At 57.8% G+C, this 57,671-nt stretch carries 43 protein-coding genes and 3 pseudogenes (1 of these 46 running past the window's edge); 26 read left to right on the top strand and 20 right to left on the bottom strand.

The genetic code is table 11. The annotated features are described in order from the left end of the window. A protein-coding gene (locus ACIOWA_RS04505; protein WP_401158456.1) for a dermonecrotic toxin domain-containing protein crosses the window boundary here: on the top strand, window positions 1-685 show its 3' portion. 4,886 nt of this gene lie to the left of the window's left edge; 685 of the gene's 5,571 nt are visible here — the last part of the coding sequence; the start codon falls outside the window, past its left edge; it ends in the stop codon at window positions 683-685. Between the two features lie 72 nt (window positions 686-757). On the opposite strand, the gene metE is transcribed toward ACIOWA_RS04505, so the two are convergent. Continuing rightward, on the bottom strand, window positions 758-3,070 hold the full coding sequence (gene metE / locus ACIOWA_RS04500) for a 5-methyltetrahydropteroyltriglutamate--homocysteine S-methyltransferase (protein WP_339433522.1): 2,313 nt from the start codon (window positions 3,068-3,070) through the stop codon (window positions 758-760). 111 nt (window positions 3,071-3,181) lie between these two features. Here metE and metR point away from each other — a divergent pair, with 111 nt between their 5' ends. Then, window positions 3,182-4,099, top strand: a complete 918-nt coding sequence (gene metR / locus ACIOWA_RS04495; protein WP_401158454.1) for a transcriptional regulator MetR — start codon at window positions 3,182-3,184, stop codon at window positions 4,097-4,099. Window positions 4,100-4,642: 543 nt separating this feature from the next. Here the strand turns inward: metR and ACIOWA_RS04490 are convergent. The 7 genes from ACIOWA_RS04490 to ACIOWA_RS04460 all read right to left on the bottom strand — a co-directional run bounded on the left by ACIOWA_RS04490 (window position 4,643) and on the right by ACIOWA_RS04460 (window position 9,699). Then, entirely contained in the window at window positions 4,643-5,020 is a 378-nt protein-coding gene (locus ACIOWA_RS04490; protein ID WP_401158452.1) for a hypothetical protein, read from the bottom strand. Then, a complete protein-coding gene (locus ACIOWA_RS04485; RefSeq protein WP_401158450.1) occupies window positions 5,020-5,442 on the bottom strand; it encodes a hypothetical protein in 423 nt (140 codons plus the stop codon). The genes ACIOWA_RS04490 and ACIOWA_RS04485 overlap by 1 nt, the downstream gene beginning before the upstream one ends. A 104-nt stretch (window positions 5,443-5,546) precedes the next feature. Beyond that, window positions 5,547-6,341, bottom strand: coding sequence for a hypothetical protein (locus tag ACIOWA_RS04480; RefSeq protein ID WP_401158448.1), 795 nt, complete (start codon window positions 6,339-6,341; stop codon window positions 5,547-5,549). 334 nt (window positions 6,342-6,675) lie between these two features. Further along, window positions 6,676-7,173 (bottom strand): GNAT family N-acetyltransferase, encoded by a 498-nt coding sequence (locus tag ACIOWA_RS04475; protein ID WP_339432887.1) that lies wholly within the window; start codon window positions 7,171-7,173, stop codon window positions 6,676-6,678. 1 nt (window position 7,174) lies between these two features. Beyond that, a complete protein-coding gene (locus tag ACIOWA_RS04470) occupies window positions 7,175-7,813 on the bottom strand; it encodes a LysE family translocator (protein ID WP_339432886.1) in 639 nt (212 codons plus the stop codon). Between the two features lie 23 nt (window positions 7,814-7,836). Beyond that, window positions 7,837-8,271, bottom strand: coding sequence for an NUDIX domain-containing protein (locus ACIOWA_RS04465; protein WP_401158445.1), 435 nt, complete (start codon window positions 8,269-8,271; stop codon window positions 7,837-7,839). Between the two features lie 69 nt (window positions 8,272-8,340). Then, the gene (locus tag ACIOWA_RS04460; protein WP_339432884.1) at window positions 8,341-9,699 is read right to left on the bottom strand and encodes an HD domain-containing phosphohydrolase; all 1,359 of its coding nucleotides are present in this window, start codon (window positions 9,697-9,699) and stop codon (window positions 8,341-8,343) included. Window positions 9,700-9,951: 252 nt separating this feature from the next. Here ACIOWA_RS04460 and ACIOWA_RS04455 point away from each other — a divergent pair, with 252 nt between their 5' ends. From ACIOWA_RS04455 to ACIOWA_RS04425, 7 genes and pseudogenes are all read left to right on the top strand, one after another. After that, the gene (locus ACIOWA_RS04455; protein WP_401158443.1) at window positions 9,952-12,216 is read left to right on the top strand and encodes an EAL domain-containing protein; all 2,265 of its coding nucleotides are present in this window, start codon (window positions 9,952-9,954) and stop codon (window positions 12,214-12,216) included. Further along, window positions 12,213-14,084, top strand: coding sequence for an EAL domain-containing protein (locus tag ACIOWA_RS04450; protein WP_401158441.1), 1,872 nt, complete (start codon window positions 12,213-12,215; stop codon window positions 14,082-14,084). Before ACIOWA_RS04455 ends, ACIOWA_RS04450 begins: the two co-directional genes overlap by 4 nt. Window positions 14,085-14,129: 45 nt before the next feature. Continuing rightward, the gene (locus ACIOWA_RS04445) at window positions 14,130-15,083 is read left to right on the top strand and encodes a cytochrome-c peroxidase (RefSeq protein ID WP_401158439.1); all 954 of its coding nucleotides are present in this window, start codon (window positions 14,130-14,132) and stop codon (window positions 15,081-15,083) included. Next, window positions 15,080-16,894: a DAHL domain-containing protein gene (locus ACIOWA_RS04440; protein WP_339432880.1), complete on the top strand. Its 1,815-nt coding sequence runs from the start codon at window positions 15,080-15,082 to the stop codon at window positions 16,892-16,894. The genes ACIOWA_RS04445 and ACIOWA_RS04440 overlap by 4 nt, the downstream gene beginning before the upstream one ends. Continuing rightward, entirely contained in the window at window positions 16,891-18,291 is a 1,401-nt protein-coding gene (locus ACIOWA_RS04435; RefSeq protein WP_339432879.1) for an ATP-binding protein, read from the top strand. The genes ACIOWA_RS04440 and ACIOWA_RS04435 overlap by 4 nt, the downstream gene beginning before the upstream one ends. Window positions 18,292-18,353: 62 nt before the next feature. Continuing rightward, window positions 18,354-18,518, top strand: a pseudogene (locus tag ACIOWA_RS04430) (LuxR C-terminal-related transcriptional regulator); the annotation flags it as partial. Between the two features lie 83 nt (window positions 18,519-18,601). Next, window positions 18,602-20,221, top strand: coding sequence for an FMN-binding glutamate synthase family protein (locus ACIOWA_RS04425; protein ID WP_401158436.1), 1,620 nt, complete (start codon window positions 18,602-18,604; stop codon window positions 20,219-20,221). 149 nt (window positions 20,222-20,370) lie between these two features. On the opposite strand, the gene ACIOWA_RS04420 is transcribed toward ACIOWA_RS04425, so the two are convergent. From ACIOWA_RS04420 to ACIOWA_RS04410, 3 genes are all read right to left on the bottom strand, one after another. Further along, window positions 20,371-20,733, bottom strand: a complete 363-nt coding sequence (locus ACIOWA_RS04420) for a GtrA family protein (RefSeq protein WP_401158434.1) — start codon at window positions 20,731-20,733, stop codon at window positions 20,371-20,373. A gap of 198 nt (window positions 20,734-20,931) precedes the next feature. Beyond that, entirely contained in the window at window positions 20,932-22,353 is a 1,422-nt protein-coding gene (locus ACIOWA_RS04415) for an amino acid permease (protein WP_339432871.1), read from the bottom strand. 348 nt (window positions 22,354-22,701) lie between these two features. After that, window positions 22,702-25,959, bottom strand: a complete 3,258-nt coding sequence (locus tag ACIOWA_RS04410) for a hypothetical protein (protein WP_401158432.1) — start codon at window positions 25,957-25,959, stop codon at window positions 22,702-22,704. 322 nt (window positions 25,960-26,281) lie between these two features. Here ACIOWA_RS04410 and ACIOWA_RS04405 point away from each other — a divergent pair, with 322 nt between their 5' ends. Further along, window positions 26,282-29,428, top strand: a complete 3,147-nt coding sequence (locus ACIOWA_RS04405; protein ID WP_401158430.1) for a transglycosylase domain-containing protein — start codon at window positions 26,282-26,284, stop codon at window positions 29,426-29,428. A 193-nt stretch (window positions 29,429-29,621) separates the two neighbouring features. Further along, window positions 29,622-34,745: a dermonecrotic toxin domain-containing protein gene (locus tag ACIOWA_RS04400; RefSeq protein ID WP_401158428.1), complete on the top strand. Its 5,124-nt coding sequence runs from the start codon at window positions 29,622-29,624 to the stop codon at window positions 34,743-34,745. A gap of 49 nt (window positions 34,746-34,794) precedes the next feature. Here the strand turns inward: ACIOWA_RS04400 and ACIOWA_RS04395 are convergent, their stop codons facing one another. The 6 genes from ACIOWA_RS04395 to ACIOWA_RS04370 form a co-directional block, all read right to left on the bottom strand. Further along, the gene (locus ACIOWA_RS04395; RefSeq protein ID WP_401158504.1) at window positions 34,795-36,015 is read right to left on the bottom strand and encodes a hypothetical protein; all 1,221 of its coding nucleotides are present in this window, start codon (window positions 36,013-36,015) and stop codon (window positions 34,795-34,797) included. Window positions 36,016-36,043: 28 nt separating this feature from the next. After that, the gene (locus tag ACIOWA_RS04390) at window positions 36,044-36,556 is read right to left on the bottom strand and encodes a CS1 type fimbrial major subunit (RefSeq protein ID WP_339432866.1); all 513 of its coding nucleotides are present in this window, start codon (window positions 36,554-36,556) and stop codon (window positions 36,044-36,046) included. A gap of 33 nt (window positions 36,557-36,589) precedes the next feature. Further along, window positions 36,590-37,333 carry a molecular chaperone gene (locus ACIOWA_RS04385; protein ID WP_401158426.1) on the bottom strand — a complete coding sequence of 248 codons (744 nt, stop codon included), beginning with the start codon at window positions 37,331-37,333 and terminating at the stop codon, window positions 36,590-36,592. Between the two features lie 44 nt (window positions 37,334-37,377). After that, complete coding sequence (locus tag ACIOWA_RS04380; protein ID WP_401158424.1) at window positions 37,378-38,592, bottom strand: hypothetical protein; 1,215 nt, start codon at window positions 38,590-38,592, stop codon at window positions 37,378-37,380. 5 nt (window positions 38,593-38,597) lie between these two features. Further along, window positions 38,598-41,120 (bottom strand): TcfC E-set like domain-containing protein, encoded by a 2,523-nt coding sequence (locus ACIOWA_RS04375; protein WP_401158422.1) that lies wholly within the window; start codon window positions 41,118-41,120, stop codon window positions 38,598-38,600. A gap of 108 nt (window positions 41,121-41,228) precedes the next feature. After that, complete coding sequence (locus ACIOWA_RS04370; protein ID WP_339432862.1) at window positions 41,229-41,720, bottom strand: CS1 type fimbrial major subunit; 492 nt, start codon at window positions 41,718-41,720, stop codon at window positions 41,229-41,231. Between the two features lie 498 nt (window positions 41,721-42,218). On the opposite strand from ACIOWA_RS04370, the gene ACIOWA_RS04365 reads away from it, so the two are divergent. After that, complete coding sequence (locus ACIOWA_RS04365) at window positions 42,219-42,785, top strand: PadR family transcriptional regulator (RefSeq protein WP_221732146.1); 567 nt, start codon at window positions 42,219-42,221, stop codon at window positions 42,783-42,785. Next, window positions 42,782-43,567 (top strand): siderophore-interacting protein, encoded by a 786-nt coding sequence (locus ACIOWA_RS04360; protein ID WP_401158420.1) that lies wholly within the window; start codon window positions 42,782-42,784, stop codon window positions 43,565-43,567. Before ACIOWA_RS04365 ends, ACIOWA_RS04360 begins: the two co-directional genes overlap by 4 nt. 89 nt (window positions 43,568-43,656) lie before the next feature. Here ACIOWA_RS04360 and ACIOWA_RS04355 read toward each other — a convergent pair whose 3' ends face one another. Both ACIOWA_RS04355 and ACIOWA_RS04350 read right to left on the bottom strand, forming a co-directional pair. Continuing rightward, window positions 43,657-44,289: a Pr6Pr family membrane protein gene (locus tag ACIOWA_RS04355; protein WP_401158418.1), complete on the bottom strand. Its 633-nt coding sequence runs from the start codon at window positions 44,287-44,289 to the stop codon at window positions 43,657-43,659. 1 nt (window position 44,290) lies between these two features. Next, a complete protein-coding gene (locus tag ACIOWA_RS04350) occupies window positions 44,291-44,521 on the bottom strand; it encodes a VF530 family DNA-binding protein (RefSeq protein WP_221732149.1) in 231 nt (76 codons plus the stop codon). A gap of 300 nt (window positions 44,522-44,821) precedes the next feature. On the opposite strand from ACIOWA_RS04350, the gene ACIOWA_RS04345 reads away from it, so the two are divergent. The 13 genes and pseudogenes from ACIOWA_RS04345 (at window position 44,822) to ACIOWA_RS04285 (ending at window position 57,192) form a co-directional block, all read left to right on the top strand. Continuing rightward, on the top strand, window positions 44,822-46,183 hold the full coding sequence (locus tag ACIOWA_RS04345) for a carbohydrate porin (RefSeq protein ID WP_401158416.1): 1,362 nt from the start codon (window positions 44,822-44,824) through the stop codon (window positions 46,181-46,183). 151 nt (window positions 46,184-46,334) lie between these two features. Next, window positions 46,335-48,746, top strand: coding sequence for a glucose/quinate/shikimate family membrane-bound PQQ-dependent dehydrogenase (locus ACIOWA_RS04340; RefSeq protein ID WP_339495828.1), 2,412 nt, complete (start codon window positions 46,335-46,337; stop codon window positions 48,744-48,746). A 303-nt stretch (window positions 48,747-49,049) separates the two neighbouring features. After that, window positions 49,050-49,502 (top strand): hypothetical protein, encoded by a 453-nt coding sequence (locus tag ACIOWA_RS04335; RefSeq protein ID WP_401158414.1) that lies wholly within the window; start codon window positions 49,050-49,052, stop codon window positions 49,500-49,502. Window positions 49,503-49,599: 97 nt separating this feature from the next. Further along, window positions 49,600-50,061 (top strand): hypothetical protein, encoded by a 462-nt coding sequence (locus tag ACIOWA_RS04330; RefSeq protein WP_401158412.1) that lies wholly within the window; start codon window positions 49,600-49,602, stop codon window positions 50,059-50,061. 536 nt (window positions 50,062-50,597) lie between these two features. Beyond that, a complete protein-coding gene (lon, locus tag ACIOWA_RS04325; protein ID WP_401158410.1) occupies window positions 50,598-53,015 on the top strand; it encodes an endopeptidase La in 2,418 nt (805 codons plus the stop codon). Between the two features lie 228 nt (window positions 53,016-53,243). Then, window positions 53,244-53,714: a hypothetical protein gene (locus ACIOWA_RS04320; protein ID WP_401158408.1), complete on the top strand. Its 471-nt coding sequence runs from the start codon at window positions 53,244-53,246 to the stop codon at window positions 53,712-53,714. A 281-nt stretch (window positions 53,715-53,995) separates the two neighbouring features. Beyond that, complete coding sequence (locus ACIOWA_RS04315; RefSeq protein ID WP_401158406.1) at window positions 53,996-54,415, top strand: hypothetical protein; 420 nt, start codon at window positions 53,996-53,998, stop codon at window positions 54,413-54,415. Window positions 54,416-54,546: 131 nt separating this feature from the next. Next, window positions 54,547-54,939, top strand: a complete 393-nt coding sequence (locus ACIOWA_RS04310; protein ID WP_339432854.1) for a protease inhibitor I42 family protein — start codon at window positions 54,547-54,549, stop codon at window positions 54,937-54,939. A gap of 2 nt (window positions 54,940-54,941) precedes the next feature. Then, the gene (locus ACIOWA_RS04305) at window positions 54,942-55,577 is read left to right on the top strand and encodes a lysoplasmalogenase (protein WP_339432853.1); all 636 of its coding nucleotides are present in this window, start codon (window positions 54,942-54,944) and stop codon (window positions 55,575-55,577) included. Window positions 55,578-55,722: 145 nt separating this feature from the next. Continuing rightward, entirely contained in the window at window positions 55,723-56,211 is a 489-nt protein-coding gene (locus ACIOWA_RS04300; protein ID WP_401158403.1) for a hypothetical protein, read from the top strand. 121 nt (window positions 56,212-56,332) lie between these two features. Then, window positions 56,333-56,435 (top strand): annotated as a pseudogene (locus tag ACIOWA_RS04295) (carboxy-S-adenosyl-L-methionine synthase CmoA); the annotation flags it as partial. 2 nt (window positions 56,436-56,437) lie between these two features. Further along, a pseudogene (locus ACIOWA_RS04290) lies at window positions 56,438-56,569 on the top strand (lysoplasmalogenase); the annotation flags it as partial. A gap of 128 nt (window positions 56,570-56,697) precedes the next feature. Continuing rightward, complete coding sequence (locus tag ACIOWA_RS04285) at window positions 56,698-57,192, top strand: hypothetical protein (RefSeq protein WP_401158401.1); 495 nt, start codon at window positions 56,698-56,700, stop codon at window positions 57,190-57,192. Window positions 57,193-57,348: 156 nt separating this feature from the next. Here the strand turns inward: ACIOWA_RS04285 and ACIOWA_RS04280 are convergent. Then, a partial coding sequence (locus ACIOWA_RS04280) for a transposase (protein WP_401158398.1) occupies window positions 57,349-57,671 on the bottom strand: 323 nt, incomplete at its 5' end.

Here is a 57,671-nt window from a genome sequence, read left to right as displayed (position 1 = left end):
GGAACAAGGCGCCGACGGCAGAATCCGTCTGACGAACCCGCAAAACATTGCGCCCCCCACACCGCCACAGGTGGCGCTCGCCGTCCTTGTAAGCGATGCGCAACGGCGTCTGGACGCCCAGACAGCCTACCGGGCCACGGTTGAAAGCAATGCCGATCTGGGCATGCTTCCCGTCGACCTGGAACACATGATGGTCAGTCAGGCCGGCGAGTTGAATCAACGCGCCAACCTGATTCAGGCCAGGTCGGCACAGCACCCGATCATTGAGCAACTGCGCAACAAGGCCGACGAATTGATTGTCACCGGCCGATCCATACGCACCCAGCGATCATTGACCAGCCAGCAGCCTACCGATGGCATGTTGCAGGATCTTATCGATCACGACGTCGTGGAGATCCGCAGGGTCAGCCCCCTGCAGAACCTCACCAAAACCCCGAACAAACCAGATCATATGCAGGAGTACGAGATCTGGGACATATCGCTGGACCCAGCACAATTGCTTTGGTACGCCCACTTTCACTATCGAAGGCCGGGCGTGCCGTTCAGGGATTTCGAAAAAGCGCATTTGAAACTGCCCGAACACCGCTTTGTCACCCGCGCCGAAAACCCCGACCTGCCTGCCGGGCAGATTGGCAGGGGATCGGCCATCCTCGATTACTTTTTGATGCTGCCAGACGTTAACTGACGCGGTGGCAAGGGACGCCTGTGGCGAGAGATCGACTCTCTCGCCACGCAGGCTTTCGATCACCCCCAGCGCTTACGCCAGCCGGGTGCGCAACTGCCGCGCCGCCGCCACCATGTTCACCAGTGCCGCTTCGGTCTCCGGCCACGCCCGGGTCTTCAAGCCGCAGTCGGGGTTGACCCACAACCGTTCGGCCGGAATCCGCTGCACCGCTTTGCTCATCAACTTGACCATCTCGGCGGTGTCCGGCACCCGTGGCGAGTGGATGTCGTAGACACCCGGGCCAATGTCATTGGGGTAATCAAACGCCTCGAAGGCTTCGAGCAGTTCCATGTCCGAGCGCGAGGTCTCGAGGGTGATGACGTCGGCGTCCATGTCGGCAATCGCTTTGATCACGTCATTGAATTCGCTGTAACACATGTGGGTGTGGATCTGCGTTTCGTCCTTGACGCCCGAAGCCGTCAAGCGGAACGCCTCAACCGCCCAGTCGAGGTATTCCTGCCATTGCGCGCGGCGTAACGGCAGGCCTTCGCGGAACGCCGCTTCGTCGATCTGCACGATCTTGATCCCGGCGTTTTCCAGATCCACCACTTCATCACGCAGCGCCAACGCCAATTGCTGCGCCTGGACTTTGCGCGACACGTCTTCACGCGGGAACGACCACATCAGCATGGTCACGGGACCGGTCAGCATGCCTTTCATGACTTTGTCGGTGAGGCTTTGCGCGTAGCTGATCCAGTCCACCGTCATGGCGTGCGGCCGGCTCAGGTCGCCGTAAATCACTGCCGGTTTCACACAGCGCGAACCGTAGCTCTGCACCCAGCCGAAACGGGTGAACAGGTAACCGTCGAGCTGCTCGGCAAAGTACTCGACCATGTCGTTGCGCTCGGCCTCACCGTGCACCAGCACATCCAGCCCCAGGCGTTCCTGCACCTGCACGGCGTGGCGAATTTCACTGCGCATGGCGTCGTGGTAATCGTTGGCCGACAGCTTGCCCTGCTTGAAGGCCTGACGCGCCAGACGGATCGAAGCGGTCTGCGGGAACGAGCCGATGGTGGTGGTCGGGAACGTCGGCAATTGCAGGCGCGCCTGTTGTTTGGCGATACGTTTGGCAAACGGCGAATGGCGCTGGCTGTCGCTGGCATTGATCGCGTTGATCCGCGCCTGCACCTGGGTTTTATGAATGCGCGGTGATTGCGCACGGCTTGCCTGAATCGCTCGGCTTTGGGCCAGTGCGGTTTGCACCTTGGGCGCTTGCGGGTCGTTCAACGCATCGCGCAAAACGGAAATTTCGCTGCACTTCTGTACGGCAAACGCCAACCAGTTTTTCAGTTCCGGATCGAGCGTGTCTTCACGCTCGACATCCACCGGGCTGTGCAGCAACGAGCAGGAACTGCTGACCCACAGGTTGTCGCCGAAACGCTCCTGCGCCGGTTGCAATTGCGCCAGCGCCTGCTCCAGTTCACAGCGCCAGACGTTGCGTCCATTGACCAGGCCCACCGAAAGAATCTTGTAGGTCGGCAGGCGATCAAGCACCTGACCGAGTTGCTCCGGCGCTCGCACCGCATCAATGTGCAGCCCTTGTACTGGCAGGCCGACAGCCAGACCAAGGTTGTCTTGCAGGCCACTGAAGTAGGTCGCCACGAGTTTTTTCAACGGCGAATACTGAAGGATGTGATAGGCGCGTTCGAAGGCGCTCTTCCACGCTTGCGGCAGGTCGAGGGTGAGGATCGGCTCGTCGATCTGCACCCATTCCACGCCTTGCTCGGCCAGGCGCACGAGGATCTGGTTGTAGACCGGCAGCAGACGCTCCAGCAAGTCGAGTTTGTCGAAATCGTTACCTTTGGCCTTGCCCAGCCACAGATACGTCAACGGGCCGATGATCACCGGTTTGACGTTGTGGCCCAACGCCTTGGCCTCTTCGACTTCATCGAACAACTGCTCCCAGCTCAGCTTGAACTGTTGATCAGCGCTGAATTCCGGGACGAGGTAGTGGTAATTGGTGTCGAACCACTTGGTCAGCTCTTGGGCATATCGGGTTTGGCCGTGTTCGCTACCGCAGCAGTTCGAGGTAGCGCCACGGGCCATGGCGAACAGGGTGTCGAGGCTCGGCTGGCCGTGCTCATCGCGCACGCCGTCGAAACGCTCGGGGATCACGCCGAAGGTCAGCGAGTGAGTCAGCACCTGGTCGTACCAGGCAAAATCGCCGACCGGCAGCAAGTCGATGCCGGCCGCTTTTTGCAATTGCCAGTGAGTGGCACGCAAATCACGGCCAACCTGGTTCAGCGCGGCCTGATCGAGATCGCCTTTCCAGTAGGCTTCGAGGGCTTTTTTCAGTTCGCGGTCGGCGCCAATGCGCGGAAAACCAAGGGTGTGGGCCACGGCCATGTCGAAGGTGCTCCATGAGTAAAAGATGGCGCCATTGTCGACAGCCAGGCCAACATGAGACAAACTCAACCTTTTCGTGTTGATCACAAGTTTTGTTCATGGAGCCAGCCGGTGCTTGAAATCCGTCACCTCAAAACCCTGCACGCATTGCGCGAGGCGGACAGCCTGGTCGATGCCGCCGACCGTTTGCACCTGACCCAATCGGCGCTGTCCCACCAGTTCAAGGAGCTGGAGGAGCGTATGGGCATGCAATTGTTCGTGCGCAAGACCAAACCGGTGCGTTTCACCAGCGCCGGTCTGCGCCTGCTGCAACTGGCCGACGCCACCCTGCCGCTGCTGCGCGGCGCCGAACGCGACATCGCCCGACTGGCCGGCGGCACCGCCGGGCGCCTGCACATGGCCATCGAATGCCATAGCTGCTTTCAGTGGCTGATGCCGACCATCGACCAGTTCCGCGACGCCTGGCCGGAAGTCGAACTCGACCTCGCCTCGGGCTTCTCCTTCGCCCCGCTGCCGGCCCTGGCCCGGGGTGATCTGGATCTGGTAGTGACCTCTGATCCACTGGACATCGCCGGCATCACCTACGTGCCGCTGTTCACCTACGAAGCCATGCTCGCGGTGGCCAATCAGCACGCATTGGCGAGCAAACCGTACATCGTCCCCGAAGACCTGCTGACCGAAACGCTGATTACCTACCCGGTGGAACGCGACCGCCTGGACATTTTCACCCGCTTCCTTGAACCGGCCGACATCGAACCGGCGCAGGTACGCACCTCGGAACTGACGGTGATGATGATGCAACTGGTCGCCAGCGGCCGTGGCGTCTGCGGCATGCCGCACTGGGCGCTGCATGAATACAGCTCACGCGGTTACGTGAAGGGCAAACGGCTGGGGGAGAAAGGCTTGTTTGCCACGCTGTACGCCGGGATTCGCGCCGATATGCTCGATGCGCCGTACATGCGCGATTTTCTGCTGACGGCCAAGGACACTTCGTTTTCGACGCTGGATGGTGTTAGCGCGGTGCGTTGATCACCACCACACCCTCCAGGCTTGCTCGCGAAAGCGGTTTGTCCGTTGAGCAATCCATATCTGACCGACCGTATTCGCGAGCAAGCCCGCTCCCACAGTGATCCGGGTGTTTTCAGAGTTTTGGGCAGACTAAACAGTGCTGTTTAACTGACATGTCCAGACATGGACTCAGGCTACGCAGCCTTGCGTCACGGCCTACAGCTACGCCAGAATCCGCCGGCTTGTGCGCCTTGGACCGGGTCTCTATCGTTTGTCGGTCGCTGACACATTCAGCGATCGGGTTTAGCGATCCGGCCACACCAACGTCCTATCTCGATTGCAGTCGCTCTCTGCTGCATCGTGCGTAATGGTGGCTGTGCGTGGGAGACCTTCGGGTCTACCCGGGGTTTCTGTAACCCGGATCGCTAACCTGCGTACAGCCGCCACCTTTACTTGTTTAGCGATGAGTCGGGGCGGCTCAGCCTTTACGGAGATTCGCCATGTTCAAGGTAACGCCCAACTCAGGATTACCCACTTATTCAAACCAACCAATATTGGCAGTATTCAAAAATAATTCTTGAAATTTATCCAAACCAGAATAATACCCCCCCAAAGCACGCAGACCACATTGATATGGCCGGGAATTACCACCCAAGGTCGCAACCTCTTTGGGAAATTATTTATTTCATCAATGGCACCAGGATCCATATTTCGGAAAAACTCTATAACTAGCAGGGCATATACAATCTCAAGGCTTCCCACTTTGAAGATTATCGGGGTCCTTTTATCCCCTTTGTAGGATGCAACGAAGCGAGAGTTAGATAGATAACTTTGTATTTCTACCAGCTTGTGAATTGCTACGTATGCTGAAAAGCAGTAATTCAAGATAAACAATACAAAAAGTGGAATACCAGATAGCCCAATAATTTGATCGATGTTCATTATTGACTCACCTCGTACACCTTTTCACCGACAAATTCTCCGAACTGGCCACCGCTATCCCCCATTTGTGCCGCAAGTATGCCGCTTATAACTAACATACAAACCAAACCTCCAGTACCGGCTGTGCCGACTCCAATTGCTGTACATGCCATGGGAGCAATTGGTGCCAATCGGCTCGCTAAGATTCCGCCTGAAACGATTCCTGATAATTTCGATCCCTCTACGAATTTCGCTTTACGACATTCCTCCTCGCGTCCGGTGCGGCATGCTTCGTGGATCTTCATTACGGTCGAGGTGGCCCCCAGTTCAATCGACACATATCCACCTGCTCTCATGTATTTGGAAACCCGCGCCACCCCTTCGATATGTGTCGCATACCCCGGCAATTGGCTCGGTGCACCAGCCTTGTTCCAGTTGTGCACGATCCTTCGTGTGGACAAGCCTAGTGCTCGTTTGAGTTTGGGGTGATCCGGTAGGCCCGTCGTTTTGCGAACCAAGGGGCCCAAACTCGCATCAAGTTTCTTCATCAGCCTTTTGCGTTGCGCAAAAAACTCTGGGGAATGAAGGTTGCCGTGCTGTCGGTATTGCTCAATGTGCAAGCGCTCCAGTTCTGTAGCGTGTTCTTAAGTGTTTCCATGTGTTGGCCCACCATGAACGACGCGACGCCCAACGCTCCAGAAGAAACACCCAAAAACGGTTCAATCACCTCATGGTGTTCAACCATGAACGACGCCTCTTCATCCGTCAGATCCTTCAGCGCTTCATTCACTTTCTCTGCCGCCGCCATCATCTGCGCTTCTTCGCGGTGGCACATGTAGTTGCGCGAGTCGCTGAAGATGACCATTTGTCCCGGTTTGACCTGTTCGCCGAGATGGCGGTTTAGGGAGCGGAATTCGCGGCGCAAGGCATCGCTGAGCGTGGTTTCGTAGAGCGCACGCTCGAGCGCTTCGCGGCTCATGGGTTTCTGGACGATGTGAAAGCCCGACTCTGCCGGTTGCGGCAGGGTGTAGGTGTGCTCTTCCACCAGATGCTGGGCGGGTGGTGGTTCGGGTTTGAAGGCGTTCCAGGAGGCGCCGCCGCTATCGGCAACAACGCGTGGTTTCACCACGACCCAGTCGCCGTTGCGAATGGCTTCGACAAGTTTTCGCTGGTTGGCGCCTTGCAGGTAGTTGGATTGATTGAGGCCCATTGCATTGAGCATGTCATCGAAACCCGGCAGTTCATCCGGGCGGTTGAGTGCCTGTCGAAAGGTGTCCATGGCTTGGTGGGTGTCGAGTAGCTGTTGGCCGTGGAGTTCGCGTTGAAGGATGAGTCTGGTCACATCCGTGTCCCGTTCTGCAAAACGGGGGACTTTGGCGAGCGACCTCAAGCTTTGATGCCGGGTGATTCTCTTTTGCGTGTAGGGCGATTCCGATTTTGGCCAAAGCAATTTGCGCGCACCTGCACCCGGCCAGGTTTGGTGAGTGTTCTTATTACCTTAAACAGCAATGTTTAACAGACATGTCCAGACATGGACTCAGGCTACGCAATCTTGCGTCACGGCCTACAGTTTGCCGGGCACACCGCACCGCCCCCCCCTGCTCGGTGAACCGACCGTCAATCGCGCGCGGGATAACCTCGATCCACCAGCCTGAACAGGATGAAACAGTGACGGGTCAGAGTTCACGCCACATGTGGATCTTGTCGAAATAGTCTTCACCGACCCGCACGGCCAGCGGCTCGAGGCCGAACTGGATAAAGCCGCAGCGTTGATACAGCTTGAACGCCGCATCGTTGCCGGCGGTGACGGTGAGCTGGATGAGTTTCAGCTCGGGATGGTTTTGGCCTTCGCTCAGCGCGGCTTGCACCAGTTCATAACCCAAGCCGTGCTGGCGAAAATCCGCCGACACGTACATGCCGAATAACGTGGCCTTGTGTCGGGCCTTCTCACGAGGCTCGAACGCCAGACCGACGATGCCCGCCAATACGCCGGCCTCGAACGCACCGAGCACCACATCGAGCTTGCTGGTCAGCCGCGTTTCCCACCAACTCAGCGGCATCACTGCCCGTTCGCGCACGCTGGAGGTGAAGGCGTGTGGATGGCGGTCGTAGGCCTGGAGCATCAACTCGCGATAGGCCAGGGCATGGCTGGCGTCCAGCCGTTCGATCCACATCTCAAGCCCCTCGCCGTTGTTCAATCATCAGCCGCACGGCCAGACCGCCGAGCACCAGGCCCATGAAATAACGCTGCACCGCCAGCCACGTCGGGTTACGCACGAACCATGATGCAATGCCCGCCGCGAACAGTGCGATCAACAGATTGACGGAAAAACTGACGCTGATCTGGGTCAGGCCAAGAATGATGCTCTGGGTGAACACCGAGCCATGTTCAGGCGTGATGAACTGCGGAAATACCGAGAGGTAGAACACCGCAATTTTCGGATTCAGGGCGCTGGTGAGAAAGCCCATGGTGATCAACTTTCGCGACGAATCCGCCGGCAACGGCTGCGTTTCGAACGGCGAGCGTGCGCCGGGTTTCACCGCTTGCCAGGCCAGCCACAGCAGATACAGCGCGCCAGCCCACTTCAACACCTCATAAGCCATCGGCACCGCGAGAAACACCGCGGTCAAACCGGCGGCCGCTGCAAACATGTGCACAAAAAAACCGGCCACCACGCCCAGCAACGAGGTCACACCGGCCTTGCGTCCCTGGCAGATCGAACGCGAGATCAGGTAGATCATGTTCGGCCCCGGCGTCAGTACCATCAGCAACGCGGCGGCGGCGAAAATCAGCAGGTCTTGAAGCGGGATCATGGCAAAGTCCTTTGCGTGGATGATCAGGCAATGGCGGTGAGCGAGGCTCGATAAAACGGCAGGATCAGGTCGCGTGTCAATGGCGCCAGTTCAACATCGCCGTCGGTGGCCGGGTCGACCCAGACCACCTCTTCGATTTCGGCGGCAGGGGTGACTTCGGTGTCGATGGTCAGTTGAAAGATTTCAGCCTGTACGACAAATCCTGGCTCATTGGCGGCGGGGGCGCAGAACTGGCCGAGGAATGTCGCCTGCGAAGGGTCAATACGCAATCCCAACTCTTCCTCCAGCTCACGGGCCAGTGCATGCAGGGGCCGTTCGTGGGGCTCGATCTTGCCGCCCGGTTGCATGAACGCCGTGGTACCACGCTTGCGTACCAGCAGGGTGCGACCGTCAGCGCCGAGCAGTAGCGCGGCGGCGATGCGAATGATGCGTGGGGAGACAACGGGTGCAGAGGTCATGGGGCAGCCACCGGCCTGAAAAAATCGCAAGGATCCCATGCCTGCCCAATGACGTCACCTTACAGATCGCTAACCCTGAGCCTTGAGTTGCTCGTCGACCTCCTCAGGCACCTTGACGAAAATCTTGTATTTGCCGCCTTCCATGGCTTCGAAAGCAATCAGCTTTTCCACCAACAGGCCGCTGAGGGTTTTGCCGGCATTGAGCAGCAACATGCCGTTATCAGCGTTGAGATTGCGCGCCAGAATCATTCCCGGCGCCAGATCCCGAGTGGTCAGTACCTTGACCGTCGGATCGGCCAGCGTGACATCGCTGAGGAAGGCCGCACACACGTGAATGAAATCTTCGACCAGTTCCGGATCGTACAGGCGTGCGGCGTACTGGCGCAGGTACAGCAACGCTTCGTCGCTGTTCATCTGCCGCTCAAGAATCAGGCCGCGTTGCAACTCGACGAAGTCCACCGCCAGTTTCAGTAACCGCGAGCCGAAGGGAATCGCCTCGCCCTTGAGGCGGTCGGGAAAGCCGCTGCCGTCCCATCGCTCCTGGTGATGCAGGATCAGGCGTGCGGCATCTTTCATCGGGTCCAGCGTCATCAGCAAGGACTCGCTCTGCTTCGGATACCCGCGATAACGCTCTTGATCGGTATGACGCAGCAAATCCGAAGGCGTAATCATCATGCCGTCGGTCCAGCTCAGTTTGCCGACATTGTAGAGCGCCGCCGCCATGGTCAGGTCACGGCTGGTGGCTTCGTCCAGGTCATGGTGTTTGCAGTAGCTGCGCACCAGTTCGATGATTTGCCGGTTGGTCTGTTTGGCCGGGGGCAAGCGCAGATTGGCCAGCAACGAGAACACTTCGGTGCCGGTGACATAGCTGCGCTTGAGCTCTTCGTAAGCCAGATCAAGCATGTCGGCGGTCTGTTGCAGCTCGGCGGTGCGCGCCGCGACATGCTTTTCCAGGGTGCTGTTGAGCAGTTTGAGCTGATCGTTTTGCACCCGGGCCAACTGTTCCAGGCGCTGACGTTCTCGCTCGGAATGCTGATGCTCCAGGGACTGACGCAGGATCAGCAGCAACTCTTCGTCATTCCACGGTTTGCTGATGTAACGATGAATCTGCCCGTCATTGATCGCCTTTATGATCGCGGACGGGTCGGCGTAGCCCGTGAGCATGATGCGCACGGTCGCCGGATGACGTTGGCGAACATGAGCCAGCAACGAGGCGCCGTCCATATTGGGCATACGCGCATCGCTCATGACCAGGTCAACCGTCTGCTGTTCGAGCATCTCCAGTGCCTGGGCGCCGCTCGTGGCCAGCAGGACATCGTAGGGTTGGCCCCGCAACAGGCGGCGCAAGCTGTTGAGGATCGACTCCTCGTCATCGACCAGCAGCACCGTGGGGCGGTGAGGCAGAGTCGGGGCGGATTGCTCTTCCATGGCGTGACCTCAAGCAAAACAGTGGACGAAAACGAAGCGCCAGCCTACCGCCTCGCTTGCCTGCGCCTGACTGAAGGCTAGATGATTTTCTGCAGTGTTCACGCAAATCTTCAGCCCGAGTGCACAGGCAAATTGCCGAGGGCGCGACTATGCTCAACTCGCAGGCGGACTCCATCGGCCTTCGAACAGGCACGTAATGAGGGAAAGGATGCTCCCGATGACAACAGCATGTGACCCCGTGGACCGCGCGGTATGACGGCGCCCCCCGTATACATCAATCGCCGCGTGCTCATCGTCGACGACAGCCCGGCGATTCATGACGATTTCGCCAAGATTCTCTGCCCTGTCATCCCCCAGGACGACGGCCTCGGCGAAACCGAGAGTCTATTGTTCGGCACCCCGACTGCGACCCAGACACTGCACTTCGAACTTGACTCGGCATTTCAGGGCCGGGAAGCACTCGATAAACTCGAAGCTGCGCTGGCCGATGAGCGCCCCTATGCCATGGCATTCATTGACATGCGCATGCCACCGGGATGGGACGGGCTGGAAACCATCGAACGGCTGTGGCAAGTCGACCCCAAGTTGCAGGTCGCCCTGTGCACGGCCTATTCCGATTATTCGTGGGAAGACATCGACCGGCGCCTGGCGCTGAACGACCGTTTGCTGATTCTGAAAAAGCCCTTCGACGCAATCGAGATCCGCCAGATGGCCAGCGCCCTTACGGTCAAATGGCAAATGACCGAAGACGCCGCGCTGAAGCTCAACGAGCTGGAACAAGCGGTTGAGGAACGCACCCGGGAATTGTCCGACGCCAATATCATCGTGCAGAACAGCCCGACCATCCTTTATCGGCTGCGCGGCGATCCCTCGTTTGCACTGATGTACATCTCCCACAACATCACTCGCTATGGTCATGTCGCCGCGGATCTGGTGCGCTCGCCGAACTGGGCTCAGGAGCTGATTCACCCGGACGATCAGGCGAACGTCGATGCGGCCATGGCCAGGGTGCTGGATCGGCATGCGTCGGGCGCTTCGATCGAATTTCGCCTGCGCACCGGCCAGGGCACTTGGCGCTGGGTGGAAAACCGCTATATACCAGTGCGCGATCATGACGGGCGGCTGCAGGAAGTCGAAGGCATCATCCTGGACATCACAGAACGTCGTCTGGTCGAGGAGAAATTGGCGTTGATGGCCCGTTCCGACAGCCTGACGGGGCTGGCCAACCGCGCCACATTGATCGAGCGTCTGCACCAGGCGTTTGCGGCCGCGCGTCGTGGCGCCATGCCGTTCGCGGTGTTTTACCTCGACCTGGATCACTTCAAGCGAATCAATGACACCCTCGGGCATCCGGTCGGCGACCTGCTGTTGCAGGAAGTCGCCCAGCGCATCAAGGCCTGCGTGCGAGAAAACGATGTGGTGGCGCGCCTGGGCGGCGACGAGTTCGCGATCCTGCAACTGGACGTCAGCGACCCGACCCAATCGGCCGCGATGGCGTCTCATATCTGCGACGCACTGATGGCGCCCTACAACCTGTCCGGTAATGCGCTGCATATTTCGGTCAGTATCGGCATCAGCAGCTACAGCGCGACCAGTCTCGACGCCGACAGCCTGCTGGGGCAAGCCGACATGGCGCTGTACCGCGCCAAGGAAACGGGGCGCAACCAGTATCACTTCCACTCGGAGGAGATCTCTCGGGAAGTCGCCGAACGCATGACCCTCGTCAGCGAGTTAATGGCCGCGCTGGAGGGCGATGAGCTGAGACTGCATTACGCGCCGGAGATGGATCTGCACAACGACCGGATTCTGGGCATGGAGGCGAAAATCCTCTGGCAACACCCGCGGCGCGGTCTGCTGCCGGCATCCGCCTTCGTCCCGGCGGCGGAAAGAACCGGCGCGATCATTCCTCTGGGGCGCTGGGTGCTGGATCGCGCCTGCCGCCAGATGCAACTCTGGCGTGAGGAAGGCGTGGCACCGCCGTTGATGGCAATCAAGCTCTCTCTGGCGCAACTCAAGAGTGGCCCCGAACTGATCTACGACGTTCTGCGCACCACCGCACGCTGGCAGCTTGCGCCCTGGGATTTGCGTTTCGATGTCACCGAGGCGACGCTGGCCCAGACCAAGTGGACCCACAACGATGTATTGCCACGCCTGCGTGAACTGGGCGTGACCATCGCCATCGATGATTTCGGCACCGAGTATTCATCGTTCGATTACCTGAAAACCTACCGCGTCAATCATCTCAAGCTTGCTCAGAGCGTCATCGATAGCGCGACTCAAGATGCAGCCGGTGCCAGCGCACTGCGGGCGATCGTCAATTTCGCCCGGGATCTGGACATCGGCATCATTGCCGAAGGCCAGCCGACACCGGGACAGCATCCCGCGCCGCCCACCGCGGCCGCATTACCCAGTGCACAGGGGCTCTATTTCAGTGAGGCGGTCAGCGCCGAGCAGGCAGGCCAACTGCTGAGGGACGGACACAAGGTAGTCCAGTCCCGGGGGGAGGATGAGGAATGAAAACCCCATTCCCGCAATCCAACCGGCGCATCCTGATCATCGATGACACACCGGCGATTCACGACGACTTCCGCAAGATCCTTGCCCCGAAGGCGCCCGAAGAGGCTGACTTGAATCACCTCGAACAGACGCTGTTCGGTACCCGTCAGTCGCCACACCTGAACTTCCAGCTAGACTCCGCCTACCAGGGCCAGGAAGCCTTGGCTCTGGTCCTGCGCGCGCTGGCCGATGGCAACCCTTATGCCCTTGCCTTCATCGACATGCGCATGCCGCCGGGATGGGATGGTCTGGAAACCATCGAGCAACTGTGGCAGGCCGATCCGAACCTGCAAATTGCCTTGTGCACCGCCTATAGCGATTACAGCTGGGAGGCGATGGCCGAGCGGCTGGAGTTCGGCGACCAGTTACTGATTCTCAAAAAGCCGTTCGACAGCCTGGAAATCCGCCAGATGGCCAGTGCCCTGACCTGGAAATGGCAACTGGCCCAGGACGCGGCACTGAAGATGCTCAGCCTTGAGCGAACCATCGAGGCGCGGGTTCACGAACTGCTGAAGGTGTCGCGCCTGCTGCAATACGACACCCTCACCGGTTTACCCAACAGCACCCTGCTCGGTGATCGCCTGAGCCAGGCCCTGGCCGTCTGCCGGCGCCATGACAAGCAACTGGTGGTGATGTTCCTCGGTCTGGACCGGTTCAAGCGCATCAATAATGCGTTGGGCCATCCGGCGGGCGACGAAATGCTCAAGCGTGTCGGACAGCAACTGTTGCTGTGCATACGCGGATCAGACTCGGTCTTTCGCTACGGTTCAGACGAGTTCGTGGTGATCCTCACCGACATCAGCCATCCACAGCAGACCCACGCCATCGCCGAAAAAGTGCTCGCGGCCATTCGCCTGCCGCAGACGATTGCCGGCCATGACGTCAGCGTCACCGCCAGTCTGGGCATCAGCGTCTATCCCGAAGACGGACTGGATGCCATCGAGTTGATCAAGAAGGCCGAAACCGCGATGCGTAACGTCAAGGAAAACGGCCCCAACGACATCGGTTTCTTCATCGACGCGATGAACCAGCGTGCACGCGAACAGCAAAGCATCGAATCGGGCATTCGTCTGGCGCTGAAACGGCAAGAGTTCGTCCTGCACTACCAACCGAAAATCGACCTGCGCAGCGCCAGGGTGGTCGGTGCCGAGGCGCTGGTGCGCTGGCAGAAACCGGGGCACGGCACGGTCTATCCCTCGGACTTCATTCCGGTGGCCGAGGACAGCGGACTGATCGTGCCACTGACCCAATGGGTGCTGGCCGAGGCCTGTCGTCAGACTCGGGCCTGGCAAGTGGCGGGACTGCCGCCGATCCGCATGTCGGTGAACATCTCGCCCATCGATATTCGCCAGCGCGACTTCGTCGAAGGCGTCGAGCACGTGCTCAGGCAGTCGGGGCTGGACGCCGGCTGGCTGGAACTGGAAATCACTGAAGGCGTACTGATGCAAAACGTCGAAGCGACAATGACCACACTCAATCGCCTGCAGGCACTGGGCACACGACTGTCCATCGACGACTTCGGCACCGGCTATTCAAGCCTGAGCTACCTGCGCCGGTTTCCCATTGATGTGCTGAAGATCGATCAATCGTTCATTCGCGGTCTGAGCCACGACAGCAATGATGCCGCCCTCGTCAGCGCCATCATCAGCCTGGGAAAAAGTCTGGGATTGAACGTCATCGCCGAAGGCATCGAAACCGCAGAACAACTGGCCTTTCTCAAGGCCCACCACTGCGAAGAAGGCCAAGGCTACTACTTCAGCAAAGCCCTGCCTGCCGACGCTTTTGCGCACTTGCTGGCCGCCACGTCCCCACCGCCCTGGACAGTTTGATGCACGCCCCGAAACCGGCCACGAGAGTCAAGGAGACGATTGCCGATGAGCCTTTACCCCCCTTTCATGGCGTTGCTGCTTTGTGGACTCTGTATCGGTGCCCACGCCGAGCCGCTGGACGAACCGCTCATCCCCCTGCCCGCCGCACCGGCGCAGGATGCCCGGCGCGTTGAACTCGGCCGCCGGTTATTCCACGAGCCACGGTTATCGATCAACAACAGCCTGTCCTGCACCAGTTGCCACCAACTGGACAAGAACGGTGCCGACAGCCGAGCCTTGTCACTGGGGTTCGACGGCAAACCGGTGGCCGTCAACACACCGACGGTGTTCAACGCCAGCCTGAACTTCCGCCAGTTCTGGGACGGCCGCGTCGAGACACTGGAGCAGCAGAGCGACGTGGTCATTACCAGCCCCCATGAAATGGGCAACGACTGGAGCACCGTCGTCGAACGCATCGCCAACGACGCCGACTACCGCCGGGACTTCGCCGCCACCTACCCGGGCGGCGTGACCAAGGCCAATATCCAGCAAGCACTGTCCACCTATGAACGCACCTTGCTAACCCACAATTCCCGTTTCGATCAATACCTGCTGGGCAACACGGACATCCTGACTCTCGAGGAGAAGTACGGCTATCAGCGCTTCAAGGAATACGGCTGCATTGCCTGCCACCAAGGGGTGAACATCGGCGGCAACATGTTCCAGAAATTCGGCGTGTTCGGCGACTACATTGCCGATCGCGGCAACCCGACAGTGGCCGACCAGGGACGTTTCAATGTCACCGGCGACGAAGCGGATCGTGCCGTGTTCAAGGTGCCGAGCCTGCGCAATGTCGCATTGACCGCGCCGTACTTTCACGACGGCTCGGCGCCCACCCTCGAACGGGCGGTGGACGTGATGTTCCAGTACCAGTTGGGGCGCATGCCGAGCGAAGAAGACAAGCACCTGATCATCCTGTTTCTCAAGACCCTGACCGGCCAATGGGAGGGCAAGCCATGAAGAACATCTCACGCCACACCAGCCTGCTGTTGCTCACGCTGGTCGCGGTGGTGCTGGCCTCGATCCTGCTGTTTCTCTATTTCAAGTCAAGCTCCGAACAAACCATGACGTACACCGAGTCAAGGGACCTGGTCCGGCAGATCAAACAGCAGAACGCTCTGTGGGAAAACGAGATTCTCAAAGCCAGGGTGGCGATCTCCCACAACTACGACCCCCTGGTATCGCCAATGAACGAGATGACCCGGCTCTGGGAGCGCTTCGACTCCCTGGAGTCCGGGCATGGTCGCAACGACTCCGTCTTATGGAACGACGCCCACGAGGGGTTCCTGCACGCGATGCAGGAAAAAACCCGTCTGGTCGAACAGTTCAAGTCGCACAACGCCCTGTTGCGCAACTCTCTGGCCTTTTTGCCAACCGCCGAAGACGACATCCAGGCGCAACTGGCCAATCTGCCTGATTTCGACAAGTTGCAGTTGCAGAACATCACCACCGATACCTACGACCTGCTACTCAGTGCCCTGGAGTTCGCCCAGGTCACCTCCGCCGACAAAGCTGCCGACATCGAGTTAGGGTTGAACAAACTGGCAGTGAATGCACAACGCCTGCCCGCGGAGTTTCAAAGCCCGATCAGGATCATGAGCAATCACATCGCCCTGATTGCGCGCGAGCAACCACGGGTCAATCAGTTGCTCGAAAACATCGAAGCCATTCCAGTGGCCGAACGTCTGGACAACATCACCACCATGCTTGACATGGATCAGCAACGCGTCGAAGTCATCGAAAGGAAATACCACTTCTACCTGCTGCTGTTTTCCGTGCTGTTGATGATGTCACTGATATGGCTGGCCGTTCGCCTGATCCGCAGTTTCGCCGAAATCAATCGGGTCAATAGCGCCTTGCAGACCGCCAACGATGCGCTGGAGCAACGGGTCGAGGAGCGCACCCGCGAGCTCAAGAACGCCCAGAGCGAATTGCTCGACGCCGCGCGCCAGGCCGGTATGGCGGAAATCGCGACCAACGTGCTGCACAACGTCGGCAATGTGCTCAACAGTGTGAACATCTCTTGCGACCTGATCGCACGAAAGCTGCGCGCCAGCAAATCACTGGGATTGGGCAAGGCCATGCAATTGATCAACGAACATCCGCACGACCTCGGCCATTTTCTCAGCGAGGACGCCAAGGGCAAATTGCTGCCCGGGTACCTCAATCAACTGGTCGGCGCGATCTCTCAGGAACAGCAGGAAATGGCCGACGAATTGAACCAGATGAACAAAAGCGTCGACCACATCAAGGACATCGTCGCCACCCAGCAGTCCTATGCCGGGGCCAACAGCATGACCGAGCCGCTGTTCATCAACGAACTGCTCGAAGACGCCCTGCGCATGAACGCCGGGGCCCTGACCCGGCATCACGTCACGGTGGTCAAGGAGTACGCCGATGTGCCGCAAGTGATGGGCGACAAACACCGCTTGCTACTGATCCTGATCAACCTCATCAGCAATGCCAAATACGCGATGTCGGACCTCAGCAACCGCCCACGCACCATGACTCTGGGGGTCAGAATCGCGGATGAAAACTTCCTCGAAATCAGCGTCCGGGACGATGGCGAGGGCATAGAGCCGCAGAACATGACGCGCATTTTTGCCCATGGTTTCACCACCCGCAAGGAAGGCCACGGGTTTGGCCTGCACAGCTGCGCCCTGGCGGCCATCGAGATGAACGGCCATCTCACCGCCCACAGCGACGGGCCGGGCAAGGGTGCGTTATTCACCCTGCAGATCCCCCTGATCAGCGTAACGGAGAACGCATGAGTGAGCTTTCGAATCGCCGCATTCTACTGATCGACGACATGCCGTCGATTCATGAAGACTTTCGCAAGATCCTCGCTCCGGCGGCACAGTCGGTGGAACTGGACGAAATGGAGGCAGCACTGTTCGGCACCCAGGCCCGAATCGAGCGTCCTCGGTTCGAGCTGGATTCGGCCTATGGCGGCGAGGAAGGTCTGGGCAAACTGGTTCAGGCCATGCAGGAGCAGCGCCCCTATGCGCTGGCTTTCGTCGATATGCGCATGCCCGATGGCTGGGACGGTGCGAAAACCATCGAACACCTGTGGAAAGAGGATCCGCAGTTGCAGGTAGTGGTGTGTACCGCGTACTCGGATTACTCCTGGGACGAACTGCTGGAACGCCTGCACGCTCATGATCGACTGCTGATCCTGAAAAAACCGTTCGACAACATCGAAGTGCAACAGATGGCCAACACACTGCTCACCAAATGGCAGATGACTGAACGGGCCTCCCTGCAAATGCACAATCTGGAACATCTGGTGGATCAGCGCACCGCCCAGTTCAAGCAGGCCAGCGAAGAACTGCAGAGAGAAGTCGACGAGCGCAAGCAATTGGAAGGACAACTGGTGCAATCGGAAAAACTCGCGTCACTGGGGCAACTGGCGGCGGGCGTGGCCCATGAAATCAATAACCCGATCGGCTTCATTTCCTCCAACCTCGGCACACTGGACGGCTACTTCAAACAACTGCTGACCATGCTCGACGCCTACCAGACGCTCGGGCACGCCCCGGACAGCGAATCGGCGTCACGGCTGGAGCAATTGCGCCAAGACGTCGAACTGGATTTTCTGCTCGAAGACATTCCCGTGCTGATCCGCGAATCCAAGGACGGCATCGGCCGGGTCGGGCAGATCGTCAAGGACCTGAAAGATTTTTCCCGGGTCGATTCCAACCAGCAATGGCAGTGGGCCAATCTGCAACAAGGCATCGAGTCGACCCTGAACATCGTCGCCAGCGAACTCAAATACAAGGCCGACGTGATCAAGGAGTATCAGCCGTTGCCGGACATCGAGTGCCTGCCGTCGCAAATCAATCAGGTCATCATGAACCTGGTGGTCAACGCGGCTCAGGCCATGGGGCAGGAACGCGGCATCATCACCCTGCGCACCGGGCAGCAGGCCGACATCGCCTGGGTTGAAGTGGCCGATACCGGATCAGGTATCGCACCGGACACCCTGCAAAAAATCTTCGACCCCTTCTTCACCACCAAACCGGTCGGCCAGGGGACTGGTCTCGGTTTGTCCCTGTCCTACGGCATTGTGAAAAAGCATGGCGGAGACATTTCGGTGAGCAGCGAGTTGGGCGTAGGCACGACCTTTCGCGTCGAACTGCCGATGCGCCAGACACCGTCAGCCGCTTGACCCCTGCGGGAAGGGGTCGAGGCGTGACACTCTCGTCTGACACCATCGCCTGGCACCGCGCCGTCAGGCGTTTGATGCTCAGCGGTTGCTCCAGCAAAGAATTCGCCCGTAAGCTGGAAATCGCCGTATAAACCGTTAATGCCCATAAGAAACACCGGTACAGCAAACCTGGGATCATCTCCCGGGCCGAGCTGTTTTCGATTGTTCTTCAGGCGCAGAACGCCTGATTGCAGCGTTTGCGCGAGCAAGCCCGCAGCCACAGAGAATCTGCGGCGGGCCACACCCATTGAGTCCGAACCAAGGAAACCGTATGAGCCTGTCCCTCCTGAGCCGCTACGCCTTCTTTGCCGTCTGCGTGATATTCACCCTCGCCAGCCTGCCCTTTCTCGAACACGACTGGCTCTGGCCGATCACTGCCGTCACCGGCGTATTGAGCCTGGTCGGCCTGTTCGACTTGATGCAGAGCCCGCACGCGGTACGCCGCAATTACCCGATCCTGGGCAACATTCGATACCTGGTCGAAGGCATCCGCCCGGAAATCCGCCAATACCTGCTGGAGTCCGACAGCGACGCCCTGCCCTTCTCCCGCGCCCAGCGTTCGCTGGTGTACTCACGGGCGAAGAATGAAAGCGCCGACAAACCGTTCGGCACGCTGATCGATGTCTATCAATCGGGCTTCGAATTCATCGGTCATTCGATGCGCCCGGCGCCGTTGAGCGACCCCAGCAGTTTCCGCGTCACCGTCGGCGGCCCGCAGTGCACTCAACCGTACTCGGCGTCGGTGTTCAACATCTCGGCGATGAGCTTCGGTTCACTCAGCGCCAACGCGATTCGCGCGCTCAACCAGGGCGCCAAACTCGGTAACTTCGCCCACGACACCGGCGAAGGCAGCATCAGCCCGTATCACCGCGAAAACGGCGGCGACCTGACCTGGGAGCTGGGCAGCGGCTACTTCGGTTGCCGCACCAGCGACGGCCGTTTCGACCCGGAACGCTTCGCCACGCAAGCGCAAAACCCGCAAGTGCGGATGATCGAAATCAAGATGAGCCAAGGCGCCAAACCCGGCCACGGCGGGATTCTGCCGAAACACAAAGTCACCCGGGAAATCGCCGACACCCGCGGCATCATGATGGGCGAAGACTGCGTCTCGCCGTCACGCCACAGTGCGTTTTCCACGCCAATCGAAATGATGCATTTCATCCAGCAACTGCGTGAACTGTCCGGCGGCAAACCGGTGGGCTTCAAGTTCTGCCTCGGCCACCCGTGGGAATTCATGGGCATCGCCAAAGCCATGCTCGAAACAGGCATCCTTCCCGACTTCATCGTCGTCGACGGCAAGGAAGGCGGCACCGGCGCGGCCCCCGTGGAATTCACCGACCACATCGGCGTGCCGATGCGCGAAGGTCTACTGTTCGTGCACAACACCCTGGTCGGCCTGAACCTGCGCGACAAGATCAAACTCGGCGCCAGCGGCAAGATCGTCAGCGCCTTCGACATTGCCAGCGTGCTGGCCATCGGCGCTGACTGGGCCAACTCGGCACGCGGCTTCATGTTCGCCATCGGTTGCATCCAGTCGCAAAGCTGCCACACCAACAAATGCCCGACCGGCGTCGCCACTCAGGACGCCTTGCGCCAACGCGCACTGGTCGTGCCGGACAAGGCCCAGCGCGTGTTCAATTTCCATCGCAACACGTTGAAGGCTTTGGCGGAAATGCTCGCAGCGGCCGGACTGGAACATCCTTCGCAACTGTCGGCCAAGCACCTGGTTCGACGCATGTCGGCGACCGAGATCAAACTGTTCTCGCAACTGCATGTGTTTTTGAAGCCAGGGGAATTGCTCACCGGGGAAGTGAACGGCGAGTTTTACTCGCGGATGTGGCAGATGGCGCGGGCAGACAGTTTTGAGCCGATGGAAGTGGTGGCGGCTTAGCGTCCAGACGGAGTGCCATATTCACCCTTTTGGCACTCCGAGCGTCAATTCGGAAGGCGAATTTACCGGCGCTCAGGTGAATTGACGCTTGCACAATATTGGAGAACGGCCGAACTCTTGAATTGAAAGGCAATCAGTCACCGATACGTTCATATCCGACGCTCCCGAAAGAGCACAAACCGGAAAAAGCAGTACCCCAATAAAATATTGATCAGTGAAAAAGAAGCCACCGTCACCAGGCCGGGAAGATGACAGGCATCGGCAATCACGCCCACGCCGAAACTCACCGCGCCCATTGCGCCGACAAACATCAGGTAAGCGAACACCGAGGTTTCTCTCTCGAACGTGTAAAGCGCGTTCACGTAAAACGAGAACGCAGCGGCCACGCAAAACGCCGCAAAATTGCTCGATGCCTGATCGAGGCCGACCGCGGTGCAGAGCACGAAAAATATTTGCCAGTGGATCAGCGCATCTGCAAAGCCGATCACGCCGATTGCGGTGATTCCTTTCATGTCCGTTCCTTGCTGACTCCGACTTGTCGGGTCTTCAAGCTAGGCCATGGCGCAGGGGCGGTCTACTGTCAGAAATTACAGGTACGAGGGTTATTCCGACCAACGGTCATACGTATTTCATCCGTGCAGCGACCGCGCCGCCCTAATAAAAAAGCCCCGATCTCTCGACCGGGGCTTCGCCGTTTCAACGTCCTTCACTTACGAAGCCGAACGCACCGCGCCTTGCGACACCTGGGTCGGTTGCAGCTTGAACACGTAGAACAACACCGTCAGCACCACCAGGAATGCTGGGCCCACATAGAGCGCCACTCGGGTGTCGGGGAAGTACGCCATCAGGCCGACCACCAGCACCAGGAACGCCAACGCAAAGTACGAACTGACCGGGTACAGCCACATCTTGTATTTGAGGGCGGCACGTTCGCTGGCGCTCAGGCCTTTGCGGAATTTGAGCTGGGCCAGCAGGATCATCACCCAGGTCCAGATTGCGCCGAAAGTGGCAATCGACGTCACCCAGACGAAGACTTTTTCCGGCACCAGATAGTTGAGCAATACACCCAGCAGCAGTGCGCCAATCGACAGCAGCAATGCGCGACGCGGCACGCCGTTACTGGACGTCTTGGCAAAACCGGCCGGGGCCTGCCCATTCTGCGCCAGGCTATAGAGCATGCGCCCGGTGCTGAAGATACCGCCGTTGCACGACGACAATGCCGCCGTGATCACCACGAAGTTGATGATGCCTGCTGCGGTCTTGATGCCCAGACGCTCGAACGTCATCACAAACGGACTGCCCTGAGTGCCGATTTCGTTCCATGGGTAAATCGACAGGATCACGAACAGCGCGCCGACGTAGAACAGCAGAATCCGCCAGAACACCGAGCCGATCGCATCGGGGATGGTCTTCTGCGGGTTCTTCGCTTCGCCTGCGGTCAGGCCGATCATCTCGACGCCGAGGTAGGCGAACATCACCATTTGCAGGGACATCAGCACACCCTGCACACCGTTTGGCATAAAGCCGCCATGGCTCCACAGGTTGGAAATCCCCAGCGCAACGCCGTCGTTGCCGAAACCGAAGGCGATAACGCCGATGCCGCCAATCACCATGGCGATGATGGTGACGATCTTGATCAGGGCGAACCAGAATTCGAACTCACCGAAGGCTTTGACCGCGATCAGGTTGACCGAGCCCATGCTGATCAGCGCTGCGAGGGCCCAGATCCAGCGCGGCACATCGGGGAACCAGATGCCCATGTACACGGCGACGGCAGTGATTTCCGCGACACACGTCACCAACCACAGAAACCAGTAGTTCCAGCCCGTGAGAAAGCCTGCCAACGGGCCGAGGTAGTCTTGCGCGTAGCGGCTGAACGAACCGGCCACCGGGTTATGCACGGCCATTTCGCCAAGGGCGCGCATGATCACCAGGATCGCCAGACCGCCAAGAATGTAGGAGAGCATGATCGCCGGGCCGGCCATTTCAATGGCCTTGGCCGAACCGAGAAACAGACCGACGCCGATACAGGCTCCGAGGGCCATCAGGCGAATATGCCGTTCGCCGAGTTCGCGTTTAAGCGGACCGCCCTGAGCGGTTTCGCCGTGAGGCAGGTGATTGCCAACTGGCATAGGGGTGCAACCTCGTCTTGTTATTGGATATGGCCACCGAGTGTTCAAGCGTCGGCCGATTAGCCTTGGCTCGTTGAAAACCGCGTCTGCTTCGTGGGCAAACGCGTCTTGCAGGACAGCCTGCAAGATCAGCGGGGCGTCAGTATAAAAACCTTGTCGCAGGTCTTTTCACTCTATAAACCACAAGATTCAGCGGGAGTTGTCGCAAGAATGCCAGTAGACCCGGCGGATCAACTGGCAAATGTAGGAAAACTCGCCACTGAAAACGGCGGCGAGTATTGCACAACCTTGGTGCATCGTCTTTTCGTCTGGCGTTTTTATCCAGCTCCGGGAACCTTGGCAAACGCTTTAATGGAGAGTCTGAACCGCGACCAGTTCTTCTGGATCAGGCAATTCAACAGACGAAAGATGCTCGACGCGGTGGCGGCTAATGTAACCGCCATCAATATCGGCGGGATCAAATTCACTGACGTTGAAGTCACGACCACCACGCCTTCTTCCATAGGTGTTTAACGTCGCGGCCAGCGCTCCGCTTTCCAGTACCTTATGCATGCCCTGTCTCATGGCGTCGGGGCTGGCAAACTTCGCAAATCCAGAGTTAGGCTCGTAAAAGAACCACTCTGGTCTACCGTTCCTGACTCTTATACCTGCAAGCATTGCATGATCTTTGGAGGCCAGCCTGAGTGTTTTCGAATCAGGAGAACTTTCCAGTGCATCGATAATTTCGTCGGCGTCCATTTTCGTCTTGGCTGCGCCCATATGAAAAGACTCCTTATTGTTCACCGTATTGTGAAACTCCGTCATGTCGGAGATAAATCTGGTGGATTCAGGCGCCTCTTTCGCCAGGGCAGCTCTGGGAATATTTTTAAGCAGTATGTCTTCGTTTCCGTGATGAATAGCGTAGGCCATGGCATTTGAGAGTCCTGCGCACTCACCTCTGGAGACCATATTGACGTGAGCCAGATACAGCCCCTGCGAAACAGGAACCACCTCGACAGCCAAACCTTTCAAATCCATGGCAAGAAGGTTTGAACTATAACGAGCGTCGCTGAGAATTTTTGTTTTTATTTCTTTTGTCAAAGCCCCTATTTCTTCAGGCTTGAGACCAGGCTCTGATACCAACTCAATCAATTCATCAAATTTCATTCCAGGAGTGTAGCCATCGATTGCGATTACATTCCCTTGCGTATAACCACGTTCAAAAGCTCGAAGATTATTCTTGTTCCGTGCAAATTCGACATTGTTATGAAAATTCAAATAGACACGGGATTTTGCCTCACTGCCCAAGGTTCCACCCCAGCAGAAACGTTGAGGCGTGAAATTGCCCGGCGGACCATAAAGCCTGCGGGTGTCCAGGTTGTACTGGTGCCAATTGTCATTTTTCAATACCCCCACGCCCTCGATACTTTGCTCACCCACTTTGAAGGTGCCCAGCACTGTCGGCCCGTGCGCCTTACTGACTCCGAGCAGCACGTCATACCCGCTCGCAGACGCCCGAAGTCTGTTCAATTGGTGCAGCCCTTTAACGCCCACGAACTTGATCCCCCGACCCAGTAGCTGCACACCTGCCGCTATGCCACTCACCGGATTAAGTTCGCTGATGACAACGGCCCCTATTATTTTCGCTATCCTGAGCGCTTTGCTGATTGCCGAAGCCGTCCTGCCCCCCACTTGTGCCAACTTGGCTGCGGCACCCAGGCCAGCAGTGACGAATCCCAATACGTCGAGGAACAGATCAATGGCTCCGTCTAGATGTTTGCCTTCTACAAAATGGGTAACGGCAGATTTGAAGGGAATCAGGTTGAGCAAAAACTCCACGCGGGATTTCATGGCCGCCCATTCCTTGTCATACGTCGTCTGACCTTCAGCAGCGTTCAGAATCTTCTCGCTGTCGTAATCAAGATGCTCAACGAAGGCATTGGCAATCGTCAGGGTTCTCTCGCTGGAGTAGCTTTTCGGAGGCAAGGCCTGCGTCGCGCTTACTTGCTTGAGCTTCGCAGCGACCGATTTGTCAGCGACATAAAAGGGTTCGGTGGTGTACACGGTGCTCGGAACATTCACGTTGGTTCGTTCTGCCACTTGAGCAGGGTCAGAACCACTTTTTGTGATCGAGTCGGCCCCTAAATCAATGTGATACACGCTTACTTTTTTTTCCGTTCCGCGCTCGACTCTCAATGTCAGTGTCGGACTGGTGTAGGTCAGGCTCCTGCCAAAAAAGCTCGTACTCAGCTTGTAGGTCTTGTGTTGATAGAAATCGATCTTTCCATATTCGAGGTTTTCTCGGTCATCCAGCGACAACTCGGATATCAGGTGTTTTACGGTTAACCGGGCGCCTTCCTTGAGGTTGCTCAGCGTCGTTGCAAACTGCTTCCTGAAAGTCTCCCGCACGCGAAGGTTCAGTTCGTTGATGTCGTGAATGACAGCGTTCAGAAGTTTGTCGCTGGATTTCCATCGATAATTGCCATCCATCATTGCAACGTCCAGCAACGAGTACTTGCCCTGCGGCCCTAGCACATCGCTCGGCACGGGCGCGAGATGACTTAACACTTTTAACGAGCTGTCCCATTCAAGCGCGGCTTTTTCAAACGGAAAGTCTTTGTTAAATTCTTTTTCCAGCCCGGCCAACGCAATGCTTTTGCGACTTTGAAACACGCTCTTCAATAACACCGGCGTATTGAGCCGGTCGATCATTTGAGCATTGAACTGTTCTTTTATTTCGCCAAGTTCTACTTCGGTGTAGTGTTCATCGTCTTTCTTTTCCAAGGCGACATGGACAACGCCCCAATCGATCAGCGCAATTGTCTGGGCATACCGGGTAACGGTCGGATCGGTCATGGCAGCACGTTCAGCGCAGATCATGACCTGGGCAAAGGTCATATTGGCGAGCTTGCCCGGACATTGAGCTTGGATCGTCGCAGCGGCAACGGCCAGGTTGAACCACGCCGGACCGCCATACTTGACGCCGTCCGGGATGTCTTTGATCAGGAACAGAGGGGCATTCCTTGCCAACAAGGCGTACGCGCCTAACCCGGCCATTTCAGGGCTGCTGATGAGTTCTTTGATCAAGTGTTCACGTAGTTTGTTGAACACCGCCGAAACCGGTTTCCCCCAATGTTGACGACTGGCCAGATCGAACCCCGCGACGCTGTTGCGTTGAGTGTTTTCAATAGACAGCGGGTCAAGATTCAACTGAATGGCGGCCAGTGCGTATTCATTGATGCTGACGTCAGTGGAAATGCCTTTCAAACGGGTTTGTACCGCCAGCCCAAGCGTTTGGCCGCAAGCGCTGGCAATGAGTGTTTCCAGTGCCTTGGCAGGATTGCCTAATGTTTCACTGTCAAGCGGATGGTTCAGGTACAAATGCTCCAGCAGTTGCTGGCCTGGTTTCCATAGTTCATCAAGTCCTTCGATATAAAGCTGAACGGCATTCAGCACTTCGTGCTGCTGATAAGTACTCAATGGAATCGGCCAGGACAAGGCTCCGCCAAAGTCGCCAAGTGCGGGCGGCGAGATATCTTCAGCGTCCTGCCTTGCAGACTCAAGTTCATATTCATAACTGTCAGACACCGGAACAGCATCCACGACGACATCATTTGCTTCGATCATACAATCTTCCTTGATAAATAAACGAAGCAAAAGTAAACAACAGGCACCTTTAAATAAAAAACCGAAAACCGTTACTAATCGTATGTATGACCAAACAAAAGAACCATCTACTTACACACTTCAGCTTACTTGAATAACCTTTTAACAATCAGCAACTTCCTCCTGCACTCACGCGCCACAAAAAGTCGCAAGCGCCCGCCTGAAGTCCGGCACCTTCATCAAGCCTCTTGGTCCGTGTCGCTGCACAATTTCCCTCCTGTCGCCCACCACCGTCTAAGCTTCAGACAAGTCCGATCAATCTGCGTGAATGGATCAATCGACTATGGGCGCTTTGTGGCAAACCGATTCGAGTAAAGCCGTGGTTCCGACTGACCGTGTGGATGACGAAGCGCCTGTCCCTGAAAAAAACCGCCGCAACCGGCATGGGTGGAAGGCTTTCTGGCTGTTGCTGCTGATTATCCTGATCGTGGTCGGGCTGGCGGCGGCCAGGGAAATGCGCACCTCGCGTTTCCAGGCCCGTGAACTCAGCCGCTACGCAGCCTCACTGACCTACAAGCTTGAACCAGGCCCCAGCGAAGCGATTCGATACCCCGGCAATGGGCCCTTCGATTTGCGTCTGGGTTACAGCTCGCTCGATGAACTCCTGCCGCGCCTGCTCAAACGCGATTACGTGATCACCGAGCAGACCCGTTTCTCGCCGGCGCTGCTCAGCTATACCGGCAAGGGCATGTTCGTGCCCTATGCGGAAAAGACTCAGGCCGGCCTCTCGATCACCGACTGCCGCGCCGCGCCGCTGTATCAGTACAACTATCCGCAGCAACTGTATTCGAGTTTCGCGGCGATTCCGCCGGCGGTGGTCAACAGCCTGCTGTTCATTGAAAACCGCTTTCTGCTCGACCCCAGGCAACCGATGACCAACCCGGCGGTGGACTGGCCCAGGTTCGGCATGGCCGCGTGGTCGCAAGTGGCGAAGTTGCTGCACTTGCCCGGGCAATCGGCGGGTGGCAGCACGCTGGCGACGCAACTTGAAAAATACCGGCACTCACCCGATGGCCTGACGGTGTCCGGCGCCGAGAAGATTCGCCAGATGATCTCCGCCAGCGTGCGCGCCTATCAGGACGGCCCGCAAACCTTGACCGCGCGGCAGAACATCGTTCGTGACTACCTCAACAGCGTGCCGCTGTCGGCTGTGCCGGGCCACGGTGAAGTGCATGGCATGGCCGAAGGGTTGCGGGTCTGGTACGGCAGCGACTTCAACAAGGCCAACGAACAGTTGAACAGCCCGGCGACCGACCCGAAAACCATGGCTGATAAAGGCCTGGCCTTGCGTGAAATGCTGTCATTGATGATCGCCCAGCGTCGTCCCACCCATTACCTGAACAAGGGCCACGAAGAACTCGCCGATCTCACCGACAGCCATTTGCGCCTGCTCAAGCAGAACGGCGTGATCGACAGCGCACTCGCCGATGCCGCACTGGCCAGCCAGGTCAGCTATCGTGACTGGCAGACCCAGCCGACTCTTCAGCCGATTGAAACCAACAAAGGTATCAACGCTGCTCGTAGCCGCCTGGCCGCGATGCTCAATCGTTCGCTGTACGACCTTGACCGCCTCGACCTCTCGGCCACCAGCACGCTGCAAGGCGACCTGCAAACCCAGGTCACCGCTTACCTGAAAAAACTCGCCGACCCGGCCTATGCCGCTGAAATCGGCCTGCTCGGTGAACGGCTGCTGACGCCTGTCAGCACTGCTCAGGTGCGCTACAGCTTCACCTTGCTCGAACTCACCCCCGACGGCTCGCGAGTGCGGGTGCAGACCGACAGCACCGACCAGCCCTTCGACATCAACGAAGGCAGCAAACTCGAATTGGGCTCGACGGCGAAGATGCGTGTGCTCACCACGTACCTGCAAATCATCGCCGAGTTGCACGACAAGTACGGTGCGCTGAGCGTGCCGGAACTGAAAAAGGTCGACGTCCCCGACCAGGATCGCCTCAGCCAATGGGCCATCGATTACCTGATCCAGAACAAGGACCACGACCTCTCGAAAATGCTCGGTGCAGCGCTGGATCGCAAATACTCGGCCAGCCCCGGCGAGGCGTTTTTCACCGGTGGCGGGTTGCACGTTTTTCATAACTTTCGCAAGGAAGACAACGGCCGCATGCCGACCCTGCGCGACGCCCTGCGCGAGTCGATCAACCTGCCGTTCATTCGTCTGATGCGCGATGTGGTGCGTTACACCACTTACTCCGGTCCCAACAGCAGCGCCGAACTGCTCAAGGACGACCGCGACCCAAGGCGTCAGGAATACCTGGCGAGCTTTGCCGACCGTGAAGGTACAACGTTCTTGCTCAAGTTCTGGAAGAGGTACAGAAACAAAGACACCCAGGCGCGGCTCGAAACCTTCCTCGACAGCATGCGCCCGACCCCGATCCGCATGGCGGCCGTACACCGTTACCTGTTGCCGAACGCGACTCAGGAAGACTTCAACCGCTTCGTGCGCTCGCACCTCAAGGACGCCAAGCTCACTGTAAAACTCACCGACTATCGCTTGATCCGGCTCTATGACGCTTATGGCCCGGGCCGCTACGACCTCCCGGACCAGGGCTTCATCGCCAAGGTTCACCCGTTGGATCTGTGGCTGATGGGTTACCTGCTGAACAACCCGGACGCGACGTTCAGTCAGATCGTCAAAGCCAGCCACTTCGAACGCCAGGAAGTCTATAGCTGGCTGTTCAAGAGCAAGCACAAGGGCGCGCGCGACAGCCGCATCCGCACCATGCTCGAGATCGAAGCCTTCCTGGAGATTCACCAGCGCTGGAAAAAAGTCGGCTACCCGTTCGATCATCTGGTGCCGTCGCTGGCCACCGCCATCGGCAGTTCAGGCGACCGTCCGGCAGCGCTCGCGGAGTTGATCGGCACCATTCTCAACGATGGCGTGCGCATGCCGACCCTGCGCATCGACAGCCTGCACTTTGCTGCCGACACGCCTTATGAAACCCGGCTGATCAATGACCCGCATGTCGGCAAACGGGTGATGCCGTCGCAAGTTGCCACCGCCATGCGCGAAGCGCTTTCACAGGTGGTGGACGCCGGTACGGCCAAACGTGTTTCCGGCAGTTTCAAACTGGCCGATGGCAGTCCGCTGGCCATGGGCGGCAAAACGGGTACAGGCGATAACCGCATCGAGGCCATCGGTTCGGGCGGACGCATCCTCAGTTCGAAGTCGATCAACCGCACGGCGACCTTCGTGTTCTACATCGGCGATCACCATTTCGGCACCCTCACCGCGTACGTTCCGGGGCCTTCGGCAGAAAACTTCAAATTCACTTCAGCCTTGCCAGTACAGGTACTCAAGGGCATGGCACCGTTCCTCACCCCGTATCTGCAACCGGGCAGCGACTTGCAATGCCACCCTGCACAGAGCACAAACGTTGCGATGATCAATCCGGAACGCCTGAAGACGAGGTAACAAATCGTGTCAGTCGTTTCCGATTCAGCGTGACGTTTTTTCTTCACGGCGGGTGGTACTTATGTATTTTTCGAATTCGAATTTTCGTCGGGTTGATGCCCCGTAGCGCCGTTTGCTTCCTGAACTTTGAACTTTTGTTTTGGCCTTGCGCCGGTAGTCTGATCACTCCTCAAACAATCAAGGATGATTGGCCATGTCTCCCATACCCGAGTCTGTCGAAAACGCAGAAAAAGGTCGGCACTACGAATTCATCAAGTCTGCCGTCAGCGACAGTTTCAAAGGCGCCACCGTCGCACGGGGCCAAGCGTTGGCAGCCGTGCCACTGAAGATCGAACCCTGGTACTTGACGGCGCCAGACACCTGGCTGGAAAAACTCGCTGCCGCCAATCTCAAGGCCTGGGCCTCGCAAAACCCGGTTGACCACCTGCTGGCGAAAACCGATCTGCACGCCTTCGCCGAACCGTTGCTCAAGGCCGCAATCAAACGGCGCCATGGCCTGAATCTCGATGTCAAGAAAACCTACCTGCGCCTGTACATGCCCAAAGACCAGCCCTGGTACACGATCAAGCTCTCGGGTGCAGTGACCAGTCGAACGGTTTCCCTGCTGGAAGCCGCGCTACACAACTTCGCCAAAAGTGAAACGGTTGATCGCGGCTCGGAGTACATCAGCAAACCCGATGAACGCGGTTTGTTCGACGTCTTGCCCATCAGACACAGCATGTCCATCGCCCAGTTTCAGACCCTATGCCGGGATCTGGACATCGGCGCCCGTTATAAAAAGCATTTGCACAGGTATCTGTTGCCCGGCGAGCCGGTGGCAGAAGCCGTTCTGAAAACCAGGGTGATACAAAGCCAGCAAGACGCCCTCGCCGCCGCGGCTTACTTGGCCTTGATCAAGAACGACATCCAGGTCGACACCTGCACAATGCTGTTGAACCTGGCCGAAGACAAACCGCAACTGCTGCTCAATGGCCGCGCCATGTTGTGCTGCGACCTGTCGATTCTCGGCACCCGGCTGACCGGCATTCTGCTGCTCATCCATGCGGTGCGCGACAACCGCGGGATTCGACGCGTGATCGTTTATGTCCCCCATGATCCGGATCATCCGCTCAAGGAGTACGACTCGCTCAAGGCGTTCAAGGAAGAATTGACCCGCCAGTTGCGCGAAGACAAATACATCGAGTCAACCAAGCAAACGTATCGCCAGTTCTTCAGCGATTTCGTCGATCAGCAGCAGCGTGGGCACTTCTTTGCCGAACTGGAGCAACGGCTGTTCATTTATCGGTATCACCCGCGCCAGGATCCGACCGACCAACAACCGCCATGGCGCCAGGACCCGGTGGACAACCCGAACCTGCAATTTGATCGTGTGCAGTTGCAAGGCAACTACTGGCGGCACCTCTATCAACAAAAGTTCAACAAGATCCTGAATGATGCCCGGGAGTTAGCCGTCTCCACCGCCGACACCGACAGCAAGGCGCGCTGGGCCTGGTGGGAAAATTTTCAGAAAATGCTCTCGGACATTCTCAACGTCGCGCTGTTGGTCGTCACACCGTTTGTACCGGTGCTGGGCCAGTTGATGCTGGCTTACACCGTTTACCAACTGGCCACCGACGTTATCGAGGGGATTGTCGATCTGGCCCAAGGGCAGTCGCTGGAAGCCGGCGAGCATCTGATCAGTGTGGTGACAGACATCATTCAACTGGCAGCCTTTGCCTCGGGCGCAAAAATCGGCGAGGTCGTTCGCGTCAAGCTGTCATCGCTGGTGGACGAGATGAAACCGGTGAAACTGCCCAATGGCAAACCCAGCCTCTGGCATCCCGACATCAAGCCTTACGAGCGCAACGACATCAGCCTGGCACCCGACGCGAAACCCGACAAGCATGGCCTGCATTTGTACGGCGATGAAAGGATCTTGCTGTTGGAACGTAAACTCTACGCGGTCGAAAAAGCATCGAGCGAACCGACGTCCAAGACCCATCGCATCAAGCACCCGACACGCCCAAACGCTTATAAACCGTTCATCGAACACAACGGTCACGGTGCCTGGGTGCAGGAAATAGAAAACCCGCGCGACTGGGACTTTGCGACGTTGATGCGTCGTGTCGGACACAGCGTGGAAGGCTTTTCGCCGGTGCAACGCGAACAGATCCGTGTGATCAGCGGCACGCACGAAAACCAACTGCGCCAAATGCACATCGATAACACGGCACCGCCGCCGCTGCTAACCGACACCATCAGGCGTTTCAGTGCCTACGACGATGCCCAAGTCGCCAGTGCGAATATCCGCAATGGCCGCCCCATCGACCCGCAGGCCGTCTGGTTCGAACCGCTGCTGACGAGCCAGCCAGGCTGGCCACGCACCAAGGCGCTGAAGGTGTATGAAAGCGCCGATCTGCAGGGTTACGTGCGTACGTACGGCGATGCCAATGCGGCGGATGCCGATACCCTGAGCATCAGCCTTGCGGATCTCACCTGGGGCAAACTGCCGGAACGGTTGGCACGTTTTCTCGACGATAACGAGTTCAAACAACTGCTCGGTCGTGACGTCCCTCTCAGCGATCGGGCAACAGCGGTGCGTAACCTGCTCGCCGATGCCGTCGACACGCGTCACAAAGATGTCTCCAACTACCTGTATCAGGTGGGTGAAAAATCAAACAAGGCCGATATCCGCGCCGTACAAAAAACATTCCCGCAACTCCCGTTGCCATTGGCCGAGAAGGTCGTGGCCCTGGCGAACCCGGCCGAGTTGCAACGTATCGCCGACGAAAACCATTTGCCACTGCGCCTCAAGGCGCAAGCGCGGGAGCTGGATTTCGAAGCATCCACCGCCCGCGCCTATAACGGTTTTTTCCGAGAGCAATGGATGCTCCCGGAGACCGAGCGACTGGCGCTCAACACCCTCAAGTTCCACACCGACGCTTTTGCCGATGTGCGTTTAGACGTGCACGACGGCAGCTACGACGGCCCGTTGCGCTGCAGCGTCGGCGCGGATGATGCAACCACCGTCAGACGTCTGGTTCGTGACGAACATGGCCGCTATGAAGTGCTCGACGCCAACAATCGCACGCTGCATGAAGCCGACGACTTCTACGAGTCGATCCTGCATGCCCTGCCTGACGAAAAACTGCAGGCAGCGGGATACCGGCGAGGTCAGGGTCAACGGCTCAAACAGTGGCTGATGGAAACATCCGCCGAGCCGGCCGAGCGCCGCAGCGTGATGGCCGAACCACCGATTCGTCGGGTGGCCAGTGTTGAAACCGAAACGCTGACTGGTCGCTGGCCATGGCCCTGGGCGCAAAACACACCGGAACAGAAAGTCCGAAAGCTGTACCCGAAAATGTCTGAGCATCAGGCGAAGATGTTCATCGAAAAGCTGCGCAAGAATGGCGATCCCGCTGACACGATCAAACACCTGGAAAGCGAACGCGAGCAATTGCGCACAGAGATACAGAATTGGCGGGAAAGCTACCCGCCCGACGTGGATGGGTCGGGAGAAGCGATCCCCGGAATATCGACGCAGTACATGCAGGAGGGCGGGCGGCATATCGAGGAACGGCTGCTTGAGTGCTTCGAGCGTCAAAACGACTCTTTTGCCGAGCACAGCCCCCCTCAAGAGCAAGGCTATTCGCTGGACCTGTCCAGCTCGCTTTCGCGGCCCAACCTTGATCGTTGGTGGAGCGATCTGCGCAGGCGGCCCGGGATGAAGAAACATCTTGACCAGATCACTTCGCTGAAACTCGATAAAACGCGTTTCTCGACATCGTCCGATGGCGTGCTCGGCAGCTTCCCCAAGCTACGTGAATTGAGCGCGCGTCAGTGTGACCTGACGCAGATCCCCCCCACCATCGGAGAAATGCGTCACCTCCAGAGTCTGGACCTGACCGACAACCGCATCAGGTTGACCGTGCGTTCAAATGAACAGCTCGCCGGCCTGGTTCGCCTGCGATCACTGACCCTGAACGGTAACCCGTTGCGCCAACCACCCGATGTCGGGCGGATGTATCGATTGAATGACCTCAGTCTGGCCAATACCGATATCCAGTCCTGGCCCGAAGGCCTGTTCAAGGTCGGCTCGGTGGACAAGCATCGTCCCCGCGGTTTCATGCTGGATATGCGTCATACGCCGATCAATACCCTGCCCGAAGTCACACCGGGTTCCGATCAGGCCTTTATCCTCAGTCGCGCGCGTTTCGACACGGCCAGGCTTTCCAATGAGGAGCGGGTACGCTATGGCACTTATCGTCAATCCACAGGGCTGGCCTTTGTGCAGACCGATTTTCCGGCGGCCACAAACGAGCTAAGCCACTGGAAATCGTTTCCCGGTGAACCGGACGCGTTTGGTCCCTCCTCGTCTTTGAGCAAGTACCGCGAAGAGTCCTGGCACGATCTGATGGCCGAGCCTGACGCCGAAGATTTTTTTGCCGTCATTGCCCGACAGAGGCGAACCGCCGATTACCAAAACGCGCAATCACGTCAGCAACTGACCCGGCGTGTCTGGGAAATGATCGATGCCGCCGCGCTGGATTCCAACCTGCGTGAAGAACTGTTCAAACAAGCCCGAGAGCCCGATAGCTGCCGCGACGGCGGTGCCTATCTGTTCAACTCCATGGGCATCAAAGTGCTGGTCTCGAAGGCCTATGCCGAGCCGGCCTCGGCCCTTGTGCTTGACCAAAAACTGGCGAGACTGGCCCGCAGCCGCGCACGCCTGAACATCGTCGGCGATATCGCTCGAGAAGAAATCGGCCGTCAAGCGCAACAGCATCTGATCGATCCGTCGAACAATAGTGCGCCGGATGATCTTGAAATCCATATGGCCTATGAAACCGGCTTGGCGGAACGGCTGGAGCTGCCTTGGCAATCAAAAGGCATGCTTTACCAGCAGCGATCAGGCGTTACCCAGGCGAAGATCGACGCGGCCTATGACTCGTTCAAGCTGCGCGAAAGCGGCAACGGACTGGTCGACGGCATGATTGACCCCAACGGGGATGATTTCTGGGAACGCCATTTGCGCAAAACCCATCCGACACAATATGAGCGCAATGATCTGCGGTTCGAGGAAAAACCGGGCCTGCTGGATGAGTTGCGCCTGGCACAGGCGGAGTACGCCAATGCCAACGCCCAGACGCAGATGAACCCGTTGATACGAAAGATGGAAACCCTGGCCGATCAACTGAACATTCCTCACGCGGATATTTTCAGCGGCGAGGCCATGAGTCAGGCGCGGTACGACCGACTGCTGAACAATATCGGTTATTCGCGTAACGAACTGTCCAGACAATTGACCCGCGAAGCGTTGACCAGCATCGGCCATTGACCCTCGCAAGGCGCCAGCCCTGAGCCCGGGGCTGGCCAACTGATGCGCACTAACCCACCTCCGAATCCCAGATCACCGTGATATTGCCCCTGTAAATTCGGCCTTGGGCGTTGTCGATCATCCAGTGGGTTTGCTGTTCATCCACTTCGAAATGCAGGGTTCCCGGCTTGCGATCGATATAGAAGCCGGGTTGAAACGGTGCTGTCGCCTCGATCCCCAAGCGCTTGCGCGTGACCGCTTGCCCGGCGCTGTCGGTCAAGCCGTTGGGCAAACTGACACTGACGTCCACCCCGCCTGCAAACCCCTGCCCGTCTGCAATGGCGCAACCCGAGCCCACGCCCAGACGGTGCTCGCATTCAAGCTTCATGGTGAATTTCGACGACGCCGAGATATGGAATATCTGATCGCGGTAAAGGCGCGAAGGCTTGCGTCCACTGTCCAGCCAGCGTTGCCAGCCGCCTTGCGGTTCCAGTACGACTTTGTCGCCCCCGGGTGGAATATCCACTTTCAGGGTGTGCTGCACGTCCAGCACAAAATCGAGGGTGAGGCTGCTGTCGTCCGGCTCAAACAGTTTGCCCATATCGAAATCCCCTCCAGGTCCCAGGCTGTAAGTCAACGAACCGGTATAACGGCCGGTAGACATGGTTAACGGGTTGGGGGTGCGCAGCTCGTAGGCGAAGTCCAGCTTGTCGAAATACATCGACGGAATGTGGTACGCCGGCACTTTAAAACAGTGGGCCTCTTGCGTGGTTTTCCAGAAAAACCGCCAGCTGTCCTCCTCGTAGGCGCCTTCGCCGCTGTACCAGCAAGGGGCAGGTATTGCTTGTACCCAATTACCCGTGGTCCATAACCTGCTATGGCCTTCAAGTGCATTGCTGCCGCCGGCCAGTCGCACAGCCGGATGGCTCAAAACATACCTGGAGCCCATGCCGGTAATGCGTATTTCCACAGATTGCGTTTCCTGTGTCTGGCTGTTTGTCACGGTCAGCCGCCGCAAATTGGCGGGGGCCTTTACTGCCGCCCAATCAAAGATGCCTACGTAGCGGGTAGAACTGAAACGTATGGGTAATTCGATGCTGAACATGCCGTTATTTTCACATTGGCCCGGATAGGTGGCGCAATAACCGCTGTTCGGCGTTTTGTTGACGAACGTCATCTTGTCTGGTCTGGAAGAATCCGGTTGGAACAACGCACGGATCTCCTGATTGATCGCCTGCGCCTGAGGGATGCTCAACGCCGCCATCCATACCACCCCACAGAACCTCTTCATGCGTCGCCCCGCCTCTGCTGAACTCTTTTTATTGGTCTGCCTGCGCACCCGGCGCGCGGGCATTGAACAGCAACAACACGTTGCCGCTGTAATCCCCGGCCCGATAGCCACCGGCCGGTTCAACCGGGTCGATCACCAGCGCCACGCGCTTGCCCGCGGCCGCTTCTTCCTGAGAAAGGACCTGCTGCGGCGTCACCTGCGCACTCAATTCAACGCCATTGAAGGTGACCCGCAGACCGATCTCCTCACCCGGTCGGCCATTGGACAGGTAGGGAATAGCCTCCAGGCGCGCTTCAATCGCGCTGTTGTCGTGCCGCACATCGAAATTCTTTTGCAGGCTGCCCAGGGTCGAACTCGGATAATCCCATGCGAGCCGTTGCGGGCGGTGGATCCAGTCCGGCTCTGCCGGAATGATGTAAAACGCCCGACTGGGGATGGTCAGGGACACTTCAAAGGTGCGTATTTCCCTAGCCGCCCAGGCCGTGGAGTCGGCCAGAGCCACCGTGGCCATCAGCGCGGCGGCGGTATATTGCTTGATCATGTCGGTTACCCGTTGCGTCAATGAAAAGCAGGCCTAGCGGCTCACAACTTTCAGGGCTTTCCTGTCGGCGCCCTCGATCAGAAAGAAGCGATACTCACGCCCCTTCTCCTTGTCGAAGGCGAAGCTATTGCCCGCCAGCACATGGTGTTTGGTCGTCGCGCCGCAGTCGGTTTCCTTGGTCAGTGAACAGTTTTTGAACTCGTCGACAACCAACACCGTATTGCCGTCGTTGCGCAATTCGTAGCGACTGTCGGTTTCGTTGATGGCAGTGGCGAACCGCGCATCTTTGGGCCGCACGAAAAAAACCGTACCGAATCCGGTCATCACATTGACCCCGGCCTTGAGGGCTTTTTTGTAGTCTTCGCGCTCTTCGCCGGTGACGGTGAACTCGTCTTCCTTTTCCGGCACCACTGGCACAAAACGCACTCGGAAGTACCGCTCGCGATCACGCTCGCCCATATACAGCAAGCGGGTGCCCTGCATGCCCTGGGCCGGCACGATCAACCGCGCGGGGCTTGCCATCAAGCCATTGCGCGAGGCACCGTCGGCGGCGTTCGCCACAGGAATTTCCTGTGGCTTGCCCTCGGCGTCGTAGACGATTTCCAGCACGTTGATCTTGACGAACGCCGTGGCGTCGCCGCTGTTGAACACGCGTTTGAGGTAGGTGCTTTTATCAGCATCGAGATAGTCGTACACAGTGCCGACATTGATCTGCGGGCCCGCCTGCGCCGTCAGGCAAAACAGGCTGAGCACGCCCAGCAAAAAACCACGGTTCATCGTTTTCAGCTCCATGAAAAATGAAAATCGCCTGCCGGAGGTGCTCACACTTCCGAGTCCCAGATGATGGTGATGTTGCCGGTGAAGGTGTCATTCACACCGGGTCGCAAGACAAAGTCGATGGCGTCCTTGGGCATTGCAAAACGCAAAGAACCGGCCTTGCGCTCAAGGTAGATCTGCGGCTGGAAGGGACCGATCCATGTGTTGTAAAGCAACATGACCCGATTGACGTCTCCGCCTCCGGGACCACTGATCCCGGGGGGCAACGTGAGGAACGTTTCAACTTCGGTGGTATTGGTATTCGGGCTGCGCAGGATGCACCGTGAACCACCGTAGGAGTTGCACAGCATCATGACTTTGAACCGGGACGAGGCAGAGATGTAGAACAGTTGATCGCGGAAAATGCTGGATGGCTTGTGCCCGCTGTTGATCCAGCGCGTCCACCCTCCCTCGGGTTCCAGCACCACTTTATCGCCACCCGGTGGCAGATCGACCTTCAGGGTGTGCTGCACGTCCAGCACGAAGTCCAGGGTCAGGCTGGAGTCGTCCGGTTGAAAACCGCCCCCTATATCGAAATCGCCGCCATTGCCCAGGCTGTAGGTCAGTGAGCCGGTGTACAGACCCGATGACATGCCCAACGGATTGGGTGTGCGCAGTTCATAAGCGAAGTCGAGGGTATCGAAGTAGATGGATGGAATGGTCGCCAACGACTTCTTGGTGCAGTATCCCTCGACGGGTGTTTTCCAGAAAAACCGGTAGGTGGCAGGAGTGTAAGCGCCGACACCGCTGTACTGGCAGGGCGGGGACGCATTGACCCAACTGCTGCTTTCCCAGAGCAGTTGATGGCCCAGCAGTACGTCGCTCACGCCGACCAGTTCGTGGGCCGGCTGGCTCAGGACATAGTTGGAGCCGACACCGATGATACGCACTTCGACGATTTCCGTTTCCATCGTCTCGCTATTGGTCACCGTCAATGGGCGCCAGTTGGCAGGCGCCTTTATTCCAATCCCCCAATTCGGTGGGAGGGTGAAAGGGGCATTGAACCGGATCGGTAATCGAATGCTGAACATCGAGTTTTCCGCACATTGATCCGGGTAGTCGGCGCAGTACCCACTGTTGGCGGTCTTGTTGAGGAACACGTTCTTGCGCGGCTGCGACGGGTCAGGCTGGAACAACGCCCGGATCTCCTGACTGGCCGCCTCGACCACCGGCAGGGCCAGCGCCACGCACAACCCCAAGAGGCATGTGGATTTTTTCATAGGGATCAACCCGCTTTCTGTTCGGTGGAGTTCACATCGGCCAGGGTGTCCGGTGTGCAGCGCAAATCGCCGATCATCAGCACATTGTTTTCGCGGCGATGCTGGTTTTCTTCCAGCCGGAACTGGCAGAGCAATTGGTTATCGCGACGCACTTGCAGCGTCGGCGAGCCGGCGTTCATTTCCATCGAGAAAAACCCGTCCACCTCCGTCACCCCGCGACTGGCGTGGTTGATCACATGGTGCCCCTTGAGCGGCCGCCCTTGCCCGTCGACCAGACGGCCGAGCACGGTCAGGGTTTTCATCACGCGGATCTTGCTGTAACCCACCCCCCCCTTGTTCAGGTGATAACGGGTGCGCGCCGGCTCGATGGTGGCTGCCGGGACGTGATTGCCTTCGAAATCGAAACCCACAGAGCTGTTTTGGTAGGCCGTGATCGGAATGAAGTTGCGCCCCGGTTTCAATACCGCGCTGCCGCCGACGTAATCGTCGGCGCGCAAGATGACGTCATCGATGTCCGACTCAACATCGACGATCATCCCCGCCCCGCGCATTTCGCTCTGGCTGGTCATGAGCATCTGCTGGCCGCCGACCACCAGCGTGCTATCGACGTTGAGGCCACCGGTAAAATTACCGCTATAGGACGAACGCTGAATGAAACCGTCGCCGCTGACCGCGTCGGTACGAAAGTTCGCCAGGCTGGACATCCCCACGCCATAGGTGTCGGTCAATGCCGTCACCGACACGCTTTGCAGCACATGGTCTTTCAGGTCCTTGCGCCAACCGATCGAGCCATTGTTGTCGCGGCTGCCGTCACGGGCCGTGCGCGAACCGATGCTGCCGGTAATCTGCTGACCGGGGGCACCGAGCGCCAGATTGACACTCAGATCGACCCCGCGATTGCGCGCATCGCCGCTGCTGTAACTGCCCGGGCGATCAAACAGCGACAAGCGCCAACTGGCGTCGCTGCCAAACAGTTCGGTGCGTTGCGTCCAGCCCATATCCAGTCCGATGCCCTCAACGTTCCCCTCACTGTGGGAGACCCTGGCGTTGAGCGAACTCTTGCTGCTGACCCGATGGTTGACTGCCAGTGACGAGTTGCTGGTCTGGCCGATAAACACGTTGCGTGGGCGAACCCGCGTGCCGTCCGGCAGCGTGTCGTAGGTGTTGGTGGTGTCGAGCCAACTGCGGCTGTGGCTGGCCACCACACTGCCGGCCCCGTAGCTGTATAGACTTTGCAGATCCAGGCCCGTGCCGTAGTCCTCGGTCTTGTAAACGTTGGCGTACACGCTGATGTGATTGGCCAGCGTCCAGTCGATGGACGTGCCGTACTGCAGTTTTTCGCGGATCTGGCGCGCCGACAGCCCGAGAATCACCCGCGGGTGCATCAGGTAGTTGACCGCCGCGCCAGCCGTGGGGCTGCCGCTGGACTGGGTGTCCCAGTTGCTCAGCAGCTTGCTTTCCTCACCGGCAAACACGTTATAGCGCCAGCGCTCATCGAGGTTGCGCCAGTTGTTGGGCTTGTACACCAGCTCCTGAGTGGTGGAGGTGATCTGGCCGTCTTCGATCAGCCGCACTTCCACTTCATAGATGCCGCCGGGCAAGGGCCGGGTGTCGAGTGTTTGCAAACCGGCGGGCACCGATTGCGTGTTGATCAGCAAGCCATCGCGATAGATCTCCACCGACCCCTGGCGGTTGGCGGTGACGTAGATCGGATAGACGCTGGGCATCGGGCTGTTGATCGCCAGACTGTCGGAGCTGCCGTACATCACGCCGACGGCCGTGTCTGGGCTGTTGCCGAACGTACGCGGCTGGCGGGTCAACCCTTCGGAATTGGGGGTGAAATAGCCCAGTCGAAAAAAACTGCCTTGCAATTCGCGCTGTGTGTGGAATTCGTGTAGAGAGTGGTAAAGCTTGTCGTCCGGCCCGCCGAGGCGCGCCAGTTGCAGGTTCAGCGTCTGGCTCCAGTTGCCCAGACTGCTGCTGGCCTCAAGACCGAAACGTCCGCCCAGATCCTGACCCTGACCGCCATTGAGGTTGAGCTGATTGCGCACCATCAAACCGTTACTGCCGTCTTTGGGCTGTTCGTAATAACGCTTGGCTTCAACGTCGCGCTCGGCATTTTCGGTGAGGATCGAGACCAACGAATTTTCCAGGTTGTAATGCACGGCCAGCACCTGATCCGGACAGGAACCGACGCAGTTGCCCAGAGGCACGCCGGGCTTGAGAAAACTCGCCCATTTTTCCCGCTCGGCAGGGCCGAAACGGTTCTCGCTGGTGTCGGTGAATTCAAGCAAGGTAATGCGGTCGTCGCGGGACAACACCACCATGGCTTCGCCCAACGGCTGGCGATCGAGTTCAGCCCGAACAGCCAGAGGCACATCAAAGAAATGCTCTTCGAAATCCGCCGGCAGGCCTTTGGCCTGGGCCAACAGACTTCGCGGCGTCGTGCCGGCGGAATTGGAAGCCACGGCTACGCTGGCACAAAACAACAGCGCAAGCGCAGCCGCGATGGGTGTCATCGGGAACATGAACTCTTACTCTGATTACGAATGATGAAGTCCGACGGGACAACCCCAGTGGCTTGCCCCGTCGGTCAGCGCTGTGGAGAACTCAGCGCCGGTTGCCGGGTCGCTCGATCAAGGCGTACCGACCGGTGGCACGGCATCAAAGGTCATTGCCACAACACCGGTGTAGTCGCCAGGGTTGAAAGCTGTACCGATGGCACTGATTTTGATCGGCGCACGATAGTTCACGTCCGACTCTGCCTCACCGACAACTTCCTGAGGGGTGGTGGTCAGGGTCTTGTTATTGACTTCGACTTTAAGCGCGATCTCATTGGAGCCCGAGATCAGTTTTGGCACGCTGTCTACACTCGCGTGAACCGAACCGTTGTTGTTGCGCACATCGAAGAAACCGTTGACTTCGCCCATCTTGCCGGTAGTTGGCTGATAGCTCATGTCCTGATCCTTGTTGACCAGATCAGGATTGGTCGGCACGACATAGAAGCCGTTGGTCGGCACGTGAGCGACGATGCTGATGGAGTGAGCAGCTTCACCGGCGGCGAACGCTCCCGATGAACCGAGTGCCAGAAGAGCCAAAGGAGCGGCGATTGCGATTTTCTTGAACATCGTTCAGTACCTTGTTTTCTTTATTGAGAAGGAGTGGATTGAAAGTTCAAATCAAACGTCACGGGAGTTGAGCCAGATCAACTTGAACTTTCAATGCGGGGCATCATCGACTGTTCCCTCTGCAAAGTAAGCAAGTAACTTCCTATAAGTTCGTAGTTCAACAACCCCATGCCCCGCCAGAAAAAAGAACAAAAAAACGATATTCAAAACAGTGACTGTAAGTTACGACCTACACACAGATAACGTTAAAAAACCATACAGCAATATCGCCCAGATATAGCGGGGCTCAGTTAGAACTTTAGAATAGTTACTCGATTAAATAGAGTCTTAACTTTAACTTCAAAGTTATTGATCGCCGGGCAAGCATCAACATTCGACCTGTTGCATTCCCGGATGAGAGCCGCTCGTCAGACACACCTGTCACCTTGGGAAAAACGCCTTGCACGATCATTAAGATATATCTTAAGTTGTATCTAAACATGACGAGAGAAGACAGCAATGAGAGACCCTCATTCCCACCACGGCGACGGCCGCGACGGTTTCGAGAAGCGCCCCGGTCGTGAGCGCGGCGGCCGTGGCCCACGGGTGTTCGCCCCCGGCGATCTGAAATTGCTGCTGCTGGCGCTGATCGCCGAACAGCCGTGCCACGGCTACGACCTGATTCGCCAGATAGAGGGCATGTTCGACGGCGCCTACAGCCCGAGCCCCGGTGTGATCTATCCGACCCTGACCTTTCTGGAAGAAAGCGACCTGATTGCGGGAGACGCCGAAGCCGGAAAAAAACGTTACAGCGTGACCGACGCCGGTCGTTTGTCTTTAAGTGAGCAAGCCGTTGCACTCGATGGCGTGCGCATGCGCATCGACGTCAGCAAGCGCTCGTTGCGCGGGCATGACCGCCCGCCGGAAATCCACGAGGCGGTGCACAACTTGCGCCACGCCCTGCAACTGCACCACGGACGCTGGAGCCCGGAAGAAATCCTGCGCGTGCGCGACCTGCTCAACGACACCGCCAAAGCCATCGTCGACGGCCCTGCCGTTCAACTTGCCCCGGAGAAAGCCGAATGACCGCAGTCGATACGCAAACCATTCACCGCGTGATGCACGAAATTAAACGTCGCAAATTGCAAGTGCTACGGGTGGTCAACCTGACCCCGCGCATGCGCCGCATCACCCTGGGCGGGCCGGAACTGGCCGGGTTTATCAGCCTGGGCACGGACGACCACGTCAAACTGTTGTTCCCCCAGACCGCCGAACAAGCAGCGGCGCTGGAAACCCTGGAACTCGGCGCCGGCAAGGACAACGGCCCGATGCCCGAGATGCGCGACTACACCCCGCGCCGCTATGACCCCGACACACTGGAACTGGACATCGACTTCGTCCTGCACGGCGACGGCCCTGCCTCGACCTGGGCCGAACAGGCTGTACCCGGGCAGTACCTGCACATCGGCGGGCCGCGCGGTTCGATGATCGTGCCGGACATCTTCGACAGCTACCTGCTGATCGGCGACGAAACCGCCCTGCCCGCCATCGCCCGCCGCCTAGAAGGCCTGGCAGCCAATCGCAAGGCGCTGGTGGTGATCGAAGTGGAAAACGGCAGTGAGCAACAAGTGCTGGAAAGCCCCGCGCAGGTCAATGTGATCTGGGTACTGCGTGAGGGCGGCAAGGACAACCTGATAACCACCGTCCAGCAATTGCAGGTGCCCAAGGGCAATCTGTATGCGTGGGTAGCGACGCAGACCAAGGTCTCAAGGCAGATCCGCCGGGTGCTGCTTGATGAGCACGGGCTGGACGAGAAGCTGGTGAAAGCCGTCGGCTACTGGCGCGCCGAGGGTTCTGAAGAAGAGTGACATCGCCCTGTGTGGGGCTTGCCCGCGAAGGCGCAGCGTCAGTCAATAAAACAGTGACTGATTCACCGCGATCGCGAGCAGGCTCGCACCTACCGTGCTCGCCAGCGGTCGATGCCGATCACCGCCAACCCAGTCACCACAAACCCCACCAAAATCCCCCCGGCATTGAGGAACACCTGTGGATAACCCAACACCGCGACATCAATGAACGGGTACGCATACGCGCCCAGCAAATGCCCGCGCAGCAAGGCGTAAATGAAATACACCAGCGGGTAAATCAGCCACAACGGCAGATGCCACAAACGCAACGTGCCCTTCGGCACGCAAAACCACCAATAGCCCAGAAACACTAGCGGCATGACGTCGTGGAGCAATTCGTCAGCGATCAATTGCCAACCTTCGGGGTGCCATAAATGCCGCAGCAACAGGCTGTAGGCGAGGCCAACCACGGCGATGCTCACTGCCACTGCGCTGCTCACCCAGGGTTGCAGAAACCAGCGACGCGCGGCGCCGTCACGCGGCGTGACGGCACAGGTCAGCACCGTCGCCACCAGCGTGTTGGTCAGCACCGTGAAATAGCTGAAGAAACTCACCAGCCCACCCAGCAAACCGGCATTGACGCTCAAACGGGCGAAGAAAATCAGATAGAGCTGAAGGCCCAACCCCGCCCAGCCGAGGATGGCAGCGAAAATGATCAGACGTCGCTGCAACGAGGCGTTCATCTCAGAGCGGTCGCTTGGTACGCGCAAGCTTGACGTACAGGCGCTCGACCTTCTCTCGGGCCCACGGTGTTTTACGCAAAAACGTCAGGCTCGACTTGATGCTCGGATCGCTCTTGAAACAACGAATGTCGATGCGTTCGGCCAGCCCCGACCATTCGTAGTGGGCCACCAGCGCCGTGAGGATGTGTTCGAGGGTCACGCCGTGCAGCGGATCGGGGGAGTGTTCGTTCATGCCAGGCCTTTGGACGAAGTGAATATGCAGAAGCCGCGCACCTTAGCCGAGGGGGTGTTCGGGTGGAAGGGCTTGCTTCAAATGTAGGCCAACCCGAGAAGATCGCAGCCTTTGACCTGACTCGCCATGCGCCCGTTTGACGCACTGTTACCGAATCGGAAACGATCCATGTCAACAAAACCCCTTTGTCTTTTTGTTACAGATCATTATCCTGCCGCCCTTCCGCTGAATCGCTTCACTGCCTGCGTCAAATCGTAGCGCTCAGCTCATCCCCCAAAAAAGATCAAGAAAGACCCCTTTATGCCCGATTTTCCGTTTTTCCGAGACAGCGCTATCTCATCCCTGCGCCTGATCGGCGGCTGCACGGCCCTTGGCCTCGCCACCTGCGCCCAAGCGGCTCCCGCGTTCGACAGTGAATCACCTTACATGCTCGGTGACTGGAACGGCACGCGCACAGAACTCTCGGAAAAAGGCTACGACTTCAAGCTCGATTACACCGGTGAAATGGGCAGCAACCTGCACGGCGGCTACGACCACGACCGTACCGCGCGCTACAGCGATCAGTTCGGCTTGGGCACGCACCTGGACCTGCAAAAAATCCTCGGCTGGGACGACACCGAGTTTCAGCTGACCATTACCAAACGCAACGGCAACAACATCAGCAACGACCGCATCAACGATCCACGTGTCGGTGGCTTCACCTCGGCTCAGGAAGTCTGGGGCCGTGGCCAGACCACGCGCCTGACGCAGATGTGGTATCAGCAGAAATTCTTCGATCAGAAACTCGACATCAAGATCGGTCGTTTCGGCGAAGGCGAAGACTTCAACAGCTTCCCGTGCGACTTCCAGAACCTGGCGTTCTGCGGCTCGCAGGTCGGCAACTGGGTCGGCGGCATCTGGTACAACTGGCCGGTCAGCCAGTGGGCCTTGCGCGTCAAATATCACCTGACGCCGGAGCTGTACGCACAGGTCGGCGCCTACGAGCAGAACCCGTCGAACCTCGACCGCGGCAACGGCTTCAAACTCAGCGGCAGCGGCACCCAAGGCGCGATCCTGCCGATTGAACTGGTGTGGACGCCGAAACTCAACGGCCTGCCGGGCGAATACCGCGCCGGTTACTACTACAGCAACGCCAACGCCACCGACGTCTACAAAGACAACCATGGCCAACCGGCGGCCCTCAGCGGCCAAGCCTACCGCAGCGCGTCGAGCAAACACGGCGTGTGGCTGGGTGTTCAACAGCAAATCACCAGCATGGCCAGCGATAACAGCCGCGGCTTGAGCGTGTTCGCCAACGGCACGATGCACGACAAGAAAACCAACGCCATCGACAACTACGTGCAGGCCGGCCTCACCTACAAAGGCCCGTTCGATGCGCGCGCCAAGGATGACATCGGTTTCGCCCTCGCCCGCGTACACGTCAACCCGGCCTTGCGTAAAAACGCCGAAGCAAGCAACCGCGCCAACGCCGTCTACGACTACGACGACCCGTCGTTCCTGCCGCCGCAGGACACCGAATACAGCGCCGAACTGTATTACGGCGTGCATGTAACGAACTGGCTGACCGTACGCCCGAACCTGCAATACATCCGCCACCCGGGTGGCGTGGACAAGGTCGATGACGCCCTGATCGGCGGAATCAAGATCCAGTCCTCGTTCTAACCGACACCGCTGTACCCCTGTGGGAGGGGTTTTGCTCCCACAGAAAAAAATAGTTAGCCAGACAAGTTTTTATCTGAACCATGCCCACGTCCAATCGTCATCTAAAGTGACTACAGCGCGGGACTACATAAACGTCACGGAGATTCACACTATGAGCACCGAAAGTGCTTCGAGTCGAGGCCGTCTGCTACCGAGCCTGCTCGGCATTCTGCTTCTACTGATGGGCCTGGCCATGCTGGCCGGGGGAGTCAAACTGAGCATGCTGGGCGGCTCGCTTTACTACCTGCTGGCCGGTATCGGCATCGCCCTGACCGGCATTCTGATGCTGCTGCGACGTCGCGCAGCGCTGGGCCTGTACGCCATCGTGCTGTTCGCCAGCACTGTTTGGGCCTTGTGGGAAGTCGGTCTGGACTGGTGGCAACTGGTGCCGCGTCTGGCGCTGTGGTTTGTTCTGGGCTTCGTGATGCTGCTGCCGTGGTTGCGTCGTCCATTGCTGCTCGCAGGCCCTGCGCCGATGGGCACCGGCGGTTTGACCGTGGCCGTGGTTCTGGCCGGCGTCACCGCTCTGGCCAGCCTGTTCACCCACCCGGGCGAAACCTTCGGCGAACTGGGCCGCGACACTGCCGACATGACCAGCACCGCGCCAGCCATGCCTGATGGCGACTGGCAGGCCTACGGCCGCAGCGAATTCGGTGATCGTTACTCGCCGTTGAAGCAGATCACCCCGGCCAACGTCGGCAAGCTGCAAGAAGCCTGGCGCATCCAGACCGGCGACCTGCCGACCGCTGATGACCCGGTTGAGCTGACCAACGAAAACACCCCGCTCAAAGCCAACGGCATGATCTATGCCTGCACCGCGCACAGCAAAGTGCTGGCACTGGATCCGGACACCGGCAAGGAACTGTGGCGCTTCGACCCGCAGATCAAAAGCCCGGTCGGCTTCAAAGGCTTCGCCCACATGACTTGCCGTGGCGTGTCGTACTACGACGAAGCGGCTTACGCCAAAACTGAAAACGCAGCCTCGGCGGTGATTTCCGAAGCCGGCAAAGCCGTTGCCCAGGCCTGCCCGCGTCGTCTGTACCTGCCAACCGCTGATGCGCGCCTGATCGCCCTGAACGCCGACACCGGCAAAATCTGCGAAGGCTTCGGTAAAAACGGTGTGGTTGACCTGACCCAAGGCATCGGCCCGTTCACCGCCGGTGGTTACTACTCCACCTCTCCTGCCGCGATTACCCGTGATCTGGTGATCATGGGCGGTCACGTCACCGACAACGAGTCGACCAACGAGCCATCGGGCGTGATCCGCGCCTTCGACGTGCGCGACGGGCACCTGGTGTGGAACTGGGACAGCGACAAGCCAGACGCCACCGAACCTTTGGCACCAGGCGAAACCTACAGCCGCAACTCGGCCAACATGTGGTCGCTGGCCAGTGTCGACGAAAAACTCGGCATGGTTTACCTGCCACTGGGCAACCAGACTCCAGACCAATGGGGCGCTGACCGCACCCCGGGCGCCGAGAAATTCAGCGCCGGTGTCGTTGCTCTGGACCTGGCCACCGGTAAAGTGCGCTGGAACTACCAGTTCACCCACCATGACCTGTGGGACATGGACGTTGGCAGCCAGCCAACCCTGCTCGACATGAAAACCGCCGACGGCGTGAAACCGGCGCTGATCGCTCCGACCAAACAGGGCAGCCTGTACGTCCTCGACCGTCGTGACGGCACGCCGATCATCCCGATCCGCGAAATCCCGGTACCGCAAGGCGCCGTGAAAGGCGACCACACCGCACCGACCCAGGCCCGTTCGGACCTCAACCTGCTGGCCCCGGAACTGACCGAAAAAGCCATGTGGGGCGCCAGCCCGTTCGACCAGATGCTGTGCCGCATCCAGTTCAAGGAACTGCGTTATGAAGGCCAGTACACCCCGCCGTCCGAACAGGGCAGCCTGATCTACCCGGGTAACGTCGGTGTGTTCAACTGGGGCGGCGTGTCGGTCGATCCGGTTCGCCAGATGCTCTTCACCAGCCCGAACTACATGGCCTTCGTTTCGAAAATGGTGCCACGCGCGCAAGTCGCCGCCGGCAGCAAACGCGAGAGCGAAACCGCCGGCGTGCAACCGAACACCGGCGCGCCTTACGCGGTGATCATGCACCCGTTCATGTCGCCCCTCGGCGTACCGTGCCAGGCTCCGGCCTGGGGCTACGTCGCCGGTATCGACCTGACCACCGGCAAAGTCGTGTGGAAACGCAAGAACGGCACCAGCCGCGACAGCTCGCCCATCCCGATCGGCTTCACCCTCGGCGTGCCCAGCATGGGCGGCTCGATCGTGACGGCCGGCGGCGTCGGCTTCCTCAGCGGCACCCTCGACCAGTACCTGCGCGCCTACGACGTCAACTCCGGTAAAGAGTTGTGGAAAGCGCGTCTGCCAGCAGGTGGTCAAGCGACTCCGATGACCTACACCGGCAAGGACGGCAAACAATACGTCCTGCTGGTTGTCGGCGGCCACGGCTCGCTGGGCACCAAGATGGGTGACTATGTGATTGCGTACAAACTGCCGGAATAAGTTTTATCGGCGGTAAAACAAAGGCGATGTCTCGTGAGGGACATCGCCTTTTTTGTGCACGCCATTTAACCCCCTAGCGGGAGCGAGCCTGCTCGCGAAGGCGTCAGCCCATCTAGCTTATGGCGCCTGACACAGCGCTTTCGCGAGCAGGTATGCCCAAGCGTCATCATCTGCCCCTATATAACCGCTCTCAATAAAAACCATCGCAAAACGGTATAAAAAACTGTCAGATATGACAGTTCACCGTTTTTATCCTTTTTCTCAGACTTCCTTCTCCAACTGAATCATTCAAAGGAAGCCTCCATGACAAATCCAAAGGCATCGCCAGCAGTCTTCGCAAATGGCTCTCTCACGATTGAAGTAAAAGGCACCATCGGCGGTACGCCGGTCAATCTGGCCAGTTACACGACAACAGCCACATCTGTGTCTTTCAATCCGTTGAGCGGATACGATTTTTCTTTCCAGGAAAACTGGACTTTGTCGAGCAAAAGAACCGTCTCGATCTCACTTCGCAAGCTGCTGACCCCCACTATCTCTGGCTACTCTGAAAGCGTTGTCACCGCACGGGGTATCCAGACTTATCAATATGACCTGACAACCACTTCAGCCATTGTTGTAACCCAACTCAATCCAAACCTGTACCGATACTCGCTCGATGGATTCAAACTTTCCGCAAAGGCACTCCACGGTGAAGAAACGCGTGAACTCACTGGTAGCGGGTTCTTTCTGCTGCAGGAACTGACGTGGCCTGTCTGAAACACTGATCAGATCTGCAATCGAGTTGATCCTGCATTTGCTGCCCGGCCAAATGGACAATGAGCTGGCTCATCTCACTCACTTGAAGGACAAAAACATGTCAATTAACGACTTGCAATTGAACAATGCCATGAAATCCGGAACTGGCAAGCTGACTGCTACGATTCACAACAACTACATCATCAGCAGTTTTAAAGGGCAACCCACTGTATTTGTCACTGATGGAAAAAAGGTTGCGTTATATGCGAAACACCTGGACTCCCCTACCGTTTCCTTTTGCATACAGCTCGACTTTGCAGCGGACATCAAACAGGGGCGGCATGAATTTCATCCAGACAATCTTCCTGTTCCGCCCTCCTTCTCATATACAGTAGGTAGCCACACCAAAGGCTATAGCAGTGATAAACGCGCTGGGCATCTTGAAATATCAGAATTCGATATAAACAAAGGAACCTTCAAGGCCTCGTTCAACTTCACTTTTACGAATTTCGATACCCATCGCCGACATCAAGTGGTCGGTAATATCGACGTCTCTGACCTGGAACAAATTGAAGGGTAACGGATCGCGTTCGTCAGCAAGCCCTCGTGGTTTGATTTAAACGCATCCAGGCAGAAAACCAGATCAGCGAGCAGGCTAGCTCCAACAGTTTGGATGCGTGCTACCTGCCAGAGCTTGGTCAGCTATCAGGCCGCCATCGCCGGCAAGCCAGCTCCCACAAAAAACAAGTACACCCCAAACGCGGCGCATGCCGCCCCACTCAACACAATGAGCGTTAGCTCGAGCAAGGCTCTTGATCTCAAGGCCCGTCGCAACGAAGGAACCCGAGCCACAGCGAGGGCCGTACGTCAGGGTAAAGCCTTTTGGGTTACCTTTTCGGCGTTTTGAAAAGGTGACTCGCTGTAGGAGCGAAACCGCCAGTGGCAACACCCGCAGAAACGGATATCCCCCCAATAACTTGGTCGGCCCAAAGGCCGCCAAGTCAAAAATGCCAACCCTGTCAAAACCCTGAACACACAAGCAGAAACACCAGCCCCCATTGAAACCACCCAAGCCCTGCCCCATCTAAGACCCATACCCCATTGCGCAGGTGCCCCATGAGCGACCAGCAAGAATTCCCGGACATCCCAGAAGACTTCACCGAAACCGACCACATCGAGCACCACGCCGCCGGCAAAGGCCTGGCCCTGCCCGGCCAGAACCTGCCGGACAAGGTCTACATCATCCCGATCCACAACCGCCCATTCTTCCCGGCCCAAGTGCTGCCGGTCATCGTCAACGAAGAGCCCTGGGCCGAAACCCTCGAACTGGTCAGCAAATCCGAACATCACTCCCTGGCCCTGTTCTTCATGGACTCCCCCCAGGAAGACCCGCGCCACTTCAACACCCAGGCCCTCCCCGAGTACGGCACGCTGGTCAAGGTGCACCACGCCAGCCGTGAGAACGGCAAACTCCAGTTCGTCGCCCAAGGCCTGAGCCGTGTGCGCATCAAAACCTGGCTCAAACACCACCGCCCGCCGTACCTGGTCGAAGTCGAATACCCGCATCAGCCCACCGAGCCGACCGACGAGGTCAAGGCCTACGGCATGGCGCTGATCAACGCGATCAAGGAACTGCTGCCGCTCAACCCGCTGTACAGCGAAGAGCTGAAAAACTACCTCAACCGCTTCAGCCCCAACGATCCGTCGCCACTGACCGACTTCGCCGCCGCCCTGACCTCGGCCACCGGCCCCGAACTGCAAGAAGTGCTCGACTGCGTGCCCATGCTCAAGCGCATGGAAAAAGTCCTGCCGATGCTGCGCAAGGAAGTCGAAGTCGCGCGCCTGCAAAAAGAAATCTCGGCGGAAGTTAACCGCAAGATCGGCGAACATCAGCGCGAGTTCTTCCTCAAGGAACAACTCAAGGTCATCCAGCAGGAACTGGGCCTGACCAAGGACGACCGCAGCGCCGACCTCGAACAGTTCGAGCAACGCCTGGAAGGCAAAGTCCTGCCGGCGCTGGTGCAGAAACGCCTCGAAGAAGAAATGCACAAACTGTCGATCCTCGAAACCGGCTCGCCTGAGTACGCGGTCACCCGCAACTACCTCGACTGGGCGACCTCGGTGCCTTGGGGTGTGTACGGCGAGGACAAACTCGACCTCAAGCACGCGCGCAAAGTGCTCGACAAACACCATGCCGGCCTCGACGACATCAAGGATCGCATCCTCGAGTTCCTCGCTGTCGGTGCTTATAAAGGCGAGATCAGCGGCTCCATCGTGCTGCTGGTCGGCCCACCGGGCGTGGGTAAAACCAGCGTCGGCAAATCCATCGCCGAATCCCTCGGCCGACCGTTCTACCGCTTCAGCCTCGGCGGCATGCGCGACGAAGCCGAGATCAAGGGCCACCGCCGCACCTACATTGGCGCGCAGCCGGGCAAACTGGTGCAGGCGCTCAAAGACGTCGAAGTGATGAACCCGGTGATCATGCTCGACGAGATCGACAAGATGGGCCAGAGCTACCAGGGCGACCCGGCCTCGGCGCTGCTGGAAACCCTCGACCCGGAACAGAACGTCGAATTCCTCGACCACTACCTCGACCTGCGCATGGACCTGTCGAAAGTGCTGTTCGTCTGCACTGCCAACACCCTCGACTCGATTCCCGGCCCGCTGCTCGACCGGATGGAAGTGATTCGCCTGTCGGGCTACATCACCGAAGAAAAAGTCGCCATCGCCAAGCGTCACCTGTGGCCGAAACTGCTGGAGAAGGCTGGCGTGTCCAAGGGCAGCCTGAGCATCAGCGACAGCGCGCTCAAGGCCTTGATCGACGGTTACGCTCGTGAAGCCGGGGTGCGTCAGTTGGAAAAACAACTGGGCAAACTGGTGCGCAAAGCGGTGATGAAACTGATCGACGACCCCAAAGCGGTAATCAAGCTCGGGCCCAAAGACCTGGAAGCCTCGCTCGGTCATCCGGTGTTCCGTAATGAGCAGGTGCTGTCGGGCACCGGTGTCATCACCGGCCTGGCGTGGACCAGCATGGGCGGCGCCACATTGCCGATCGAAGCCACGCGAATTCACACGCTCAATCGCGGCTTCAAACTCACCGGGCAACTGGGCGATGTGATGAAGGAGTCGGCGCAAATCGCCTACAGCTACGTCAGTTCGCACCTGAAGTCGTTTGGCGGCGATCCGAAATTCTTCGACGAAGCCTTCGTTCACCTGCACGTACCGGAAGGCGCAACACCGAAGGACGGCCCGAGCGCCGGCGTGACCATGGCCAGCGCCCTGCTCTCGCTCGCACGCAATCAAGCGCCGAAAAAAGGCGTGGCGATGACCGGTGAACTGACCCTGACCGGGCACGTCCTGCCGATTGGCGGAGTACGCGAGAAGGTAATTGCGGCAAGAAGACAGAAGATTTTCGAACTGATCTTGCCGGAGCCGAACCGTGGCAACTTCGAGGAACTGCCGGACTACTTGAAGGAAGGCATCACCGTGCACTTCGCCAAGCGGTTTGCGGATGTGGCGAAGGTATTGTTCTAACATCCACCTTCCTCTGCTCCAGGGCTTAATCGGAATTAGCCCGCGTTCCCAGTATCAACAACTTTACTGTCGGAACGCGGGCTTATTATTCTCGCCTTTATAACCAGGTAGAAGCAGCCGAAAAAAAACCAAGTCAAAATAGTATAAAAAACTGTCAAATGTAACAGGTCCCAGATTTCACCCGCTCGTCCACACTGCTTGCTCCGTCAACAGGCAGAGGCAATATTCATGGCAAATCGTACTGAAAAAAAAGCGGTTTTCATTGATGGCGAGTTCACTATTATCACCAAGGACGTGACCGAAGGAGCATCGGACAACCTCACAAGCTTCACCACTCAGGCGCTCGACTACCACTCCGATTTATTCCGGCCAGGGTTTCACCTGATTTGTTTTAAAGATAAAGGCCTCAGTTCCGAGAGGAGGGTGGTATTCACTTTTGGGAAAGCCAATGGTGATTTGACGATCTCTGATTATTCCGAAACAGTAGACGTTGGCACTTTCCAACAGGAATTACGTCCTCATCAATTCGAAATCATCGATAGCAAACTGACTGTAGAAAAAACGCAAATCTCACCAAACAAACACAAGTTCGTGGTCACGGCTTTCAAATTCACTGCAAAAGCTGACTTGGGCGATGAAGCTCGCGTGGTGAGTGGAAAGGGCTCGTTTCTGGTCAATGAAATGACTCTCCCCATTTAATTCGATCTTTCGGGTGTTCGAACCGCGGCAACATGCCGGCCCCTCTGAAGGAAGGCATTACCTTGGACTTAGCCAGTGGTTTGCGGGTATGGCGGACATCTTGTGCTAAAAGAAGCCAACATTAGCATTGTCGACGCACGCGTTTGGCAATGCTAATGGTTATGCCAGAATCAGAGGAAACCTATCTTAAATTAGAATAAAAACCTGTCAGCTTTTACAGTATCCAGCGCGATGAATTAAGGCAAAACTTCCTGTTCCATCAAACGGCGCAAGGAAATCTCATGGACACTACGGACTCGACATTGGCATCAGGTACATTAGAAGCCGTTTTCAGCAACTCAACGGAAAAGTTCGTCGCTACAAACGTCTACGTTTTACCAAGGAGTGGAATGAGGCTCAGAGGAACGCATTCCACCGAAAACTTTAATACGACTTCGATCGACATACACTTCCGCGACCGCATACCCGGCAATGATTCTTCAGATCTCTTGCCCCCCGGCAAGTATGAATACCCACATGAACATATAACTGTCGAATATTATGGCTTGGTAAATGGCATCGCATTCCATGCCACTCCCGTCGAGGGCAGTGTCACTGTAGTGACACAAGGTAACTTTCATTACAGTGGAAATTTTGCAATAAATTTCACTATGAACAACGAATCCTTTGAAGTTCAATGCTATTACAATCTGGAGGGGTAATAAAAAATAGGCATTTTGCCCCGCCCCCTCAACCAGCCTGCTGCAAAACGCGGCAGGCGATCGCGTTTAGCAACTCATTAGCCCTTCAGTTATGCTCGCCGTTCGTCGCCAACGCCGGAGCCGCCGATCTTATGTCCCCCACTCGCCTGTTTGTCCCCCTCGCCCTTTCCTTGCTGGCCGCTTGCGCCACGCAGCCGAAACATAACGTGACCGTGGAAAAACAAAGCGAATGCCCCGTGCGGCTCACCATCGGGCAAAACCTTATCGTGATGCTGCCAAGCAACCCGACCACCGGTTATCGCTGGGCCATTCAGGATTCGGCCGGTGGCGTGTTACGCGCGCTCAGCCCCGAGGTTTACAGCAACCCCGAAGATGCCGGCGTCGTCGGTGCAGCCGGGCTTTCCACTTGGCGCTTCCAGGCGTTCGCTGCCGGCACCGGGCGCCTGCGCCTGACGTCGCAACAGCCTTGGGCACCAGAAGTGTTGCCGGTGGAAACCTTTGACTGTGCGATATCGGTGAACTGATCGTGGGCTGGCTGATTCTGGCGCTGATGGGCGCGGTGACCTTCCTCTATGGCCTTAGCACCCATGCGGCGCTGCTCTGCCTGTTGGTCAAACCGTTACCGGTGCTGGCGCTGCTCGGCTGGCTGCACGACGCGCCACCCAGCGACTATCGGCGCTGGATCAGCCTCGGTCTGATTTTCTCTCTGCTCGGTGATGTGTTGCTGGCCTGGCCGGGTGATTTGTTTGTGTTCGGCCTCGGTGCATTTCTGGTCGCGCACCTGGCTTATCTCAAGGCTTACCTCAGCGACTGCAAACGTCTGGCGCTGTTGCCGTTGGTGCTCGCTGTCGCCGTCGGCGCGGTGCTGCTGGGGATTCTGATTTCCAGTGGGCTGGGGCCTTTGCTGGTGCCGGTGATTGTTTACGGCACCGCGATCAGCGCCATGCTCTGGCGCGCCCTCGCCCGCCTCGGCACCGATGTGCCCAAGCGCTCGGCATTGTTGGCCGCCGCCGGTGCCTTGGCGTTCGTGTTCTCCGACAGCGTGATCGGCATAGATCGCTTCGTGTCGCCATTTCACCCAGCCCCCTACGTGATCATCCTCAGCTACTGGTTGGGACAATGGTGTATTGCCGCCTCGGCGTTTAATACGAAGGACGGTTAAAGTAAAAATTTATATCTATAAACTCCGCAAATAATTCCAAACCGTTATAAACAACTGTCAGATCTGACAGTTGTTCGGATTTTCTCCTTTCCCCTAGTATTCAGTGGTCATCTCCGACCACCCGTTGAATACAAGGAAGCATCTCATGAGTTTTTCCAAACGCGCCACGGCTGCCAACGCTGAGGATACCGTCATCACAGTCAGCGCTGTAACAGTTGCCACGATCACTGACCGAGTCGAATTCAACAGCCAATTTGCTGAGTTCCACGCCAATCCTGCGAGTAGTCAGATTTCGCTGGTGACTCATGCAAACGCCGGGGGTCCCACCTATCAAAGTGCAAAAAGCATTGGGCTCACGTTCGATAGGAACATTGAGCCTGGCACCTACTCTGTTACTGATCCTGAGTTTCCTTTCCAGAAGGCCTATTACGGTGAAGCGGGGGTCATCTCTGGCGCGACTACCTCTTTCAACTACTATGCAAAAAGCGGAACTTTCACTGTAGAGGTCATGCAGGCTACTCCCGAGAAACTACATTACCGATTTAAGTTTAATTTCATGGGTGTCAATGCACGTAATCAGGAACTGAGAATCGCGGGCGACTCCACTTACATCGTATTACTGCGACCTGTGTAATCAGCTTTAAATAATGAATGACCAAACCATACGCTTCGGCCCCGGTCATTCAGCCTTCCTCAAGGCGCTTTCCCACGGTTTATCAGACAACCCAAGCATCCCCCGCGCCACTTTGGCTAAAATGCCGGCCTTTTCCACCGACACCGCCGGAAACCGCCGTGAGCAAAGACCCCGATCGCATTTTCGCCCAGCCTTTGGCCCAGGTGCCTGACCTCGCCTTCAACGGATCGGCATTGATCGTTTCGTATCGCCCTTCCACGGGGCGCCGTACGTGATCATCATCAGTTATTGGTTGGGACAATGGGGTATTGCAGCCTCAGCGTTTGGCAAAACACGTCGACTATTCGGAACACCTTAACTAAAAAGTGCAATTTCTATCTCGAAACATTATAAAAACCTGTCAGATCTGACAGTGGTTTGTTTATTTGACCCATCCTAGCATTCCATGGCGTCCCCAACTCACCGTTTAATACAAGGATGGATCCCATGAGCTTCTTCAAAAGCAAAAACTCAAATTCTGCCAACACTGCAGAACCCATCATCACAGTCAGTGCTGAAACATATGCAACGGTCTCAGACCGCGTAAAATTTGAGAGCCAAATTGTTCAATTTGAAGCCGACACCGCGAGCGACCTGATCGCTTTGGTGACTCGCGCAAATACTCAGGATTATTCACATCGCACTAAAAAGGGTCTGGTGCTTATATTCGATAAGGCGATTAAATCCGGCACTTATCCAGTTGGCGATCCAGGCTTTCCTTTCGAGCATTCCTATTATTTTGAAACCGGAACTATTCCTGGTTTCATTACCTCATACTCATATGTAGCGAAAAGCGGCACCTTCACGGTAGAAGCAATCGAAGCGACCTCAGAAAAACTGCATTACCAGATTGGCTTTGATTTCAAGGGTGTCAACAACCGTAATCAAGAGTTAAAAATTTCCGGCAAGTCCACTTACATCGTCTTACTGCAACCTCAGTAATCCGCATTAAGGATGGTCTGAAGTAGCCCTGTATTTCCGGCCAACTTCAACCTCATCCAATTTTGAAAGCGGTAGACCGATCAAAAACGATCAGATTGCCCGCTCATTTCGGTGCTTCTGGCCGCCGCGAGCACCTCGCGGCGGCCATTCCCCTCATTACAGACGCACCTCTCCCGCATTCGTCAGTAAATGTCTGCGCGCCATCCACAGGTTCGACAGAGCAAACAGGGTCACCAACTGCGCAGTGTTCTTGGCCAGGCCACGAAAGCGCGTCTTCACATAACCGAACTGACGCTTGATCACCCGGAACGGGTGCTCAACCTTGGCGCGAACCTGCGCCTTGGCCTTCTCGATCTTGCGCTTGGCTTTGTACAACGCGCTGCACTTGCTCAACTTTTTGTACGTACTGCGGCGGGCAGCGATCTGCCAGATCACCTCACGGCCTTCATGTTCTGGGCGCTTCTCTACGCCGGTGTAAC

Source organism: Pseudomonas sp. NPDC087614, assembly GCF_044743485.1.
Taxonomy (GTDB): domain Bacteria; phylum Pseudomonadota; class Gammaproteobacteria; order Pseudomonadales; family Pseudomonadaceae; genus Aquipseudomonas; species Aquipseudomonas baetica_A.
Note: the sequence above shows the minus strand (reverse complement) of the source record. Positions and strands in the feature narration are given on the sequence as shown.

Bases quoted from the DNA above. Each gene is read 5' to 3' on its own strand.
- metE (WP_339433522.1), bottom strand. From the start codon at position 3,070: ATGGCCGTGGCCCACACCCTTGGTTTTCCGCGCATTGGCGCCGACCGC.
- ACIOWA_RS04490 (WP_401158452.1), bottom strand. From the start codon at position 5,020: ATGAACATCGATCAAATTATTGGGCTATCTGGTATTCCACTTTTTGTA.
- ACIOWA_RS04475 (WP_339432887.1), bottom strand. From the start codon at position 7,173: ATGTGGATCGAACGGCTGGACGCCAGCCATGCCCTGGCCTATCGCGAG.
- ACIOWA_RS04470 (WP_339432886.1), bottom strand. From the start codon at position 7,813: ATGATCCCGCTTCAAGACCTGCTGATTTTCGCCGCCGCCGCGTTGCTG.
- ACIOWA_RS04465 (WP_401158445.1), bottom strand. From the start codon at position 8,271: ATGACCTCTGCACCCGTTGTCTCCCCACGCATCATTCGCATCGCCGCC.
- ACIOWA_RS04460 (WP_339432884.1), bottom strand. From the start codon at position 9,699: ATGGAAGAGCAATCCGCCCCGACTCTGCCTCACCGCCCCACGGTGCTG.
- ACIOWA_RS04455 (WP_401158443.1), top strand. From the start codon at position 9,952: ATGACGGCGCCCCCCGTATACATCAATCGCCGCGTGCTCATCGTCGAC.
- ACIOWA_RS04450 (WP_401158441.1), top strand. From the start codon at position 12,213: ATGAAAACCCCATTCCCGCAATCCAACCGGCGCATCCTGATCATCGAT.
- ACIOWA_RS04445 (WP_401158439.1), top strand. From the start codon at position 14,130: ATGAGCCTTTACCCCCCTTTCATGGCGTTGCTGCTTTGTGGACTCTGT.
- ACIOWA_RS04440 (WP_339432880.1), top strand. From the start codon at position 15,080: ATGAAGAACATCTCACGCCACACCAGCCTGCTGTTGCTCACGCTGGTC.
- ACIOWA_RS04435 (WP_339432879.1), top strand. From the start codon at position 16,891: ATGAGTGAGCTTTCGAATCGCCGCATTCTACTGATCGACGACATGCCG.
- ACIOWA_RS04425 (WP_401158436.1), top strand. From the start codon at position 18,602: ATGAGCCTGTCCCTCCTGAGCCGCTACGCCTTCTTTGCCGTCTGCGTG.
- ACIOWA_RS04420 (WP_401158434.1), bottom strand. From the start codon at position 20,733: ATGAAAGGAATCACCGCAATCGGCGTGATCGGCTTTGCAGATGCGCTG.
- ACIOWA_RS04415 (WP_339432871.1), bottom strand. From the start codon at position 22,353: ATGCCAGTTGGCAATCACCTGCCTCACGGCGAAACCGCTCAGGGCGGT.
- ACIOWA_RS04410 (WP_401158432.1), bottom strand. From the start codon at position 25,959: ATGATCGAAGCAAATGATGTCGTCGTGGATGCTGTTCCGGTGTCTGAC.
- ACIOWA_RS04405 (WP_401158430.1), top strand. From the start codon at position 26,282: ATGGGCGCTTTGTGGCAAACCGATTCGAGTAAAGCCGTGGTTCCGACT.
- ACIOWA_RS04400 (WP_401158428.1), top strand. From the start codon at position 29,622: ATGTCTCCCATACCCGAGTCTGTCGAAAACGCAGAAAAAGGTCGGCAC.
- ACIOWA_RS04395 (WP_401158504.1), bottom strand. From the start codon at position 36,015: ATGAAGAGGTTCTGTGGGGTGGTATGGATGGCGGCGTTGAGCATCCCT.
- ACIOWA_RS04390 (WP_339432866.1), bottom strand. From the start codon at position 36,556: ATGATCAAGCAATATACCGCCGCCGCGCTGATGGCCACGGTGGCTCTG.
- ACIOWA_RS04385 (WP_401158426.1), bottom strand. From the start codon at position 37,333: ATGAACCGTGGTTTTTTGCTGGGCGTGCTCAGCCTGTTTTGCCTGACG.
- ACIOWA_RS04380 (WP_401158424.1), bottom strand. From the start codon at position 38,592: ATGAAAAAATCCACATGCCTCTTGGGGTTGTGCGTGGCGCTGGCCCTG.
- ACIOWA_RS04375 (WP_401158422.1), bottom strand. From the start codon at position 41,120: ATGTTCCCGATGACACCCATCGCGGCTGCGCTTGCGCTGTTGTTTTGT.
- ACIOWA_RS04370 (WP_339432862.1), bottom strand. From the start codon at position 41,720: ATGTTCAAGAAAATCGCAATCGCCGCTCCTTTGGCTCTTCTGGCACTC.
- ACIOWA_RS04365 (WP_221732146.1), top strand. From the start codon at position 42,219: ATGAGAGACCCTCATTCCCACCACGGCGACGGCCGCGACGGTTTCGAG.
- ACIOWA_RS04360 (WP_401158420.1), top strand. From the start codon at position 42,782: ATGACCGCAGTCGATACGCAAACCATTCACCGCGTGATGCACGAAATT.
- ACIOWA_RS04355 (WP_401158418.1), bottom strand. From the start codon at position 44,289: ATGAACGCCTCGTTGCAGCGACGTCTGATCATTTTCGCTGCCATCCTC.
- ACIOWA_RS04350 (WP_221732149.1), bottom strand. From the start codon at position 44,521: ATGAACGAACACTCCCCCGATCCGCTGCACGGCGTGACCCTCGAACAC.
- ACIOWA_RS04345 (WP_401158416.1), top strand. From the start codon at position 44,822: ATGCCCGATTTTCCGTTTTTCCGAGACAGCGCTATCTCATCCCTGCGC.
- ACIOWA_RS04340 (WP_339495828.1), top strand. From the start codon at position 46,335: ATGAGCACCGAAAGTGCTTCGAGTCGAGGCCGTCTGCTACCGAGCCTG.
- ACIOWA_RS04335 (WP_401158414.1), top strand. From the start codon at position 49,050: ATGACAAATCCAAAGGCATCGCCAGCAGTCTTCGCAAATGGCTCTCTC.
- ACIOWA_RS04330 (WP_401158412.1), top strand. From the start codon at position 49,600: ATGTCAATTAACGACTTGCAATTGAACAATGCCATGAAATCCGGAACT.
- lon (WP_401158410.1), top strand. From the start codon at position 50,598: ATGAGCGACCAGCAAGAATTCCCGGACATCCCAGAAGACTTCACCGAA.
- ACIOWA_RS04320 (WP_401158408.1), top strand. From the start codon at position 53,244: ATGGCAAATCGTACTGAAAAAAAAGCGGTTTTCATTGATGGCGAGTTC.
- ACIOWA_RS04315 (WP_401158406.1), top strand. From the start codon at position 53,996: ATGGACACTACGGACTCGACATTGGCATCAGGTACATTAGAAGCCGTT.
- ACIOWA_RS04310 (WP_339432854.1), top strand. From the start codon at position 54,547: ATGTCCCCCACTCGCCTGTTTGTCCCCCTCGCCCTTTCCTTGCTGGCC.
- ACIOWA_RS04300 (WP_401158403.1), top strand. From the start codon at position 55,723: ATGAGTTTTTCCAAACGCGCCACGGCTGCCAACGCTGAGGATACCGTC.
- ACIOWA_RS04285 (WP_401158401.1), top strand. From the start codon at position 56,698: ATGAGCTTCTTCAAAAGCAAAAACTCAAATTCTGCCAACACTGCAGAA.